Origin of the sequence: Pseudomonas sp. 65/3-MNA-CIBAN-0223, assembly GCF_040310425.1 — a bacterium.
In the GTDB taxonomy this organism is placed as follows: Bacteria; Pseudomonadota; Gammaproteobacteria; order Pseudomonadales; family Pseudomonadaceae; genus Aquipseudomonas; species Aquipseudomonas gregormendelii.
Window position 1 is genome coordinate 1 of record NZ_JBEOPV010000030.1, and the last position, 56,685, is coordinate 56,685.

Annotated in this window: 46 protein-coding genes and 10 pseudogenes (1 of these 56 only partly in view); 32 read left to right on the plus strand and 24 right to left on the minus strand. The window is 55.7% G+C overall.

Annotated elements, in window-relative coordinates:
* Window positions 1-403 precede the first annotated feature (403 nt).
* Window positions 404-922: a site-specific integrase gene (locus AAEZ09_RS25730; RefSeq protein ID WP_350601296.1), complete on the plus strand. Its 519-nt coding sequence runs from the start codon at window positions 404-406 to the stop codon at window positions 920-922.
* A gap of 333 nt (window positions 923-1,255) precedes the next feature.
* On the opposite strand, the gene AAEZ09_RS25735 is transcribed toward AAEZ09_RS25730, so the two are convergent.
* Window positions 1,256-1,549 carry a hypothetical protein gene (locus AAEZ09_RS25735; protein ID WP_350601298.1) on the minus strand — a complete coding sequence of 98 codons (294 nt, stop codon included), beginning with the start codon at window positions 1,547-1,549 and terminating at the stop codon, window positions 1,256-1,258.
* Between AAEZ09_RS25735 and AAEZ09_RS29585 the strand changes: the two genes are divergently transcribed.
* A complete protein-coding gene (locus tag AAEZ09_RS29585) occupies window positions 1,548-1,697 on the plus strand; it encodes a PA2433 domain-containing protein (protein WP_502947598.1) in 150 nt (49 codons plus the stop codon). The two genes, AAEZ09_RS25735 and AAEZ09_RS29585, sit on opposite strands and share 2 nt — an antisense overlap.
* 597 nt (window positions 1,698-2,294) lie before the next feature.
* Here the strand turns inward: AAEZ09_RS29585 and AAEZ09_RS29590 are convergent.
* The gene (locus tag AAEZ09_RS29590) at window positions 2,295-2,372 is read right to left on the minus strand and encodes a hypothetical protein (RefSeq protein ID WP_502947599.1); all 78 of its coding nucleotides are present in this window, start codon (window positions 2,370-2,372) and stop codon (window positions 2,295-2,297) included.
* Between the two features lie 886 nt (window positions 2,373-3,258).
* Between AAEZ09_RS29590 and AAEZ09_RS25750 the strand changes: the two genes are divergently transcribed.
* Both AAEZ09_RS25750 and AAEZ09_RS25755 read left to right on the plus strand, forming a co-directional pair.
* Window positions 3,259-3,876 (plus strand): trimeric intracellular cation channel family protein, encoded by a 618-nt coding sequence (locus AAEZ09_RS25750; protein WP_350601299.1) that lies wholly within the window; start codon window positions 3,259-3,261, stop codon window positions 3,874-3,876.
* Between the two features lie 105 nt (window positions 3,877-3,981).
* Window positions 3,982-5,256 carry a M20 family metallopeptidase gene (locus AAEZ09_RS25755; protein WP_350601301.1) on the plus strand — a complete coding sequence of 425 codons (1,275 nt, stop codon included), beginning with the start codon at window positions 3,982-3,984 and terminating at the stop codon, window positions 5,254-5,256.
* A 49-nt stretch (window positions 5,257-5,305) separates the two neighbouring features.
* Here the strand turns inward: AAEZ09_RS25755 and AAEZ09_RS25760 are convergent.
* Window positions 5,306-5,929, minus strand: a pseudogene (locus tag AAEZ09_RS25760) (HlyD family secretion protein); the annotation flags it as partial.
* A gap of 125 nt (window positions 5,930-6,054) precedes the next feature.
* Window positions 6,055-7,056, minus strand: coding sequence for a tyrosine-type recombinase/integrase (locus AAEZ09_RS25765; RefSeq protein WP_350601302.1), 1,002 nt, complete (start codon window positions 7,054-7,056; stop codon window positions 6,055-6,057).
* A 186-nt stretch (window positions 7,057-7,242) separates the two neighbouring features.
* Here AAEZ09_RS25765 and AAEZ09_RS25770 point away from each other — a divergent pair, with 186 nt between their 5' ends.
* The 5 genes from AAEZ09_RS25770 to AAEZ09_RS25790 all read left to right on the plus strand — a co-directional run bounded on the left by AAEZ09_RS25770 (window position 7,243) and on the right by AAEZ09_RS25790 (window position 11,926).
* Window positions 7,243-8,277 (plus strand): DNA-binding protein, encoded by a 1,035-nt coding sequence (locus AAEZ09_RS25770; RefSeq protein ID WP_350601304.1) that lies wholly within the window; start codon window positions 7,243-7,245, stop codon window positions 8,275-8,277.
* Between the two features lie 332 nt (window positions 8,278-8,609).
* The gene (locus AAEZ09_RS25775) at window positions 8,610-8,753 is read left to right on the plus strand and encodes a hypothetical protein (RefSeq protein WP_350601305.1); all 144 of its coding nucleotides are present in this window, start codon (window positions 8,610-8,612) and stop codon (window positions 8,751-8,753) included.
* 341 nt (window positions 8,754-9,094) lie between these two features.
* Window positions 9,095-10,039, plus strand: coding sequence for a chromate resistance protein ChrB domain-containing protein (locus AAEZ09_RS25780; protein ID WP_350601307.1), 945 nt, complete (start codon window positions 9,095-9,097; stop codon window positions 10,037-10,039).
* Entirely contained in the window at window positions 10,032-11,390 is a 1,359-nt protein-coding gene (gene chrA, locus AAEZ09_RS25785) for a chromate efflux transporter (RefSeq protein WP_028623335.1), read from the plus strand. The genes AAEZ09_RS25780 and chrA (AAEZ09_RS25785) overlap by 8 nt, the downstream gene beginning before the upstream one ends.
* An 83-nt stretch (window positions 11,391-11,473) precedes the next feature.
* Window positions 11,474-11,926: a chromate resistance protein ChrB domain-containing protein gene (locus tag AAEZ09_RS25790; RefSeq protein ID WP_028623334.1), complete on the plus strand. Its 453-nt coding sequence runs from the start codon at window positions 11,474-11,476 to the stop codon at window positions 11,924-11,926.
* Window positions 11,927-11,974: 48 nt separating this feature from the next.
* Here the strand turns inward: AAEZ09_RS25790 and AAEZ09_RS25795 are convergent, their stop codons facing one another.
* Window positions 11,975-12,106, minus strand: coding sequence for a YHYH domain-containing protein (locus tag AAEZ09_RS25795; protein WP_152635572.1), 132 nt, complete (start codon window positions 12,104-12,106; stop codon window positions 11,975-11,977).
* A gap of 287 nt (window positions 12,107-12,393) precedes the next feature.
* Here AAEZ09_RS25795 and AAEZ09_RS25800 point away from each other — a divergent pair, with 287 nt between their 5' ends.
* Both AAEZ09_RS25800 and znuA read left to right on the plus strand, forming a co-directional pair.
* The gene (locus AAEZ09_RS25800) at window positions 12,394-13,704 is read left to right on the plus strand and encodes an MFS transporter (protein ID WP_028623333.1); all 1,311 of its coding nucleotides are present in this window, start codon (window positions 12,394-12,396) and stop codon (window positions 13,702-13,704) included.
* A 257-nt stretch (window positions 13,705-13,961) separates the two neighbouring features.
* On the plus strand, window positions 13,962-14,936 hold the full coding sequence (gene znuA / locus AAEZ09_RS25805) for a zinc ABC transporter substrate-binding protein ZnuA (RefSeq protein ID WP_050483151.1): 975 nt from the start codon (window positions 13,962-13,964) through the stop codon (window positions 14,934-14,936).
* A 243-nt stretch (window positions 14,937-15,179) separates the two neighbouring features.
* On the opposite strand, the gene AAEZ09_RS25810 is transcribed toward znuA, so the two are convergent.
* Genes AAEZ09_RS25810 through AAEZ09_RS25830 form a run of 5 tightly spaced genes read right to left on the minus strand, consistent with a single transcriptional unit; the run spans window position 15,180 to window position 19,051 of the window.
* Window positions 15,180-16,382 (minus strand): N-acetylmuramoyl-L-alanine amidase, encoded by a 1,203-nt coding sequence (locus AAEZ09_RS25810; RefSeq protein ID WP_350601310.1) that lies wholly within the window; start codon window positions 16,380-16,382, stop codon window positions 15,180-15,182.
* A 38-nt stretch (window positions 16,383-16,420) separates the two neighbouring features.
* Window positions 16,421-17,161 carry a TraX family protein gene (locus tag AAEZ09_RS25815; RefSeq protein WP_028623330.1) on the minus strand — a complete coding sequence of 247 codons (741 nt, stop codon included), beginning with the start codon at window positions 17,159-17,161 and terminating at the stop codon, window positions 16,421-16,423.
* The gene (locus tag AAEZ09_RS25820) at window positions 17,158-17,595 is read right to left on the minus strand and encodes a YqaA family protein (protein WP_350601311.1); all 438 of its coding nucleotides are present in this window, start codon (window positions 17,593-17,595) and stop codon (window positions 17,158-17,160) included. The genes AAEZ09_RS25815 and AAEZ09_RS25820 overlap by 4 nt, the downstream gene beginning before the upstream one ends.
* A gap of 12 nt (window positions 17,596-17,607) precedes the next feature.
* Window positions 17,608-18,744, minus strand: coding sequence for a nickel/cobalt efflux protein RcnA (locus AAEZ09_RS25825; RefSeq protein ID WP_350601326.1), 1,137 nt, complete (start codon window positions 18,742-18,744; stop codon window positions 17,608-17,610).
* Between the two features lie 7 nt (window positions 18,745-18,751).
* Window positions 18,752-19,051, minus strand: coding sequence for a metal-sensing transcriptional repressor (locus AAEZ09_RS25830; protein WP_028623327.1), 300 nt, complete (start codon window positions 19,049-19,051; stop codon window positions 18,752-18,754).
* A gap of 106 nt (window positions 19,052-19,157) precedes the next feature.
* On the opposite strand from AAEZ09_RS25830, the gene AAEZ09_RS25835 reads away from it, so the two are divergent.
* From AAEZ09_RS25835 to AAEZ09_RS25850, 4 genes are all read left to right on the plus strand, one after another.
* On the plus strand, window positions 19,158-19,520 hold the full coding sequence (locus AAEZ09_RS25835; RefSeq protein WP_081832520.1) for a hypothetical protein: 363 nt from the start codon (window positions 19,158-19,160) through the stop codon (window positions 19,518-19,520).
* Window positions 19,521-19,568: 48 nt separating this feature from the next.
* A complete protein-coding gene (locus AAEZ09_RS25840) occupies window positions 19,569-20,306 on the plus strand; it encodes a HupE/UreJ family protein (protein ID WP_028623326.1) in 738 nt (245 codons plus the stop codon).
* A gap of 12 nt (window positions 20,307-20,318) precedes the next feature.
* Window positions 20,319-20,981, plus strand: coding sequence for a transmembrane anchor protein (locus AAEZ09_RS25845; RefSeq protein WP_350601313.1), 663 nt, complete (start codon window positions 20,319-20,321; stop codon window positions 20,979-20,981).
* Between the two features lie 91 nt (window positions 20,982-21,072).
* Window positions 21,073-21,201 (plus strand): hypothetical protein, encoded by a 129-nt coding sequence (locus tag AAEZ09_RS25850; protein ID WP_350601315.1) that lies wholly within the window; start codon window positions 21,073-21,075, stop codon window positions 21,199-21,201.
* A gap of 54 nt (window positions 21,202-21,255) precedes the next feature.
* On the opposite strand, the gene AAEZ09_RS25855 is transcribed toward AAEZ09_RS25850, so the two are convergent.
* Complete coding sequence (locus tag AAEZ09_RS25855) at window positions 21,256-22,173, minus strand: recombinase family protein (RefSeq protein ID WP_017335988.1); 918 nt, start codon at window positions 22,171-22,173, stop codon at window positions 21,256-21,258.
* A gap of 201 nt (window positions 22,174-22,374) precedes the next feature.
* Here AAEZ09_RS25855 and AAEZ09_RS25860 point away from each other — a divergent pair, with 201 nt between their 5' ends.
* The 3 genes and pseudogenes from AAEZ09_RS25860 to AAEZ09_RS25870 all read left to right on the plus strand — a co-directional run bounded on the left by AAEZ09_RS25860 (window position 22,375) and on the right by AAEZ09_RS25870 (window position 26,020).
* Entirely contained in the window at window positions 22,375-22,614 is a 240-nt protein-coding gene (locus AAEZ09_RS25860) for a ribbon-helix-helix domain-containing protein (RefSeq protein ID WP_017335987.1), read from the plus strand.
* Window positions 22,614-23,023: pseudogene (locus tag AAEZ09_RS25865) on the plus strand (putative toxin-antitoxin system toxin component, PIN family). Before AAEZ09_RS25860 ends, AAEZ09_RS25865 begins: the two are co-directional and overlap by 1 nt.
* Before the next feature lie 3 nt (window positions 23,024-23,026).
* The gene (locus AAEZ09_RS25870) at window positions 23,027-26,020 is read left to right on the plus strand and encodes a Tn3 family transposase (RefSeq protein ID WP_017335985.1); all 2,994 of its coding nucleotides are present in this window, start codon (window positions 23,027-23,029) and stop codon (window positions 26,018-26,020) included.
* A gap of 102 nt (window positions 26,021-26,122) precedes the next feature.
* On the opposite strand, the gene AAEZ09_RS25875 is transcribed toward AAEZ09_RS25870, so the two are convergent.
* The 4 genes from AAEZ09_RS25875 to chrA (AAEZ09_RS25890) all read right to left on the minus strand — a co-directional run bounded on the left by AAEZ09_RS25875 (window position 26,123) and on the right by chrA (AAEZ09_RS25890) (window position 30,577).
* Entirely contained in the window at window positions 26,123-26,974 is an 852-nt protein-coding gene (locus AAEZ09_RS25875) for a universal stress protein (protein ID WP_017735064.1), read from the minus strand.
* An 11-nt stretch (window positions 26,975-26,985) separates the two neighbouring features.
* Window positions 26,986-28,473: a SulP family inorganic anion transporter gene (locus AAEZ09_RS25880; protein ID WP_017735063.1), complete on the minus strand. Its 1,488-nt coding sequence runs from the start codon at window positions 28,471-28,473 to the stop codon at window positions 26,986-26,988.
* A 582-nt stretch (window positions 28,474-29,055) separates the two neighbouring features.
* Window positions 29,056-29,361, minus strand: a complete 306-nt coding sequence (locus AAEZ09_RS25885; RefSeq protein WP_017335982.1) for a PadR family transcriptional regulator — start codon at window positions 29,359-29,361, stop codon at window positions 29,056-29,058.
* A 10-nt stretch (window positions 29,362-29,371) separates the two neighbouring features.
* A complete protein-coding gene (chrA, locus tag AAEZ09_RS25890) occupies window positions 29,372-30,577 on the minus strand; it encodes a chromate efflux transporter (protein ID WP_017735062.1) in 1,206 nt (401 codons plus the stop codon).
* 589 nt (window positions 30,578-31,166) lie between these two features.
* Here chrA (AAEZ09_RS25890) and AAEZ09_RS25895 point away from each other — a divergent pair.
* Window positions 31,167-32,624 carry a sensor histidine kinase gene (locus tag AAEZ09_RS25895; protein ID WP_350601317.1) on the plus strand — a complete coding sequence of 486 codons (1,458 nt, stop codon included), beginning with the start codon at window positions 31,167-31,169 and terminating at the stop codon, window positions 32,622-32,624.
* A 44-nt stretch (window positions 32,625-32,668) separates the two neighbouring features.
* Here the strand turns inward: AAEZ09_RS25895 and AAEZ09_RS25900 are convergent.
* Window positions 32,669-32,896, minus strand: a pseudogene (locus AAEZ09_RS25900) (transporter associated domain-containing protein); the annotation flags it as partial.
* A gap of 18 nt (window positions 32,897-32,914) precedes the next feature.
* Between AAEZ09_RS25900 and AAEZ09_RS25905 the strand changes: the two are divergent.
* Window positions 32,915-33,937, plus strand: a pseudogene (locus AAEZ09_RS25905) (NAD(P)(+) transhydrogenase (Re/Si-specific) subunit beta); the annotation flags it as partial.
* Between the two features lie 90 nt (window positions 33,938-34,027).
* On the opposite strand, the gene pgaB reads toward AAEZ09_RS25905, so the two are convergent.
* From pgaB to AAEZ09_RS25920, 3 genes and pseudogenes are all read right to left on the minus strand, one after another.
* The gene (gene pgaB, locus AAEZ09_RS25910) at window positions 34,028-36,031 is read right to left on the minus strand and encodes a poly-beta-1,6-N-acetyl-D-glucosamine N-deacetylase PgaB (protein ID WP_350601319.1); all 2,004 of its coding nucleotides are present in this window, start codon (window positions 36,029-36,031) and stop codon (window positions 34,028-34,030) included.
* A gap of 12 nt (window positions 36,032-36,043) precedes the next feature.
* Window positions 36,044-36,656: pseudogene (locus AAEZ09_RS25915) on the minus strand (hypothetical protein).
* A 43-nt stretch (window positions 36,657-36,699) separates the two neighbouring features.
* The gene (locus AAEZ09_RS25920; protein WP_350601320.1) at window positions 36,700-36,981 is read right to left on the minus strand and encodes a hypothetical protein; all 282 of its coding nucleotides are present in this window, start codon (window positions 36,979-36,981) and stop codon (window positions 36,700-36,702) included.
* 11 nt (window positions 36,982-36,992) lie between these two features.
* On the opposite strand from AAEZ09_RS25920, the pseudogene AAEZ09_RS25925 reads away from it, so the two are divergent.
* Window positions 36,993-37,127, plus strand: a pseudogene (locus AAEZ09_RS25925) (transmembrane anchor protein); the annotation flags it as partial.
* A 266-nt stretch (window positions 37,128-37,393) separates the two neighbouring features.
* On the opposite strand, the pseudogene AAEZ09_RS25930 reads toward AAEZ09_RS25925, so the two are convergent.
* From AAEZ09_RS25930 to AAEZ09_RS25940, 3 genes and pseudogenes are all read right to left on the minus strand, one after another.
* Window positions 37,394-37,501: pseudogene (locus tag AAEZ09_RS25930) on the minus strand (KUP/HAK/KT family potassium transporter); the annotation flags it as partial.
* A 343-nt stretch (window positions 37,502-37,844) separates the two neighbouring features.
* Window positions 37,845-39,506 carry a group II intron reverse transcriptase/maturase gene (ltrA, locus tag AAEZ09_RS25935; protein WP_028623318.1) on the minus strand — a complete coding sequence of 554 codons (1,662 nt, stop codon included), beginning with the start codon at window positions 39,504-39,506 and terminating at the stop codon, window positions 37,845-37,847.
* 629 nt (window positions 39,507-40,135) lie between these two features.
* Window positions 40,136-40,641: pseudogene (locus tag AAEZ09_RS25940) on the minus strand (transposase); the annotation flags it as partial.
* A 189-nt stretch (window positions 40,642-40,830) separates the two neighbouring features.
* On the opposite strand from AAEZ09_RS25940, the gene AAEZ09_RS25945 reads away from it, so the two are divergent.
* From AAEZ09_RS25945 to AAEZ09_RS25985, 9 genes and pseudogenes are all read left to right on the plus strand, one after another.
* Window positions 40,831-41,163 (plus strand): DUF2790 domain-containing protein, encoded by a 333-nt coding sequence (locus AAEZ09_RS25945; protein WP_028623315.1) that lies wholly within the window; start codon window positions 40,831-40,833, stop codon window positions 41,161-41,163.
* A gap of 868 nt (window positions 41,164-42,031) precedes the next feature.
* A complete protein-coding gene (locus tag AAEZ09_RS25950) occupies window positions 42,032-43,282 on the plus strand; it encodes a TolC family protein (RefSeq protein WP_028623314.1) in 1,251 nt (416 codons plus the stop codon).
* Window positions 43,279-44,514 (plus strand): efflux RND transporter periplasmic adaptor subunit, encoded by a 1,236-nt coding sequence (locus tag AAEZ09_RS25955; RefSeq protein ID WP_152635569.1) that lies wholly within the window; start codon window positions 43,279-43,281, stop codon window positions 44,512-44,514. Before AAEZ09_RS25950 ends, AAEZ09_RS25955 begins: the two co-directional genes overlap by 4 nt.
* Before the next feature lie 9 nt (window positions 44,515-44,523).
* On the plus strand, window positions 44,524-47,709 hold the full coding sequence (locus AAEZ09_RS25960; protein WP_028623312.1) for an efflux RND transporter permease subunit: 3,186 nt from the start codon (window positions 44,524-44,526) through the stop codon (window positions 47,707-47,709).
* Between the two features lie 633 nt (window positions 47,710-48,342).
* Entirely contained in the window at window positions 48,343-48,546 is a 204-nt protein-coding gene (locus AAEZ09_RS25965) for a co-regulatory protein PtrA N-terminal domain-containing protein (RefSeq protein WP_028623311.1), read from the plus strand.
* 217 nt (window positions 48,547-48,763) lie between these two features.
* A pseudogene (locus tag AAEZ09_RS25970) lies at window positions 48,764-49,376 on the plus strand (multicopper oxidase domain-containing protein); the annotation flags it as partial.
* A gap of 81 nt (window positions 49,377-49,457) precedes the next feature.
* Window positions 49,458-50,285: pseudogene (locus AAEZ09_RS25975) on the plus strand (HAD-IC family P-type ATPase); the annotation flags it as partial.
* Between the two features lie 23 nt (window positions 50,286-50,308).
* Entirely contained in the window at window positions 50,309-50,596 is a 288-nt protein-coding gene (locus AAEZ09_RS25980; RefSeq protein WP_350601328.1) for a DUF3703 domain-containing protein, read from the plus strand.
* A 99-nt stretch (window positions 50,597-50,695) separates the two neighbouring features.
* Entirely contained in the window at window positions 50,696-51,607 is a 912-nt protein-coding gene (locus tag AAEZ09_RS25985) for a cation diffusion facilitator family transporter (protein ID WP_028623309.1), read from the plus strand.
* Window positions 51,608-51,752: 145 nt separating this feature from the next.
* Here AAEZ09_RS25985 and AAEZ09_RS25990 read toward each other — a convergent pair whose 3' ends face one another.
* Together AAEZ09_RS25990 and AAEZ09_RS25995 are read right to left on the minus strand one after the other, a co-directional pair.
* Window positions 51,753-53,189 carry a heavy metal sensor histidine kinase gene (locus AAEZ09_RS25990; protein WP_028623308.1) on the minus strand — a complete coding sequence of 479 codons (1,437 nt, stop codon included), beginning with the start codon at window positions 53,187-53,189 and terminating at the stop codon, window positions 51,753-51,755.
* Window positions 53,186-53,860 carry a heavy metal response regulator transcription factor gene (locus tag AAEZ09_RS25995; RefSeq protein WP_028623307.1) on the minus strand — a complete coding sequence of 225 codons (675 nt, stop codon included), beginning with the start codon at window positions 53,858-53,860 and terminating at the stop codon, window positions 53,186-53,188. The genes AAEZ09_RS25990 and AAEZ09_RS25995 overlap by 4 nt, the downstream gene beginning before the upstream one ends.
* 488 nt (window positions 53,861-54,348) lie before the next feature.
* On the opposite strand from AAEZ09_RS25995, the gene AAEZ09_RS26000 reads away from it, so the two are divergent.
* Both AAEZ09_RS26000 and AAEZ09_RS26005 read left to right on the plus strand, forming a co-directional pair.
* A complete protein-coding gene (locus AAEZ09_RS26000; protein ID WP_350601323.1) occupies window positions 54,349-55,635 on the plus strand; it encodes a TolC family protein in 1,287 nt (428 codons plus the stop codon).
* An 88-nt stretch (window positions 55,636-55,723) separates the two neighbouring features.
* Window positions 55,724-56,685: the 5' portion of an efflux RND transporter periplasmic adaptor subunit gene (locus AAEZ09_RS26005; protein WP_028623305.1), read on the plus strand. 271 nt of this gene lie beyond the right edge of the window; 962 of the gene's 1,233 nt are visible here — the first part of the coding sequence; it begins with the start codon at window positions 55,724-55,726; its stop codon lies off the right edge, out of view.

The window sequence follows — 56,685 nt, forward strand, 5'->3', positions numbered from 1 at the left end:
TAGTCGTGTTAGATCATTCGGTGCTTAAAAGGAGCGTACCACCAGGGCAAAGCTTTAACCAATGGTTACGCATAATGTATATTATGTTAAATGACGTATCACTTCATGAAGCTAGCTTGTAAATGTATGCGTCGCCCGGGCTAAAAGTCGAAAAAAACAGAAAATAAAAATGCAAAATGTGCTTTTTGATGATTTTGCTTGCAGCTTCGTCCTGAGTGGATTTGCCCTATCGTCAAATCGCGATTTACCCGAGTTGGAGGTCGTAAGGCTGCTGAAACCGACACTTACATCATCAACGACAAATGGCGGCCCTTTAACGTCAAAATCGATAAGAAAATTCGCAAGGTGGCCGCGGAGAACAGTAAAGGTTTAAGTGATAGCCTACAAAATGTCTGGTGGCTCTATGGGCCAGGTGTTCGACGTTAGTGGCAGTTTTTTTCAGTACACCATTGATGAAGGCCTGACCACTGAAGCCAACCCAATCAGATCCGTCAAACAAAAATCCAACTTCAACCAGCGCAACACTGTGATGAGCTCTGGTAAAGCGCTGACTCCTCTCCAGTGGAATTATGTAATCGAGACCGCCGAAGTCATGGCCGCAGAGGATTTTCGGCACGAGCGAACGCAATTCATTGCGGCCACCCTCTTCTCTCTCTATCTCCGAATTTCTGATCTCGTCGGTCGGGACAACTGGGCGCCGACGATGGGTTCGATCAAGTTTGACGGTGAAAAGTGGTGGTTTAACGTCGTGGGTAAAGGCAATAAAGCCCCAAAGGTAAGTGTGCGGGACGAATACATCGAAGATTACTTGAAGAGATACAGGTCCACCCTCTCCCTTTGCCGTCTCACAAAGAAAGTACGCCAATTGTTAGAACGATCAGAGGCCGTGCCGGTCTCTCGGATCGGCACATCCGCGCACTGATTCAGTGCATTGAGTTTCTGAATGAAGTGGGTCGTCCTTAAGGTCTCCGGAATCAGCGTTGCTGAGTGGGTTTTGCCCTTCTCTGAATGAATGGATGACATCTGGATATCGACGCCGTCGGCGCCCTCCTGGAATCGGTAGGTGTTGACCAGTGATCCGCCGCTTTCTCCGGCTGTTGGCGCCGACGCCGAATTGACCTACGCGCCTACGCAAGACTGAGCCAACTCCAATCGGCAGAAACCCAGCACAGAGATGATTCGCGAGGAATCCGACTGGGTCAGTGGGATCTCGATAACTCGGTCAATTCAGCGTCGGCGCCAACATCGTTTTCTGTCAAACAGTTCGGGCAGAACGGCATTTCGGTTTATCGTAGGCTTTTTTCGCAATGGTCGACAAGCCGAAGATATTATCTGGCGGGTGAGCGTTTCGCCCTTGATGCGACAGTTCTCCTGCTATATTTATCCTGCCAACTCCGATATCTGCTGTCATGTTTTTACCATAGAAGAGGACGAAATAAATGAAGCATAAAATGCTATATGGGTTGCTCATGTTATCAGTATCGTTTGGGGTGCAAGCTGCTGATACTGATTCGTGTTCAGTGAACATTAAATCGATTGAAAACACCATGAACAGTGTTCCAGCAGGCGACCCCGTCAAAAAACTTGTTACACAGAATCTTATAGATGCCAAAAAGGCCAAGGCGGACGGAGACAACGATAAATGCATTGCGATCACTTCAAGGACGATGGCAAAGCTCAGACTCTATAATAGATAGTTGTCGAAGTCAGTCGGGCGTGTGACTGGCGTTACCGCCAGCCACACGATGTTATATCGCTGTTGGTCATTTCGCGTTACAAGCCTAACGTGCTAATCGTGTAGGTTGCCCTTATTACTGCACCGCGTCGACGGGAATAACAATCGCCTCCAGTCGTTCGATTGCCACGGCACGAGGTTGGTCCCAGTCTGGCTCGCGACCCAGGCGATGGCTTCGCGATCACAACAGTCCAAGGCGAAGTCACGCTCAGTTTGGCGCCGTCCTCGCAGCGGAGCTCAAAGCCGTCCGAGCACCAATGCGTATCGCTGGTTTCCAGGGGCAACACGACCTTCGTGCCGACGCGGCAATCCGGTCTGTTTGACCCGTCGTTCAAGCAAAAGGTTGTGGTCACACATCACCCGGTTAACCCGTATCACGTTGATCGCGGGCAGCGACAGCTTTCACGTGCACGACACAGCAGTCCTCAGACGCGACGGTATCCATAGCAGAGCAGTTCGCTGAACTCTTGCTGGATTTCAGCGACCAGCTCTACATCGTTCACAGGCTTGCTACACCGTATTTGGGCGATACCGATAGCTCGATTCGAACCGTTAATTGCTAGCGCGCCACACCGAGACATTCGCCGACCAGCTTCACTGGTCCTCGCCCGGCAACAAGGGTGAGTGCGCAATCCATTTTCGCGACCGGGAGATTGCCACGGCCTCTTTGAGGATTTGCGCTACCATCGTTTTTTAGCCCAGAATCCGTTGCAGTTCACGGATCTGCCTTAGCGCATAGCTTAGCTCGGAGGCAGGCACCACGGATTCACCCGCATAGACCGCCCGCAAGCTGCCGTCCTGATAGAGCTTGCGCCACAGGAATAACTGGTTGGCATTGACGCCGTTGCGCCGAGCGTCGCCGACACACTTTAACCTGGCTCAAGGCTCTCGCGAGCGATGGCCAGTATTTGCTTTGGACTCCAGCGGCGACGCCGCTCCTAGCCAAAAAGCTATACACTCTTAACGTTGCTGTTACTCTTAAACATAACCGTTTGCCTATCCTTTACCTTGAAAAGGTAGCTGGCGCTTTGTCCCGCAGATCAACGCCCCGATCTTCAACGGCGTACGTCTGCGGGCCAACTTGGAATGCGCCATTATCCAGAAGGACATTATTGATGTAGCGCCGTACGAGAAAAACATTCAGACCGCATTCCAAAAAGGCGCCGATTGCCTGGTCTCTAAAGGCACTTACAGCGAAGAGCTGCATGCGCCACCAATATTGGCATAGACCGCCAACAGTCGATGGACGGCTTGCTGATAATCCGGACGCTTTGCAGCAATTCGGAAAGCAGGTCTACAGGAACACCCAACCTCCGCAACTTTTGTCATGGAGAAAAACACCAGCGTATCCTAGACCATTGCTGATCTTTTATAATGAGGCCCCGGATCCTGTTGTGCGATCGTTGATGCCTCTCCTCAAAAAATCTCAACCGCGACTGTAAACGCCGGGACGGCGCTGTTCTTTGAGCTATAACTCATATAGTTTTTCTCGCGCCGAGAGACCACTGCTCTCAGGTAAAAAAATGGAGATCGAGGTATTTTCTGCCATAGACCTCATGGGGACGTTTGTCTTTGCCCTGAGCGGTGCTGTGGCGGCTATTGATCGTAAGTTGGATATTTTTGGCGTTTTTGTCGCCGCCTTTGTGACAGCCTGCGGCGGCGGTGTTATTCGTGACCTATGTATTGGCGCGCTCCCCCCTGTCGGCCTCATCAACATCGAGTACCTTGCCGTTGTTGCACTCGCAGTCGTCTTGGTCGCTTTTTTCCAGCATTTATTGCTCAGGCTGACTCAGCCCACGCTGTTCTTCGACGCCGTAGGACTGGGTTTTTTTGCCGCATTCGGTGCCCACAAAGTCTATGTACACGTACCGAATATCGAACTCGCCCTCCTGCTGGGTGTCATTACCGCGGTGGGCGGCGGCATTATCAGGGACGTGCTACTTGGGCGTGTTCCCGTGGTATTGACCAAGGAAATCTACGCCTCCGCGGCGCTGTTGGGAGCGGCAATCCAGCTCCTCGGCGAGCTGCAAATGATTGATCAGCGTTTCGCTCCTTGGGCTGCAATTGCGCTATGTACCCTGGTACGAATGCTGTCACTGAAATATCAATGGAACCTTCCAGCGATCAAAAAGAGTTCGTGAGCCCTGCCGTATGCCCAGATGAAAAAGACGTTCGGAACCCCGCAAAGCGATTTATAGTCTCAGGTACCGACCGTTTTAGACTTATTGCCTTGATTGGAGGGGTGAATGGATACCTTGGCTCGTAATGAAAGAATGTCAAAAATGTCCGCTGGCATCCGCAAGGTGCTGCCTGCCTTGGAGGCAATTTACAAGGACCTCCATGCCAATCCTGAACTTTCAATGCAGGAAACCCGCACGGCGGCTATTGCGGCGTCCTTTATCAAGAAGCTGGGTTATGAGGTTCACGAAAAAATCGGCGTAACCGGTGTCGTTGGCCTATTGAAAAATGGTGACGGTCCAACGGTCATGCTGCGCGCCGACATGGATGCCTTGCCAATGGCAGAAAAGACCGGCCTGCCTTATGCCAGTCAGAAGAAAGGACAAACCCTTGAAGGAGAGTCAGTGGACGTGGCCCATATGTGTGGTCACGACCTGCATGTGACGTGGTTGATGGGCGCCGCACAGCTGATGGCAGATCATCGTGACTTATGGCGTGGTACCTTGATGCTAGTCTTTCAGCCCGGCGAAGAAGTCGGGAAGGGAGCAAAGGCGATGATCGACGACGGGATGATTGATCGCTTCCCAAAGCCGGACATCATTCTGGGACAACACGTCATGGTCGGTGAGGCAGGTACGGTTGGACATCGTGCCGGCGCCATTCTGGCAGCTGGCGACAGCATGCATATCAAACTGTATGGCCGCGGTGCCCACGGTTCCATGCCCCAAAATGCAATTGACCCGGTGATCATGGCCGCGGCGACCGTCATGCGCCTGCAAACTATCGTCTCCCGCGAATTGTCTCCCCTGGAGAATGGGGTTCTGACAATTGGCGCCCTACAGGCAGGGACGAAGGAAAATATCATTCCGGATGACGCAGTCATTAAACTGAACATGCGAACCTATGATGAAAATGTGCGAAGCCGAATGCTAGACTCTGTGCATAGAATTTGCTGCGCGGAATGCCAAGCCTCCAATGCAGACCATCCGCCGGAATTCACCACCATTGACAGTTACCCTGTTACTGAAAACGACGCTGTCGCGACCACCAAACTGGCGCAGGCTTTTGATGATCATTTCTCCGATCGCTCGTATGAAACCGCGCCAGCATCGGCCAGCGAAGACTTTAGTGTTTTCGGCCGAGAATGGAAGGTTCCCTACGTATTCTGGTTCGTGGGGAGCACCGAGAAATCGAAATGGCAACAAGCCGTATCAAGCGGGAATATCAACCAGATTCCCTCTAACCATTCATCAAAGTTTAATCCGCAAATTCACCCAACCTTGGAAACCGGATTGGAAACGATGCTGGTAGGCGCACTAGCCTGGCTGAATACGCCTTCGTGATCAGAGTGCGGTTTTCTGAGCATCCTTATAGCCGACGCATTATGCAAGTTCAGTTATCGGGCTTTTCTTCGTGTTGCACCTGAACACTGCTCGTCATTCCTGCACTCAAAATGCTCCCTTCAGGAATTTGATCTATTTTGATTCTCACGGGTATTCGCTGTGCCAACCGTACCCAGTTGAAGGTGGGTTCAACCTGCGCCAATAATTGCGGATCGGGATGGGTATTAGCGTCCGTTATCCCGCGACTTATGCTTTGGACTTGCCCGTGCATTGGTTCGTTGGCGCTCATAAGCCAGATTTTTACTGGATCACCGACCTTCACCCTAGGAAGTTTGGTCTCTTCAAAATAGGCTTGAACATAAAAAGTCGAGTCGTCCACCAACGCCATTATGGACTGTCCGGCGTTCACATAATTTCCCTGCGTTAATTGCAAGTTAGTGATATAGCCGCTTCGCGGTGCCCTCATCACACACCGGGCAAGATTGATCTCGGCCAGCCGGACATCTGCCAGCGCTTCATCGAGCTCGCCTTGTGCAACTTTTGCGTTGAATTTTGCGTTTTCCAGTAATTCTGCACTGATAGCTCCCGATCCGAGCGTAATCCGGCGCTGCGCTTCGTGCTCACTTTGCTTTAGCTTTTGCTGCCGGGTTTCAGCCACAGCACGCGCACTCTGGGGGTTGTGTCGAGATAAAGGAAATTTAGGACATTTGTTCTGTAAATGACTGTAATTACAGTGCTTTTTACTGATTCTATTTGCGGCTTAAACCAATGCCCAAAGGGCTGTCATCCCGTACCTAGCTATGGCTTGCGCCGCAGTAACAAGCCCGCCGCGTTCTCCTCGAAGGCTTTAGCCTCTTCGATATAGCCGTATACGGTGCCGTCGTGCCGCCAGCCACCCTGACGCTTGATCTCCAGAAAGTCGGCCCCAGCCCGATGGGCGCTGGTGGCCAGTCCACGACGCAGACTGTGGCTGCTCATCTCGGGCACATACGACAGTCCTGCTGCTTCGGCACGTGCCGCCAGGATGGCGTTCACGCTACCCTCGTGCAGTGCCACCTCGCCGAGTACTCCCCAGCGACTGATGCGCCGGAACAGTGGCCCCTGCTCAATCTGAGCGGCGTCCAACCAGCAGCGTAGTGCCGTCGCTGGGCAGCAAATGCTGTCGCCGAACGGGATCGCTTTGTCCAGTCCCTCGCCCTCCTGATCAGTCTTGGAACGAGGCAGTGTGATCCGCAGTCCTTCCCGCTCCCACTGCAAATATTGCACTTCCAACATGACCAGTTCGTTGCGTCGGAACGCGCCGAAGTAGCCCACCTGTAGCAATGCGCTGTCACGCAGCGCGGCGAGCCCTTCGAGTGCGTCCAGGCACGTCACGATGCGTTCGAGATCCTCCAGCAGTAAGGCCTTGGCCTTCTGCCGTGGCCGCCCGTTCACTCGCTCAATCCCGCGCAAGGTCTTGCGCACGGTGGCGCTAGCGGTTGGGTCAGGGAACCCCTGATAGCGGTGCCATTGCGCCAACGCCGTGAGGCGCAGGGCCAGGGTGCGCGGGTTCAGTACTTCCGCAAAGGACAGCAGGTAGCGAATCACCGCAACTTCATCGCACGGCAGTACGCCGCCCCAGGCCAGAAAGTGGCGGATGGCCGAGCGGTAGGTGCGCCGGGTGTTGTCAGAGGTTGCCGCCGCGAGAAAGCGTTGGTGTTGCTGGGTGAATTGCTCGAGCGTACCGGCGGTACGCACCAGCGCAATCGGCTCGTCGAGTGGAACTGGAGGGACACTTTCGTCGATATTACTGGCCGTCATCACGAAACGCCTGTTGAGGCCGTGTGTACTGCAAAGTATAGAAGCAAATACCGATCGTGAACGCCTGGCTCACGATAATCTATCTTATCGTGGCTGAGCTGGAGGTTTCACATGGACGAACTATTCTGTACTTAACAAGAGATATTACGTTTCACATATTACGGTACGAAAAAATCCGAGGTGTTCATGGCCCGTCCAGGAGTCCTCTATGTACATGTCGCCCATGCGGCGGCTCGGCTGGTGGCCGAGGGCAAAAATGCCACGATCGACAGTATCCGTGCCGCTTTGGGCGGAACCGGCAGCAAAAGCACAATTGCCCCGTTGTTAAAGCGCTGGAAAAGCGCGCACCCCGGCACGGTGGCGCAGGCCGAACTGGGATTGCCGGCGGAGCTCGTCCTGGCGATGAAAGGTGTCTACGAAAAGGTACTGGCAGAGGCGACCCTACAATGCCAGCAAGCCGCGCAGGCGCATCAGGCAGAAACCGCTGCGCTACAGGAGCAGTTGCAGCAAGCTTTCGTCGAGCAAGACGCGCTACTCAACATTCAGGAGCAGCAGGCTCAGGCTCTGGCCGCCGCCACTACGCACTGCCAAGGGCTGACTGAAACCGTACAGCGTCAGGAGATTGTCTTGGCCGGCCTCGGCAGTGAAAAGCTCGGCCTCGAACAGCGATTGGCTGACCGCGTCTGCGAGGTGGCCTCACTGACCCAACAGCTGCAGCAAGCGCAGGTTCAGTTCGAGCATTACCAGGTCTCGGTCGCTCAACAACGCTCGGATGAGCGCCTAAGCGCTGAGCAGCGCCAGCATCGCCTGGAACACGAACTGACTGAACTCCGGCAACGCCTGGGCATTCAGCAAACCCGTCTGGGCGAACTGCAGGCCCGGGCACACCACTTGTTGCAAGAGAACAATCACCTACAGAGCACACTGCTGACGACCCAAGAGGCACTCACGCATAGGCAAAGCGCGCATGAGCAAGTGGTGTATCAACTCACCGAGCTGAAACAGATCCATCTTGCTCTGGAACAGCGCCATGGGCATGGCGCGCAGTCTTTGGCTGAGACGCAGACGAACCTGGCCGTAAGCGAACGGGAGCGTGCCCTGCTGGCGGAACATTTAACCCGAGCTGAAACCCAACTGACCGAGTTGACCACAGACAAGCAGCTCCTCCTGCAAGATAACGCAGTGCTCTCCAGTCAACTTTCGGAGTCAAAGGCCAAGTGAGACATATGCCTAGATAAGGGGGGATTCATTCGATTCGTCAGTAACCTGCTGTTCTTTATGAATTTATTATTTTTTGACGGTCAAAAATAATTGGTGGTGAGCTCCTCAGGAAGCCGCCGTTGAACTCTTTCAGGATCGCTATTTCTCAACAGACCTCGTCGGCTATGCATTAAACCGGACTCGGTATCGACGCGCAATGTGCGCTTTCATCCCGAAGAAATACATATTCTCCTTCTTGGGGAGGCCGCAGAATTCGTAAAAAATCGTACGCTAAACCACTGGGCTTAAGCGCGTTCCCTGTTCCGGTGCTCCCTATTCGTGGTTTTGAAGCAATGGGACCCAAAACCAACGTAGGCCTGCCGCGTGCCTGCGAACTGCACGATGCCGATGCCGATGCCGATGCCGATGGTGACGACAGGCAGCAATCGGCCGATTGTGTTGAAAAAGTCGACCCGGCCAGACTACCCATGCATTGATCGGTGAAAACGCCTTTTTTGCACGTTGCTACGTCAAATCTGAGCCCTGAACTGAACCTTCTGCGCAAAACACGGATTTCAATCTCAGACGCGTACTTTTCTGCCGTGGAAACCGAAGCCGACTTTTTCAACAGAATCGGCCAAAACCGGACGTTCATCGCGAACGTCTAGAGCATGAGAGATGCCTATCTGACGCTCTCCACATCGCATAGCGCCCATTGACCCTGCTTGCGCGATCCCTCAATTCCTGTGGTTTCGCCAAAGGTTATGAACGGCAGCTTTCCAAACGCCCAGACAAATAGTAATGTAATTGTTACTACATAATAAATTACTTACTCTACATGAAAAATTGGCTGACTCTAATTCTTGGCTTACCCACCGCCAATGCCACTGAACGCATGCGAGCCTGGCGTGCTCTGAAAGCATCAGGTGCGGCGGTCTTGCGCGATGGTGCCTATCTGTTGCCGGATAGCGATGCCTGCCGTTCAACTCTGGGGGCTGTCGAGCGGGACATCTTGGCCATCAACGGTACCGCTTACATCCTGCCCGTCGTCGATCCCAACGGTGAGCGCTTTGTCGAGCTATTCGACCGTAGTGATGACTACACCAAACTACGCGCAGAGATCGAAGAATGCCGTGGGCAGCTCAGTTCTGAAAACGCATTGGCCACCACCAAACAAGTTCGCAAGCTGCGTAAAAGCTACGAACAGCTCAGCGGTATCGACTACTTCCCAGGTAAGCCGAAGCAGCAGATTGACTCCTTTTTGCAGGAGCTTGAGACGGCTATCAGCAGGGCGTTGTCTACGGATGAGCCCCATAGCTGTGACCAGGCTATAACGATACTCGACCGTGACAATTATCAAGGTCGTGCTTGGGCAACCCGCAAACGTCCCTGGGTCGACCGATTGGCTAGTGCCTGGCTGATTCGGCGCTTCATTGATCCACAGTCTCGAATCCTCTGGCTGAATAGCCCACAGGACTGTCCCGCCGATGCATTAGGTTTCGACTTCGATGACGCAACTTTCAGTCATGTCGGCAACCGCGTGACCTTTGAGACTCTACAAGCCAGTTTTGAGCTTCAAGAAGCGGGTCTGGGCCGTATTGCTGCCTTGGTGCATTACCTCGATATCGGCGGCATTCAGCCGGTGGAGGCTGCCGGCATCGAGCGGGTGCTGGCAGGACTGCGCGAAACCATTACCCATGATGACCACCTGCTGGCTGCTGCAAGCGCCATCTTCGATGGCCTGCTAGCAGAGTTTGTAAAAGAGGAACAACCCAATGAGTAAGGTTTCGCCATCAGCCGTTGAACAGGATCTGCCCAGACCTGAGGCGATCAGTTTGCGTGAGGCGTTCTGGTTCTGGTTGAAGCTCGGCTTCATCAGTTTCGGCGGGCCTGCAGGACAGATCTCGATCCTGCACCAGGAGCTGGTAGAGCGGCGGCGCTGGATCTCCGAACGACGCTTTCTGCACGCCCTCAACTACTGCATGTTGCTGCCTGGGCCAGAGGCTCAGCAGCTGGCGACCTATATCGGTTGGCTGATGCATCGAACCTGGGGTGGAGTGATCGCCGGGGTGCTGTTTGTGCTGCCCTCGTTATTCATCCTGATCGCTCTTTCCTGGCTGTATATCGCCTTTGGCGAAGTCCCTGTGGTGGCGGGGCTTTTCTATGGCATCAAGCCCGCCGTGACGGCCATTGTGGTACAGGCAGCTCATCGGATCGGCTCACGGGCATTGAAGAATAATTGGCTGTGGGCCATTGCGGCAGCGTCGTTCACCGCAATCTTCGCGTTCAATGTGCCGTTCCCGCTGATCGTGCTGGGCGCCGCGTTGATCGGCTATGTCGGAGGTCGCCTGGCTCCAGAGAAGTTCAGGACCGGGGGCCATAGCGCCGCCAAAAAAACCTTCGGCTCGGCCTTGATCGATGACGACACCCCGTCCCCCGAGCATGCCCGGTTCAGCTGGTTGAAACTGGCGCTGCTGGCACTCGTCGGCGCCGTGCTGTGGGCGTTACCGATGGGAATTCTGACCGCACTCTTTGGCTGGGAAGGCACCTTGACCCAGATGGGCTGGTTCTTTACCAAGGCAGCATTGCTGACCTTTGGCGGAGCCTACGCCGTGCTCCCATATGTCTACCAGGGCGCGGTCGGTCACTATGGCTGGCTGACTCCAACCCAGATGATCGACGGGCTGGCTCTGGGGGAAACCACACCAGGGCCGCTGATCATGGTGGTGGCTTTCGTCGGTTTTGTCGGGGCCTATGTCTCGCAAGTGTTCGGGGCCGATCAGGTGTTTCTGGCCGGCGCCGTCGCCGCTAGCCTGGTGACCTGGTTCACCTTCCTGCCTTCGTTCCTGTTCATCCTCGCCGGTGGCCCGCTGGTGGAGTCGACCCACAACGAACTCAAGTTCACCGCGCCGCTCACCGGGATTACTGCCGCCGTGGTTGGGGTGATTCTCAATCTGGCGTGTTTCTTCGGCTACCACGTGCTTTGGCCCAAGGGGTTCAGCGGCAACCTGGACTGGCCCTCCGCACTGATCGCGATTGCTGCGGCAGTTGCTTTATTCCGCTTCAAGCGCGGCGTGATTCAGGTGCTGATGGCCTGCGCGCTCGTTGGCTTGGGAGTGCATCTGCTGCGCTAGAGAGCACGAGTTGATTAACAATTTTTGGCGGGCACTGGGCTCGCCAGATCACCCAGCCTACTGAGTTAGGCAGGAGGTGTTCCATGAGGTGGATTACCCGTGAACGGCCCAAGATCGACCGGATTGCCTGTCCTTGGCTGATCACCCGCTTTATCGATCCACAGGCCGATTTTTTATACGTGCCCAGCGGTGATGTGCTGCGGATAGCAGCGGAGAAAGACGCAGCGCCCTACGACATTCCCGGCGTTGAGCTTACCCATGAGGGAGAGTTGTGCAGCTTCGACGCATTTCTGAAAAAGTATCGGCTCAGTGAGCCTGCCTTGCAGTACCTGGCCAAGATCGTGCGCGGAGCAGATACCTCCCGCTTGGATCTGACGCCGCAATCAGCTGGGCTGTACGCAATCTCGCTGGGGCTATCGCAGCGCTTTGCAGACGACCATGAGATGCTAGCGCACGGCCTGATCATGTATGACGCGCTCTACGCCTGGTGCAAGGAATGCCAAGGCGAATCGCATAACTGGCCTCCGCAGATGTGAAGAGGCCCGCTCGCACTGAAGCCCAGCCTAGCGCTGGGCTTTTGCTTTTTAGTGGCAGTGGTAGTCGTTCGTTTTGTGGTTACGATGGCAACCCTTTGAATCAGTACCACCGCTGTGGGCGAAAGCAGCCACGGACGTCATCGAAAGAACAGCGATGATCAGAAGGGCAAATAGTTTCATCAGGCTAACTCCATGCTCATATTGTTATTCAGAGTGAGATCTCTCACACACAGCCTGGCATGGCCAATTGCCTTTGCTGGGCAAGCGACTTACTCACTCTCCTTCAGGCATTCGATAAAAGGCTCAGCACCTATTCCTTGAGCTGCCAGTGCCTATGGTTTAGGATTGAGCCATATCCCCCTAGGGGGGATGGCTGTTCATCCATAACGACGAAGCCCATCGCTCTCTTTATTTCAAGAAAAGCTCGGCAACCAACTGGCCACGCGCTTCGCCATTTGAGATCTATCATGCTGACAATCCTAGCCAACCGAACCTACCGCCACCTCTTTCTGGCCCAGGTGATTGCTCTCGTAGGAACAGGGCTCGCCACTGTCGCGCTAGGTCTACTGGCGTTCGATCTCGCAGGTGCCCAGGCGGGCGCCGTCCTTGGTACAGCATTGGCGATCAAAATGACGGCCTACATCGGCGTTGCGCCGATTGCAGCGGCTTTTGCAGAGCGCCTGCCTCGACGGGTGATGTTGGTCTCGTTGGATTTGGTACGGGCCTTGGTCGCGCTTGCCCTGCCATTCGTGACGGAAGTCTGGCAAATCTACGTGCTGATTTTCGTCCTGCAATCGGCCTCAGCTGCGTTCACCCCGACCTTCCAGGCCACGATCCCAGACATACTGCCGGATGAGGACGATTACACTCGCGCCTTGTCGTTATCACGTCTGGCCTACGATCTTGAAAGTGTCGCCAGCCCGATGCTCGCCGCTGCGTTGCTGACCGTGATCAGCTTCCATAACCTGTTCGCCGGCACGGTCATCGGTTTTCTTGCTTCGGCAGCTCTGGTCTCTACGGTGCTGCTGCCTAAGGCGAAGCCGACGCCACGACGTAGCATTTACGAGCGAACCACCCGAGGCATGCGCATATTCCTCGCCACGCCCCGCCTGCGGGGGCTGCTGGCTCTCAATCTGACGGTAGCGGCTGCCAGTGCAATGGTCATCGTCAACACAGTGGTGTTGGTGCAATCGCGCTTCGCTCTGCCTCAGAGTTCTACCGCATTGGCGCTGGCCGCCTTTGGCGGTGGCTCCATGATCGCCGCCTTGGTCTTGCCTCGCGTGTTGAAAGACATCAAAGACCGAACGGCGATGCTATTCGGCGGGGGAATACTGGTCGCCGGCCTAGCCATTGGCATCAACCTGACGACCTACAACTTCCTGCTGCCTCTGTGGATGCTGCTCGGCGTGGGCTATTCCTTGGCGCAGACCCCGAGTGGTCGACTGCTGCGTCGCTCGGCACATGCCGAAGATCGCCCGGCGTTGTTTGCCGCCCAATTTGCGCTATCCCATGCCTGCTGGTTGATTACATACCCACTGGCGGGATGGTTGGGTGCCAACATCGGCCTAACGGCGTCGTTTGTTGGGCTCGTCGTCGTGGCAGGTGGCGCACTGGTGGTCAGTATTGTGATCTGGCGTCCGGCTCATGACCAAGAGTCGATTAAGCACAGCCATGAGAACCTTCCGGATGACCACACTCACATGGAGGGACACAGTGGCACTGATCACGAACATCCGTATGTCATTGATGATCAACATCGTCGCTGGCCGCGTAGGTAAACGCGTCAGCACCTGCTTGAAGACTGCTCCAGGCAAATTGCATTACTGGCCGCCAAAATCTGAAGAGGCCAGCTCGTCCTGAAGGTCAGCCTGGAGCAGGCCGGCTCCTCGAAGCACTGCCGTGGGGGTACTGCGCGCTGCAAAGCAACGGCGGACATGCACTCCATCGCTCAATCCAGAATTCACGGATCGACGTCAACATACAGGTCTAACAGGATGTTATCATATAACCATCAAAGTCAGTGAGTGATGCCGTCTTGCCCCGCCTTTCTTACCTTTTGCCCACCGTGGTCTTGACTTGGTTGGTAGCCGCGCCAGCCTTGGCCGAAACCCGTGTTCTAACCAGTATCAAACCCCTGCAACTTATTGCAGCGGCCGTGCAGGACGGTGTCGGGACGCCTGATGTGTTACTAGCATCAGGTGCTTCGCCTCACCATTACTCGTTACGCCCTTCGGACTTACGTCGGGTAAAAGAAGCAGACCTGGTTTACTGGATCGGGCCAGACTTGGAGAGCTTCTTGCCTACCGTGCTTGATGGCCGAAAGGGCAAAAGCGTAGCTGTGCAAGATATGCAAGGTCTGCACCTAAGACATTTTGGCGAGGAGCATCGACATGACGACGAGCCTCTTGAGGAGCAATCTGAGGGGCATGATGAAAAAGAGCATGCAACGGAATTGCAGGTCGATAATCATGACCAACTTCATCGCCCCGGTGCACTTGATGCCCACCTCTGGCTGAGACCTGAGAATGCACGGTTGATCGCCGAACGCATGGCTTCGGATCTGGCTCTTGTCGATCCAGGCAATGCCGCTCGCTACCAAGCAAATCTGGATGCCTTCGAGCAACGCTTAAAAACCCTCGATATCAAACTAAAAGCGCGCCTCAAGCCGCTGGCAAGCAAACCGTTCTTCGTCTTCCACCAGGCTTTCGACTACTTTGAGGAGGCCTACGGATTGCAGCATACTGGAGTTTTCGCAATCAGCGCCGAGGTCCCGCCTGGTGCACGCCACGTCGCAGAGATGCGAGAACGCCTCAAGGCTGCTGGACCTACCTGTGTATTTAGCGAACCCCCCATGCGTCCACGTCTGGCGCAAACCTTGAGTGAGGGCCTGCCAGTGCATTTTGCCGAACTGGATGCGCTGGGCTTTGGTCTCAAACCCGCCTCCAACAGCTACGAGCAACTGCTGACGAATCTCAGCGACGGCCTGGCAGGGTGTCTTGATCAACTTTGATATGGAGTTGTGCATACGATTGAGCCGGGCCGGATGACGATCGGCACAATATTTCGGGTCATAGGTCAGTGCCTGTTCAGTGTAGATACGCATCTATGGCTTTGATGGGATTTGCCCGATGCTTACGACACTGTTTGGATGCTGCGGCTAGTAGCTAGGTCGCTGAAAAGTTACTCGTCAGCCCCGATGAAATCCACCGACCAACTCAGCATGAATGATGAAAACCCTAGTGCCCACATAAGACTAGGATCTTTCCTGGTCCTTCTGCCAAGCTAGATAAGTGTTCACTGGCGGACGTCGGTGGAAGTGCTGCCGCAGCCCATCAAACAAAGAGTTGGCCAACGCTTGCTGATGGCGTGCGCTGACTAACCGCTGGCAGTCCTGTGTGTTAGAGATGAATCCAGTTTCAACCAGGATTGACGGCACGTCTGGCGACTTAAGAACGGCAAAGCCCGCCTGCTCCACACGCTTCTGGTGCAGAGTGGTGATGCTCGCCAAACTTCTCAGTACGGAGTGGCCCAGTTCCAGACTCGTTGCGACTGTAGCGCTCATCGACATGTCGAGAATCACTCCTGCTAGCATGGGGTCCTTATCTTTGAGCGCAAGGCTTTTGGTCGTACCGAGTAACTCGGCGCCGTTCTCCTTCTGCGCGAGCCAGCGCGCAGTAGTAGAGGTGGCTCCACCTTCCGATAGCGCATAGATCGACGCACCGGATGCGGTACGTCGAGGCGCGGCGTCCGCATGGATAGAAATGAATATGTCGGCATTGTGTTGGCGGGCAATCTCCACCCGCTTGCGTAACGGTACGTAAACATCGCTGTTGCGCACGAGTCGCACGGTAAACCCCTTTTCCCGCTCGATCCGTTTGGCCAACTGCCGAGCAATTGACAGCACCACATCTTTTTCCCGCTCGCCCTTGGCCCCGACTGCTCCAGGGTCTTTACCGCCATGCCCTGGGTCTACAACAACGATGATGTCGCGTTTTGGATGAGCTGAATCACTAAGTTCAGCCTGCCGAACAGCGGGCACCGCGAGCTGAATTGGGGGAGATGCCGCGCTGGAAATATCCAGTACTAAGCGATGCCCCTGCGCCTGTTCGGGTGCCAGCATGAAGGTATTCAATTGCACGGGGCCAGCCAGGTCCAAGACAATTCGCGTACCTGTGCCTTGAGGACCAGAACGTATAGCGCGGATTGGCGTGTTACCCAGTTGCAGTTTGCTCAAATCAAAGGCCAAGCCGGTTCCCAACAGATCGAGAATCAACCGATCCGGTGCCGTCAGGGAGAAGGTCTTGTACTGCGTTGGACCACTTAGGTCTAGCACCAGCCGCAGCTTGTCGTCTGTGTTCCACAGCCGAGCATTTCGGACTTGTGCGGCTCGTAAGTCCAAAGGTAAGGCAAAGGCCAAGCCGGCCAGAAATAGATTGAGTAATGAACGTCTGTGCATCTCGTTTTCCGTTTTGAGGAGAGTCCTTTCTCTGCCATTCAGACCAAGAGCCGTAGACCTTGCAGAGCGGCAAGGTGGCCCGGATAGAACCAGTAGCCCCATTGCCGCACCGGCCAGACCTTGAGGGTAAAAGTCTGGCGCAAAAGCCAGAGTCCGATCAGCGGAGCGGCAAAAGCAGTGCTCAAGGCCAGCAATGAATAGATTTCCAAGTCCATTGCCCTAGTCACTATGCTGCTGCGAGTGTTGCTCAACAGGCATAGAACTGCTGGCAGCAACCAAAAAATACCGGGCCTCTTGATCGCTAATAACACGGCCGCTGGGACGAGTGCGCCGTAAAAGCCATACATCAATGGATCGTCCAGCACATAGGCAAGTGCTGCGGTAATCAACGCCATAGACCCGCTCAGCAGGGTGCGATGCTGCCACCCCCAAGCAATCACCAGCCCCAACGCCAGGGTAACCAGCACATTGAATGATCCCGAGGTGCTGATGTAGCGATAAGGCACTTCTGAAATGGCGGCGAACAACAGCGTCAAAGCGAGGTAGCGACCGTTGGCGGCCGTCAGCCACTCGCCCGGTTTCGAGCGCGCCACGTTGGCCGCAATGGCGACACAAAAAAGTGGAAATGAAAGCCGCCCCGGAACGAACAAGTTGCTCATTTCCGGCCACACCAACCGCAAGTGATCGATGACCATGGTCAGCATCGCCAGCCATTTGATCAGATCCAGGCTGCTGCTTCGGCTCTTGAGCGGGGATTGCTGGCTATAAGTAGTCGTCATGTCCACCCCAGTGTGATTACGGTCAGCACGAGATAACGAGCCCCCTTGGCCAGCGTAACGATCAGCAGAAAACTCCAGAGTGGCTCGCGCATGACACCGGCGACGACGGTCAATGGATCACCGATGATGGGCGCCCAACTCAGCAGCAATGACCAGCGCCCGTAGCGTAGATAGGACTGCTGGGCTTTTTCGAGCTTGCTCTCGCTCACCGGGAACCACCGCTTATGGCGAAGCTTTTCGATGGAGCGACCCAGCACCCAGTTCAGTGCAGAGCCGAGAACGTTGCCGAGGGTGGCGACCGCCAGTAGCGTTGAAACGATGTACTGATCGGAGAGCAGCATCCCGACCAACACCGCTTCAGACTGCATTGGCAACAGCGTGGCGGCACCGAATGCCGCCAGGAACAGGCCAAAGTAGCTGGAAAGTTCAAACACTCAAGCATCGCCTTATGCGTTCAAGCCGATCCAACCATGGATGCCCACGTAGACACCAACAGCGATGATCAGCACGCTGGACAGGTACGGTGCACGACGAGCCACGGTGCCCAGCCAAGGCCAGCGGTTGGAAGCCTGTTTAGCGCCAATAGCTGCCGCAGCACCGACAGTGACCAGCGTGAGCGCCAGGCCAATACTGAAGCACAGGACGAGCATACCTCCCAGAGCGACCTCTTTAACCTGAAGGCAGAGCAGCAGAACGGTAATGGCGGCAGGGCAAGGAATCAAACCGCCCGTCAAACCAAACATGACGATTTGGCCCGTGGTGACCTCTCGGTTGGTGAAGCGCTTACGGATATCGTTGGCATGCGCACGTTCATGCGCATCCTGATAGCCATCAATCGACAACTCCAGGCCTTCCAGCTCGGAATGCGCGTGCCCGTGATCATGCTCCTGGTAATCCAGATCGTAATCATGAGAGTGGCCCGCATGCCCAAGACTCAAGCGAGCACTGAACTCATGCGGCTCCGGGATATCGACTGCCGACTCCAGGAAGCCTTCGCGTTCGACGAAAGAGAACGATTGAGTGCTGCCGTCTGGACGAGTAGTCGCCAGACGAACATCTGAAGCAGTCCAGGCGTGACCGGTCAATGTCTTCAGCCGCCAATGCGGTGGCATACCGTCTTCAAAGATCGACAGTTCGACACGCCCATGGCCGGTATCGATTCGGTGGGTTTCATCATGATGACCATGGTCATGTTCGCCATGATGGTGATCATCACCTTGCTCGAACTTGAACATCTGCTCACCGCGCCAGGTACGCCACAACATCCACAGCGCAATCACGATGATCAGGGCGGAGGATACGAGCTGGAAGTACGGCTCAGTGGTTTGCGCGTCCAGACCTTGACCCAGGTACATGCCGCCGATAGCGACCAACCACACCACCAAGGTGTGAGAAATTGTTGCTGCCAAGCCCAACAGAACAGCCTGTTTCACCGAGCCACGAATCGCCACGATGAAGGCTGCCATCATGGTTTTTGAATGGCCAGGTTCCAGCCCATGCAACGCACCGAGCAAAATGGCGCTTGGAAAGTACAACCAGGCTTGAGACCCACCCTGTTGCAAGAGTTCAGCAAAATTGGGCATGTCAGACCTAGAGGTACTTGGTGATTTGTTTAAACGCTTCCAGAGGTGCGCGCTCGCCATTGTTCAAGGCCGAGACGGTGTCCTCCAGGCAGTGATCGATGTGATCCTGAATGAGCGTGCGCTTGGCTTGGCACACGGCTTTTTCGACCGCATGCAGCTGTTGGGCGATGTCCACGCACTGCCGACCCTCTTCGATCATGGTGATGATGCCGCGTAAATGGCCGTCCGCACGCTTGAGACGCTTGATGATCGCCTCGTGACTTTCATGAGTATGCGGGTGGTTGTGTTCGTGTTTGTGCCCATTCATGACTTGAGCCTCAGGTCTCAATGAATTAAGCTGGGCATCGTATCCCCCTAGGGGGGTTAGGTCAAACGCATAGTTTTGGCAAAAAAAGAGCCAAAAGACGGTCACGATGTTCAGCAGATCCCTGACAACGACGGTGGTATTCGCGCTTGCTCTCGCCTTTTTGACGGCCTGGGCCGGGCATACCTATACGTTGTCAGTGGTCACCAAACAGCCCGCGTGGGAGGGTACGCAAGCCGCCGATCACTCCCACGGCGAGGAAGAGGCGTCACGTTCCTGCGCAAGCTGTTCAGATCACTATCATTCGCCGCTGACTCCTGACCATCAGCACGAAACGCCGCAACTCACCACCCTGTTGAGTTTGGCCGCACAACCCAAACTTTCAATCCGGGTTGATGCCCCGCAACATGCGGTTCCTCGTCCTCCGATATTCTTGATCAAGCGTCCACCCCGTCCTTCGTTCACCTCCTGACCATGGCCGCGCTGCGGCCTTTGATCCCTGCAACGTAGGATTTGATCTATGCATTCGCACTCTCTGAGCGGCGTTGGCGTATTCACTGCGCCCTCGCATCGCCCGCTACTGCTGCTGTTTATACTTATCGCCTCACTCTTTCTCGGCATGCCCGAGGCGCTGGCTCACGCCGTGGCGGAAGGTGATAAAGGCTTCATCCAGGAAAGCTCTGGCGTCATGTTGCTGCCCTTCATCTACATGGGCGCCAAGCACATGATGACGGGCTACGACCACCTGCTGTTCCTCTTCGGAGTGATCTTCTTCCTCTACCGTCTGAAGGATGTAGGACTCTACGTCACGTTGTTCGCTGTGGGGCATTCGGTCACGCTGCTACTCGGCGTTCTCACGGAAGTCAGCATCAGCTCCTACATTATCGATGCCATCATTGGTTTTTCGGTGGTGTACAAGGCGCTCGACAACTTGGGCGCGTTCCAGCGCTGGTTTGGTTTTCAACCCAATACCAAGGTGGCCACGCTGATCTTTGGCCTGCTTCATGGATTCGGTCTGGCCACCAAGATCCAGGAATACGAGATCTCATCTGATGGTCTGATTCCCAACCTGATCGCCTTCAACGTCGGCGTCGAGATCGGCCAATTGCTGGCCCTCAGCGCGATTCTCATTCTGATGGGGTACTGGCGGCGCACCGGCAGTTTCTGGCGCCACGCCTATACCGCCAATGTCGCCATGATGAGTGCCGGTTTCCTGTTGATGGGTTACCAGATCACCGGCCTGTTTATCTCTGCGTAAGGAATTCTGACCATGTTCAATACTCCGCTTCCAACTGTTAATGAATTGCCTAGCACTCGCAAACTGGTGCGTTCGACTGTCATTGCCCTGCTGACTGCGGTCGGCTTGCTGGTGACTGTGGTTATGCCTTCGGAATACGCCGTTGATCCTACGGGTGTGGGCCGCGCATTAGGCCTGACCCAAATGGGCGAACTGAAGATCATCCTCGCCCAGGAAGCTTTGGCAGATACTGCGCCACCTCAACCAGCAGCTCCAACTCCAGCTCCAGCTCCAGCTCCAGCTCCGCCGCAGGTTGCACAAGTCCAACCTATTGCGAAACCTGTTGCTCAACCAGTGGCAACACCTGCCCCTGCTTTGAAGACAAACCAAATGACCGTCACGCTCAAGCCAGGTGAAGGGACAGAGATCAAACTGGAAGTGCTGAAGAACAAGACCGTCAGCTATGAATGGACAGCGGCGGGTGGGCCTGTGAACTACGACACGCATGGCGAGCCGTACAACGGTGAAAAGGGTTACTTCCACAGCTACAACAAGGGCAAGCAGGTCAAAAGTGATAAAGGTGAATTCACCGCTATTTTTGACGGCACCCACGGCTGGTTTTGGCGCAATCGCAGTAATAACGACGTGACCATCGCACTGAAAACGACCGGCGATTATTTGAGCGTCAAACAGTAGTCCGAAATCACGATGGCTGTACTCCTGCCGAAGACACAGGGTTCAGCCTGACCCTGCCCCCTTTATTTCATCCATTTTGAAGAGCCATTCCATGAAAGCCCCAACGACTCTGCTTCGCTCGATGCTCCTGATCTGCTTCCTCGGCCTGATGACGGCATGCGGTGGTGGTGAGAAAGGCGATACCTCCGAGAGCGCTGATCACGGCCATTCACACGAGTAAACACTCTGGAAAAAGGGGTTTGGGGAGCAATGGAACCAAAAACCAACATAAGCCCTACCACCTCCGCTCAGAGCCCTCTTCCCAGGCATCTGCCTCGATAAAGCAATTACGCATCTCGGCCTCTTGGCTGATCTCGGTCAGCAGATCATGTACCGTCTTATCCAGTGCCTCATCGTTGCGATAGGGAATGCTCAGCGCGTAGTTGCCCGACTCAAGCAGCTTCATGCCGTAAGGTTCCAGGCAGTAACGCTCGATATTCTCCAGTGCCCGTTTTTTACCACGCACGAACTTGCTGTTGTTCTCGACGGCCAGGCGCAATATGACCGTCGCGATCCGTTCGGCATTGTCCACTGCCGGTGGGACCGTGATGTTGAGATGCTGGGTGATTTTTGCGGGTACGCCGATCGTTATGCCGCGATGCCGGAGGTAGCGGTAAAGCGTGCTTTTGGAAATGTGCAGTTTCTTGCCAATGGCGCTCACACTTAACCGACCCTCTCGGTACAGCGTTTCTGCGGCCATAGCGGTCGCTTCCGCCTGAGCGGGCAGCCCCTTCGGGCGGCCACCGACTCGACCACGTGACCGTGCAGCGGACAAGCCTGCCTGTGTGCGCTCACGAATCAACTCACGTTCGAACTCTGCCAATGAAGCGAACAGGTTGAACACAAAGCGGCCTTGCGCGTGGGTGGTATCGATGGGGTCATTCAGACTTTGCAGGCCAACGTTACGAGCGGCCAATTCACCGACCAGTTCGACCAGGTGCTTGAGCGAGCGCCCTAGACGATCCAGCTTCCAAATCACCACAGCATCACCGGCCCGTACATGAACCAATAATTTGTCCAGTTCCGGACGTGCGCTTTTTGAGCCGCTGGCAACGTCTTGATAGATCCGCTCGCACCCTGCCTTTGTCAGAGCATCGATCTGGAGGTCGGCGTTCTGATCCCGAGTACTCACCCGCGCATAGCCAATTTTCATCAAAAGTACCGTTTACTCAACAGAGAAATTGAAAATAGAACCTTGATTAACGATACCAGTATTTAAAACCATAATATGGGCTAACTCGGAGCTGGGCAGGTCTTCCGTTAAAGTTCTATAAAACGAGGGTTTTATCGAACCGTTGCGGCGCAGTGAGGATCGAGTGTATAAACACATAAACACCTAACATTGGAAAAAGTCATGAATACCACTCGCTGGAACGTCGCCGTCTCCACCGACACCGACCAATCGCTTCGCATGTTTCTGGCCAGCCAAGGCGGTGGCCGTAAGGGCGACCTGTCGCGCTTCATCGAAGAAGCGGTGCGGGCACACATCCTGGAGCTGAGCGCCGAACAGGCCAAGGTTTCCAATGCCCATCTGAGTGAGGCCGAACTGACCGAAGCGGTTGAAGAAGCGCTCGACTGGGCGCGTAAGCGCTGATGCGGGTTGTATTGGATACCAACTTCTGTTCAGTGCGCTGATCTCACCGCATGGGTCTCCTGATGCGATCTATCGGGCCTGGCGTTCAGCTCGCTTCGAGGTGGTGACTTCACGGGCACAGCTCGACGAAATTCGTCGCGCCAGTCGTTACCCCAAGCTTCAGGCCATCCTTCAGCCTGCCAAAGTGGGGGCCATGATCAATAACCTGCAACGCGCCGTGGTATTGGAGCGGTTGACCATTGAGGTTGAAGCCGATGATCCGGATGACTCTTTTCTGCTGGCCATGGCTTTGGCGGGCAATGCGGACTACCTAGTAACCGGTGATCGACGCGCAGGCCTCTTGCAGCGCGGACATATCGAACGCACGCGGATTGTCACCCCCGCCGTGTTCTGCGCCGAGGTACTGTGATCGATGCCGGTTGGTTTTCTGACTCAGGAGCAACGCGACGGCTTTGGTCGCTACATCGATGCGCCCAGCCGTGATGAACTGGAGCGCTACTTCCACCTGAGCGATGAAGACCGTGAAGCCGTCCAGGTACTACGGGGCAACCATAACCGCTTGGGCTATGCCGTTCTGCTGACTACCGTTCGCTTCGTCGGTGTTTTGCCGGACAAACCCACGGCTGTGCCGGTGGAAGTCCTGCTTGTGCTTTGTCGGCAATTGGCAATCGCCGACCCTGACTGTCTTGTACGTTATAGCGATCATCGTCGCTGGATACATGCGGCCGATATTCAAGAGCGCTATGGCTATCGCCACTTTACTGACCCAGGCATCGGCTTTCGTTTGAGCCGATGGCTGTATGCCCTTTGCTGGACTGGTACTGATCGTCCTGGCGTGCTGTTCGAACGAGCTACCTCATGGCTGCTCACACAGAAAGTCCTATTGCCCGGAATTTCCCAGTTAGAGCGCTTCATTGCCCAACTGCGTAGCCGGGTTGAAGAACGCCTCTGGTACACCTTGGGCCGCAGCGTGACCGAGGAGCAAAGACAGCACCTACAAGACTTGCTTCTGGTGGCCGAAGGCAACCGTAGTTCCCGACTGGATCAACTACGCTCCGGCCCGGTGATGGTCAGTGGCCCTGCACTGGTTCGGGCGCTGCGTCGGCTGGATGATGTACGCGGGTTGGGTATCGCCTTACCGGCAGCTGCGCATATCCCTCCCAGCCGCATTGCCGCCCTGGCTCGCTTTGCCAACACCGCGAAGGTCACGGCCATCAATCGACTGCCGGCGTCGCGCCGGTTGGCGACGTTGGTGGCATTCGCGGTTTCCTTGGAAGCCAGTGCGCACGACGATGCTCTGGAAGTTCTGGAAGCGCTACTGCGTGATATCTTCAACAACGCAGAGAAGGCTGACAAGAAGGCTCGGTTGCGTAGTCTAAAAGACCTGGATCGCTCGGCGGCAATGCTCGCCGCTGCGTGCAAGGTCGTGCTGGATAGCTCGATCAGCGATGACAATGTCCGTGCCCGGCTGTTCAACGACCTGCCACGTGTCACGCTGGAGAAAGCCCTGGAAGAGGTCAATGCGTTGATCCGTCCGGCCAACGATGTGTTTTACCTCGCTCTGGAGGAGCGCTACCGCAGCGTGCGCCGTTTCCTTCCTGACTTATTGAAACATATTCGCTTCGGCTTCAGCCCGGCGGGTAAGGGTGTGGCGGCTAGTTTGGACTGGTTGCAACTGAACTTGCCCCGCAGGAAGCCGGAGGATGACGTGCCGCAGGAGATCGTGGCCAAGGCTTGGCAGAACCACATCACTCGCGAAGATGGCTCCCTCGACATGGGCGCCTATGTCTTCTGCACGCTTGATGCACTACGCACGGCCCTACGCCGCCGCGATGTCTTTGTTGCACCCAGTTGGCGCTATGCCGACCCGCGTATCGGTCTGCTCGATGGTGCAGAATGGCTGTCGGCGCGACCGATCATCTGTCGCTCACTGGGCCTGACTGTGGACGCCAAAACCACCTTGGACGCCTTGTCTGCCGAGCTGGATGCGACTTGGTACGCAGTCGCCGCTCGCCTGCCCGACAATCCTGCGATCCAGTTGAGTGAGAATACAGAGGGCAAAACCGAGCTGTCCCTCGGAGCGCTGGAGAAGCTGGAAGAGCCCAACTCGTTGCTGCAACTGCGTGCAGCCGTGGCCGACTTGATGCCGCGTGTCGATTTGCCGGAAATCCTGTTAGAAATCGCCGCTCGTACCGGCTTCACTGAAGCCTTCACCCATGTGTCCGAACGCAATGCGCGGGCCGACAACTTGGTGACGAGTTTGTGCGCAGTGCTCTTGGGAGGAGCCTGTAACACCGGCCTGGAGCCCTTGACTCGCAACGACAACCAAGCGCTGCGCCGTGACCGGCTGTCCTGGGTGAGCCAGAACTATCTCCGTGACGATACCCTGTCGGCAGCCAATGCCATTTTGGTGGCTGCGCAGAGTCAACTGGAGCTGGCTCAGGTCTGGGGCGGCGGCGAGGTGGCCTCCGCCGATGGCATGCGTTTTGTCGTACCTGTGCGTACCGTACATGCCGGCCCTAACCCGAAGTATTTCGGTACCGGCCGGGGCGTCACCTGGTACAACCTGATCTCCGACCAGTTTTCCGGTCTTAACGCCATTACGGTGCCCGGCACCCTGCGCGACAGCCTAGTATTGCTCGCGGTTGTGCTGGAACAACAGACCGAATTGCAGCCCACACAAATCATGACCGATACCGGTGCTTACAGCGATGTGGTGTTCGGGTTATTCCGTCTGCTCGGTTATCACTTCTGCCCGCGCCTGGCTGATGTCGGCGGTACCCGCTTCTGGCGCACCCGCCCGGACGCGGATTACGGCAAGCTCAACGGACTTGCTCGCCAGTCAGTCAAGCTCGACCTGATCGCCGAGCACTGGGATGACCTGTTGCGTTTGGCTGGCTCACTCAAACTTGGCCGAGTGCCGGCGACAGGCATCATGCGCACCCTACAAACGGGAGATCGTCCGACCCGTCTGGCCCAGGCGTTGGCAGAGTTCGGACGGATCGAGAAAACCCTGCATACGTTGACCTACATTGATGATGAGTCCAAGCGCCGCGCCACCCTGACCCAACTGAATCGCGGCGAAGGCCGACACAGCCTGGCTCGCGCCGTGTTCCATGGCAAACGAGGCGAGCTTCGCCAGCGCTACCGAGAAGGCCAGGAGGATCAACTCGGTGCCCTGGGCCTGGTGGTAAATATCATTGTGCTATGGAATACCCTCTACATGACGGCTGCCGTGGAGCGGTTAAAGCAGCACGGCTACCCGGTACAGGACGAAGACCTGGCTCGTTTGTCGCCGCTGATCTTCGAGCACATCAATATGTTGGGACGGTACTCCTTCGCGGTACCAGAAGAGGTCGCCCGAGGTGAGCTACGGCCACTGCGTAATCCAGACGACGATATTTAGGTGCGCAGGTCGAACTCAGTGGGCTATGTTGTCAGATAGCTTAGATGGGATTGACCACAGCATTTCTCAATAAGTAGAAACACTGTGGCTTAGAGAGTTATCTCAGCGCAGCAGCAATACAGGCATGGTGGCTGTTCGAAGCATCGTCGTAGTCGTGCTTCCTACCAAAAACTGCCTGATGCGTGAATGCCCATAGGCACCCATGACCAGCAGATCAATGCCGTGCTCTGTCTGATAATCGTGCAGAGCCGACTCCACCTCACCTTGTCTGATTTCAGCTTGGACTAGGAAGCCAGCCGAGAGAAGCATGCTTTGTGCTTTTCCCAGTGCCTCGTGATTGCTCACCGAATCTGCACCGACCGTAACAAGATGAATGGGCAAGTCTTTGCAAAGCGAACTGGCGGCAAACATTTGGATGGTTTTGTAGGCTGTGGAGCTGCCGTCAAATGCGAGCATCACCTTTTCGGGCTTTTTATAGCTGTTGGCTGTGATCAGGATAGGCCGGTGAATTGTTCGCACTACAGCTTCTATCTGGCTGCCAAGGCTGTGCGCGTTGCGTGAGTTGTCTTCACCCACTCTTCCTATCACCAACAGTCGAATATCCTCCTGAAGGTCGCTCAGACTTTCTACCAAGTGTCCGTGGCGCTGCTTCAGCTCAGGAAACGCAGCGCCGGAAATGACCGTTCGCTCCCTGGCCTTTTCCAGCATGTGTTGGCCCTGTTCCAGAGCGAGTCTGGCGCGTTGGGCATCCAATGTAGCCAGCTCCTCCAGCAGATGCTCTCGACTGCCGAGACCAATATTTCCACTTAGGTCAGCTGCTGCTGGGTATTTCTCTTCATCCAATACGTGAAGCAAGGTAAGAGGCGCGTTGAGTCGCTGCGACGCCCATGCTGCGTAGTCGCAGACCGCCAATGAGGATTGTGAGTTATCAATACATGCCATTACGTGGGTCATTGTCGATCTCCTTAGTGGCTCATGAGCTTGTCGATGGCGCCAGGTTTGTCATGCACGCCAAAGCGGTCAACGATTGTGGCGCTGGCCTCATTTAGACCCAGCACTTCAACCTCGGCGCCCTCGCGACGGAACTTGATTACCACTTTATCCAGCGCGGCGACGGCGGTGATATCCCAGAAATGCGCCTGTGTCAGATCGATGGTGACCTTGTTGAGCGCTTCCTTGAAGTCAAAAACTTCGGTGAACTTGTCTGCCGAGCTGAAGAACACCTGGCCTACCACGCGGTAAGTCCGATGCGACTCCGTCTCTTCAAGACTGCTCTTGATATCGAGGTAATGTCCGACCTTGTTCGCAAAGAACAACGAAGCCAGCAGTACGCCGACCAACACGCCGTAAGCCAGATTATGCGTTGCCACGACCACCACAACGGTCGCGACCATGACGAGGTTGGTCGACAGTGGGTGCTCTTTCAGATTGCGCAAGGAATCCCAGCTAAAGGTGCCGATGGATACCATGATCATCACAGCAACCAATGCAGCCATCGGGATCTTGGAGAGCCATTCGCCGAGGAAAACGACCATCAGCAGCAAGAAAATGCCCGCGCACAATGTGGAGAGACGGGTACGTCCACCGGATTTCACGTTGATGATCGACTGGCCGATCATGGCGCAGCCTGCCATACCGCCGAGCATCCCGGCAGCGATGTTGGCAATGCCTTGACCCTTGCATTCACGGTTTTTGTTGCTGGTGGTATCGGTCAAATCGTCGACGATGGTCGCGGTCATCATGGACTCAAGCAGACCTACTACGGCCAAGGCGGCTGAGTACGGGAAGATGATGCGCAGAGTTTCAACGTTCAGCGGGACTTCAGGCCACAGGAAAATCGGCAGCGTGTCCGGCAGTTCGCCCATGTCACCCACAGTGCGGATATCCAGACCGAGGTAAATAGCAATGGCCGTCAGGGCCAGGATGCACACCAGCGGCGAGGGAATCAGCTTGCCGATCTTCGGTACATACGGAAACAGATAGATTATTCCGAGGCCCACTACGGTCATGGCGTAAACGTGCCAGGTCACGTTGGTCAATTCAGGTAACTGCGCCATGAAAATCAGAATCGCCAATGCATTCACAAAGCCTGTGACTACCGAGCGCGAAACAAAGCGCATCAGAGAGCCCAGTTTCAGGTATCCAGCGAGGATTTGAAGCGCCCCGCAGAGCAAGGTGGCTGCCAGCAAATACTGAAGCCCGTGATCTTTTACCAGGGTGACCATCAGCAGTGCCATCGCACCGGTAGCTGCCGAGATCATGCCGGGTCGACCGCCGACGAAGGCGATGACAGCACAGATACAGAAGGAGGCGTAGAGACCGACCTTGGGGTCGACGCCGGCAATGATAGAGAAAGCAATGGCCTCCGGGATCAGCGCGAGCGCGACCACGATCCCCGCGAGCACGTCTCCACGGACGTTGGAAAACCACGTTTGTTTGAGCGATTGCAGCATCAGAATATCCAAGGCAATGCACCACACGCACACCAGGCAGATGGCGAGCGCGTCGATACGAATTCAAGTTGTGAGGATTATTTGGCTGTGTGCCTTGGGTGTAAAAACCGGGCATACAGCAGTACGCGACCGCGAGCGAAACTAGCGGAAGCGAGATGTTGCGAGGGGGCGTAGCGCTAAGGCGGCGTAGGCTGCCAGTAGATCGTTTGGAGTACAGTCATGCTGGTGTTCCTGTAGCTCAAGAGGTATGGCTGAGCGATAAAGTATACAGTGAAGATATCGTCAAATGCGACCTGCTGCCTCGTTTGGGTCAGTTCTTCCAGCCGTGCTGATCTCCCTAGGGCAAGTCTTTCTAGATTAAACCGCGACGAACTCCGCTGTCAGGCAGTGTACACATGGTGGAGAGATCAATTCAGATCCTCCTGGGGTCGATAGAGAAATCGGAAAAAATCGTACGCTAAGCATTCGGCCTGTCAGGTTGAGGCCATAGAGATTGACGCCTTGGCGTCAGAAAATGCAGAAAGCGGCCCTAGTCTGACGCGGTGCCAGTGAACCGCCTGACGCCGAGTTGAAGCCGTAAACTCAGCAACCTTCGATCAACTCGCCGAACAGTTCCTTAACCTTTGCACGTGCCTCGACCAGCGCAACTTGGCCTTGCTCAGTGATCTCATAGACACGCCGTTCACGTCGCCCGGTGCGTTCGTGGCGTGAGGTCAAATAGCCCTTCTTTTCCAGCCCGTGCAGCATTGGGTATACCGTCCCGGCGCTCAGCTCGTAGCCGTGTCGTTGCAGTTCTTCGATGATTCCCAGTCCGAAGACGGGCTTCTCGGCTGCATGGTGAAGTATGTGCAGGCGGATCAACCCGCCGTACAGGTCTTTATCTGTCATTTTTCGTGCCTCACAGCGCGATACTCAACAGCCAACCCGCTGCACCGCTGCCGACGACAACTAGCCACGGCGGGAGCTTCCAGAACATCAGTGCGACAAGGGCGACCAGGGCCAAGACAAAGTCTTGCGGCTGAAATATGGCGCTAGTCCATACAGGGTGATAGAACGCGGCCAGCAGCAGGCCAACCACCGCCGCATTGACCCCAGCCAGCGCGGCTTGCATGCCTGTATTGCGACGCAGGCGCTCCCAAAATGGCATGGCTCCCACAACCAGCAGAAAAGAGGGTGCGAAGATAGCCAGTAGGCACACAATACCGCCGACCCAGCCAGAGGGAGCGGTGCTCATCGAAGCACCAAGGAACGCGGCGAATGTGAACAATGGGCCGGGCACCGCTTGAGCCGCCCCGTACCCCGCGAGGAAGGATTCATTACTGACCCAGCCGGAGGACACCACTTCGGCTTGCAGCAGCGGCAACACAACGTGGCCACCACCGAACACTAGTGACCCCACACGATAGAAGGCGTCCACTACCACCATCGTTGGACTTGGCAGCAATTTTGCCAAGATCGGTAGGCCAATCAGCAGGGCAAAAAATAACGATAGCCAAAGTGCGCCGGCCCGGTGACTGACCGTGATAGGTAGTGGGTCGTGCTCAACAGTATGTGCTGGCTTGAACAATAGTCGGCCTATGATGCCTGCGGCAGCAATCACACCAACCTGCCCCCACGCGGACGGTACGAGCAGGACAGCACAGGCGGCAATCGCCATTATTGTGACTCTCAGCCCATCCGTACACAGGTTGCGCGCCATGCCCCATACCGCTTGGGCGACTACGGCAACGGCCACCACTTTTAGGCCATGCAACGCGCCCGGCGAAACGGAATCCCCATAGTTGGAAATGCCCAGCGCGAACAGGATTAAAGCTACGGCCGAAGGCAGCGTAAAGCCTGTCCAAGCAGCCAGCGCCCCGCTATATCCAGCCCGTGATAGCCCCAACGCTATGCCGACCTGGCTGCTTGCTGGGCCTGGAAGAAATTGGCACAGCGCCACTAAATCAGCATAGCTGCGTTCAGACAACCAGCGCCGTCGTGTGACGAACTCGTCACGGAAATAGCCTAAGTGCACGATGGGGCCGCCGAAGGAGGTCAATCCAAGGCGTAGAAAAATAAGAAAAACCGACCATGGGCTGCGGTCATCGGTGGAGGTATTAGTCATGCGTTGGCCTACCTGATTTTCCACAGATTAATCCATAATAATCGAACTTCGATAACGAAATTCGATTTTATAGCTGCCCAAAACGACTGGAGTACCGTGCAATTCGTACTGGGTGTCGCAATGCAAGTAATCGATGTTGTGCTAGCCGCTGGTTTTGTCTGCTAGCACAGTTCATTAGCAAAACACGCTTGGCCTTAGCGTACGATTTTTTCCGTTTTCTCTATTGCCCCCCTCCTGGTCACTCCGAATGCAAATAACTGGTCAAGAATGCAGCCGGCTGGTCAATAACGGCGCCAATGGGTGGTCAAGTTGCGCAATGGTTTTATCGAGTCGGATGCCTGGGAAGAGGGCTCTGAACGGAGCTAGTCGGGCTTACGTTGGTTTTTGGTTCCATTGCTCCCCAAACCCCAAAAACAAGGCTGCGATTGCGGCCTTGCTTTTTTAGTTCTAAAGCTGCATGCGCACTCAACCATTTGACGCCGACCGTAGATGGTTAAAAATCACCATGAATGATGGCTAAGTGCGATTGATCATATGGGCGCGTCGCCGGAATGCGCTATAAACCGTTATCACAAGACAGGGATTCGTGATGAATTTTGCATTCGGTTTAGGTAGATTTTTCTCAGGAAAGGATGTGACGGCGAACACCGTGCAGTTCGATCTGCTGCGCTGGTTCTCGCTCGTGAGCATTCTCATCATCACCGTCGTTGCACTTGGCTTAGGGTTTGTTGCTACGCGATTTGTCGTCAATGAAAGTATTCAGCGCGATGCCGTACTGACGGCTCAGTTCATCCAGGCGCTGGCATCGACGGAAGTGGCCCGCCACAACCTACCTGACGTTCAAATGGGAGAGCTGCTCGATCCGCGTGAGGATGCGAGCTTCTCCTTCGATGAACAGACCGACCGTCAAAATGCGCGTAAAGAGTTTCTCGAACACATTAACCACATTGCCCGCCAGCCCGACTCGTTGTTGATCAGTATTTACGCGCCAGACGATGTGGTCATCTGGTCGAGCAACCCCGCGCTGGTCGGTCAGACGTTTTCGGACGATGACGAGCTCGAAGAGTCGTTCGCAACCAAGGAAAGAGTCTTCGCCACTTACCACGAGCTTCAGGGTGACCGCGAGGAACAACAGTTCCTTCGTGCGCCAAAGGGCCTGTTCATCGAGAACTACATCCCGATGCTGAACTCGGCGGGCAGAGTCGTTGCGCTCATAGAGATTTACAAGGAACCCTCGGATTTGATCGCCAGGACTCAGCGTGGCTACATTCTGATGTGGCTCGCAACATCCTTTGGCGGCGCGTTGATCTACTTGACGCTTTACTTAATTGTTCGCCGTGCCGCGAGCCTGCTAGTTTCACAGCATAAACAGATCATCGAAAACGAAACCTTCGTAGCACTGGGCGAAATGTCTGCCGCCGTAGCTCATAGCCTGCGCAACCCGCTGGCCACGATCCGTACCAGCGCCGAATTGGCGCAGGCCATGGCCCCCCCTCCGGTACAAAAGAGCATCACCGATATCATTGGCCAGGTTGATCGGATGTCGAAGTGGGTAAGGGACTTGTTGCTGGCATCGAGCCCTTCGATCGGCTCAATCGAAGAAGTGGATCCGCTAGACGCGATACTCGGAACTCTGCATGCGTTTGAGCCACAAATCCGTCAATCAAACGTTATTGTCGAATTCGCGGCGATAGCTGTCCCATCAGTGGTCAGTCAGCGCGTGCTGCTCTCACAAGTGCTCAATAGCCTTTTTTCCAACGCACTGGAGGCGATGCCAAACGGGGGGCGGCTTTATATTGGTCTGGAGTCAGACGTGCGCTCCGGAAAGCTGCACATCACGCTCCATGACACCGGCAACGGTATAACGCTAAAACAGAAACAACAGCTGTTTCAACCTTTCTCAACGAACAAACAAGGTGGGCTCGGTGTAGGACTGGTCATGGTCAAGCGGATAATGGAACGCTTTAACGGGCAGGTCAGTGTGACCAGTCATGAAGGCGAAGGAACCCAGGTGCGGTTGAGCTTCCGGATCGCTAAAAGCGGGTGATGCTTTAAACACGCGAGGCCGCAATGCAGCCTCGTTTTCTACATTTATTCTTTATACAACAAAACCCTTGTCACCCGACGTTCTTCAACCTCGACAACGGTCAAGCTCCATTCCTGCCACTTGAGCTAATCGCCAATGACGGGCAGGCGATCCAGCAAGCTCATAACCAACCCGGCGAGCGTCTGATAGTGATCCGTCGCTTCAGCCTGGAAGCTGATGTGTTCGCGAATCTGGCTGTTCAGCGCACCGCTGACAAGAAAACCCCCATCCTGAGCAACACCGCTGACATCGGTTACGTCATCGTCGGCCTGCTGGTCGGCGGTATGGCCGGCTCGATCATGGCCAAGCGCGTTGAAATGACCAAGATGCCGGAACTGGTCGCCTTCATGCACAGCATGATCGGTATGGCCGCCGTGTTCATCGCCATTGCTGCTGTCGTCGAGCCGCAATCGCTGGGCATCGTCAAGCAACTGGGTGATGCGATTCCTGCCGGTAACCGTCTGGAGCTATTCCTCGGCGCGGCCATCGGTGCAATTACCTTCTCGGTTCGGTGATCGCCTTCGGCAAGCTCTCGAGCAAGTACAAGTTCCGCCTGTTCCAGGGCGCTCCGGTACAGTTCACTGGCCAGCACAAGCTCAACCTGCTGCTGGGCCTGGCGACGCTGGGGCTCGGGCTCACCTTTGTGCTGACCGGCAATCTCGGCGCTTTCGCCCTGATGCTGGCCCTGGCCTTCGTGCTCGGTGTGCTGATCATCATCCCGAACGGCGGCGCGGACATGCCGGTGGTGGTGTCGATGCTAAACAGGCTACTCCGGTTGGGCAGCAGCGGGGATTGGCTTCTCGCTGAACAACTCGATGCTGATCATTGCCCGCTCCCTCGTGGGCTCGTCCGGTGCGATCCTGTCGTACATCATGTGTAAGGCGATGAACCACTCGTTCTTCAACGTACTGCTCGGCGGTTTCGGCAATACTGCCGATGCAGGTCCGGCGGGCGCTAAGGAAGCCCACCGGTGAAATCCGGTTCGGCCGACGACGCGACCTTCCTGCTGACTAACGCCGATACCGTGATCATCGTTCCGGGCTACGGCCTGCCGGTCGCCCGGGCGCAGCACGCGCTGAAAGAGCTGACCGAAAAGCTGACCCATCGCGGCGTGACCGTGAAGTACGCGATCCACCCGGTTGCCGGCCGTATGCCAGGCCATATGAACGTGTTGCTGGCCAAGGCCGAAGTGCCTTACGACCAGGTGTTCGAGATGGACGACATCAACTCCGACTTCGGCCAAGGCCGACGTGGTGCTGGTGTTGGGTGTCCATCAGGAACTGGCCAGTGAGTAGAAAGAGCAGCCCGAGGGGAATCCCCAGGACGATCGCCAGACGAGTAGAGCCAGAAGTCTATCCAGCATGTTATGGATTCCACTTGTTGGAGAGCGCGGGCCTTACGGCTTTCAGCTCCGGCAGATTGTCGAGGAAGTTGTCGGGGTAGTAACCAAAACTGGTCACGCCCTGACGCTGGAGCACTCTCATCCACTGGGCCAGTGTTTCGCCGTCGATGTCGGCATCTTCCTGTTTCGTCCAGTCCCGTGCCTGCAATTCGAACACGGTGCGATCAAGCGCACCGGGACGAGCCTTGACCGTGGCGACCAGTTTCTCGAGCCAGGCATGGGACTGTTTATAAGACTGTTTTTCCATCAACGGCATGGCCATCGGCGCCGTCCAGTCGTAAGTGACGAGGAAGTCATCAAGGTTCTGCGCGTACCAGGCCTCACTGTCGGGATTGAGTATCGGCTCGGCGAAAATGTTGCGCGCCGTATTCACTTGCGGGCCACGAATGGCGCGGACCTTGGCCGTCAACTCCTTGGTGAAATCGATCAGGTAGCGGCTTTTGAAACGCGTCCAGCGCTGCATCACGGCAGGATCGGCGCGCAGCGCGGCAATCGAGCCGGGCAGACCATTGGCGGCATAGACTTTGAGAGCATCGGGGCCTGCATCTTCGAAGTCCGACATGATTGCGTCATCGTGAAACAGGACGCCGCTGACCGACGACATGCGCGCCAGGTCTTCGTAGATTTCACCAATGATGCGCCGTACGTTCGGATCGTAGGGCGACAAGCGTATGTACTGGCCCGGATCGACCGATGCCTTGCCGGTTTCCGGGTCCCAGCGCGTCACTCGCGGCAGCTTCGAATCCAGGGCAAAGCTCAGCACTGGCATCCAGGCGTAGACTTTGACATGGGCCCGAGTGCGCAACTGCCAGGCCACGCGGTCAAAAATGTCGGCACTCATCGGCAGGTGACGGTTAGGGAAGTACAGCGAACGCACCAGGCCATCACCCTTGGGATCGGCGAAGGCTTGCAGGAACACGGTATTGGCGCCCAAGTCGTATATACGCTGGATCAGCTTACCCAGGTTTCTTTCCTGCTGGGCCGGGTCCGGGTCGTAGACGTTATCCAGGTCGACGTGCACGACGCGCATCGCATTTTTCTCCTGCACCGAGACGACGCTGTTGGCGAAGCGCGGGCCGTTCGGGTCGGAGGAAACCAGGTAACCACGCGGGCTGCTCATCAGGGTATCGAGGGTGTCGAGCCCGTCTTCGAGGGTCAAGGCCATTTGATAGCCCTGATCATTGACGATTTGCAGCGTGCTGCCATCCGCCTCGCCATATGGCCAGACCCAGACCCGCGGTTTCTTACCCGTGACCTTGTAGATTTTGTCCGAGATCGCCATGACGTCAGCACGCTGACGGGCCTGGAACTCGGTTTCGGTTTCATAGCGTTTGGCGACGGGATCGTAACGCCGGGTTGTGGCGGCGGGCTGCAGGTTGCCCTGGGGGTTAGCCAGGATACCTTTGTGGTTGGCATCGGTGTGCGCAGCGATTTCCACCAGTCCGGACTGGGAAACCTCCCGCACCTGATCCCAGGTCAGGATGTCCGAGCGCTTGCGCGGCGTCGTGCCAGCGAAATCCACCGGTTGGTTCGGCGGTGTGTCGACCCAGGTTCCGACCGGCGCCAGCAAGGCAGGCCAGTTATAGGCACGCAGCACCGGCATCACCCGGGTATAGAAGCTTGCATAACCGTCGTCGAAACTGAGCATGACCGCTTTGGGCGGCAGATCGGGGCCGCCTTTGCGTGCCGCCAGGACCTGGTCGATGGAGACCGGCTGATAGCCGTTCTCCCGTAACCAGGCCAGTTGCTCGATCATGCGCTCGGTGCGCACGGCCACCACTGCCTGGTCGGGGTCTTTGTCGTCGACATCGTGATAGACGATACCCAGTACATGGTTTTTCGGCCACGGGGTTTCGCTTGCCGTCACCGGACGTTCGGATGGCGGCACGAAGGCCGGGGCTTGCTGGGCACAAGCGCTGATCAACAGCGCTCCCAGCAGGAGGAAGAAACGCGATATCAAGGCCATTTTCAAACTCCTCTAGAAGCGGAAAGTAAGATCGACCATCAGGCGCAGATCGGTTTCCCGCTCTCCGTCAGATGGCCGGTTGATCGCGGTTAACATGCCGCCGACCTCCAACACATCGTTCCAGCTGAAACGCTGGCCGTAGCCCAACAGACCCATGGCGCCGGTGGAATGACGTTGCTGGGTGTAACTACCCGCGTCGACCTGGAACTGCTGACTCCATCGGGTTTCATAGCGCTGGTAGAGCATGTGATTGACGCTGACCATCGGCAGGACGCTGAGATCGGATTTGGGGTTAAACGGCACGTCGTCAGACAGGGAGTTGTGGCTGGCGCCGACTTCCAATCCCAGATCGATTTGCACGATTGTTGCCATCGCTGAAGTGGGACGGGCTGAGCGCGAATTTCCACTCGCGACTTTCATTGGCCCGCCAGCGAATGAAGCCGCTGCCGCCATTGGCCGTGATGTCGCTGTTCAGGGCCCGAACGCCCTCTTTGCCCTTTCGTAACGGAAAGCTGGTCCAGGTGACCCAGCCAAACTTTATTGAGGGCAGTCTTGCATGCGCGCTCGCTGGGTAATTGGGAACACAATAATTGTTCAGATTCGTGAAACTGCAGGCGTCGTCCATCGTCCCGTCTTAAATGCCAGACAGCAAAACGCCCGACGTCTGCTTAGAGCAAACGCTGGCTGTAGCCGCCGTCGTAACCCTCTGCCACCAACTGGCGAACCAGGTCGAAAGCGGCGGCGTCATCCTTTAGGATGCGCGTTTCGTCAATGATCCTAAGCTCGAAAGGGAGATAGTTAAAGTCGAAGGGGCCAACGGGCTTTCGTTTCTTTGAAGGGCTTCCAACATCGAAAATGCCCCATTCCAGCTTTGATGCCGCGTCTGCATCGGCCTTCGTCCAGTCGTTGAGGACGGCGGCCCATTTGGCGGAATTGGTCTTGCGTTTCATGGTGGATAGCGCAGGAAAAAGGTGAGAAAGGTGAATTCACCGCCCTTTTTGACGGCACCCACGGTCGGTTCTGGCGCAATCGCAGCAACAGCGACGTGACCATCTCACTAAAAACGACTGGCGATTACTTGAGCGTCAAACAGTAGTCCGAAGCAGCGATGGCTGTCCTACTGCCGAAAACGCAGTGATCAGCCTGACCACAGACCATTTATTTCATACATTTTTTGAAGAACCTTCCCATGAAAACCCCAACAACTCTGATTCGTTCGATGCTCCTGATCTGCTTCCTAGGCCTGATGACGGCATGCGGCGGCGGAGAGAAAGGCGCAACCTCCGAGAGCGCTGAGCACGGACACTCACACGAGTAACACCCTGAACAATAACAAGGCCGCATTTGCGGCCTTGTTTGTTTCTACATCTCAACCTGCGTGCCCAGCTCTATCACGCGGTTCAGCGGCAGCTTGAAGTACTTCAGGTTGCTGTTGGCGTTCTTCAGCAAAAAGGCGGACAGGCTAAGACGTTTTCACACAGCCCGGGTCGTTCTCTGCCGCTCATTGCCCCGAGACTTGTTGGTCAAATCCCATGCAAATAGCTGGTCAGGACCATGCAATTACTCACCGCGAACGTCCAGCTGAAGTACACCTCAATTGGGCGTCAGGCGGATCACTCGCGCAGCGTCAGAGTAGGGCCGTTTTGTGCATTTTCTGACGCTTGGCGTCAACCTCTATAGCCCCAACCTGACAAGCCGAATGCTTAGTCGGGTAACGGCAGCACATTACTGTGCCACCGTCCCCTAAGAACCGGACTTGAGAGTTTCCCCTCATCCGGCTCAAGCCTCTGCAAAGGCATCTTTCAAAGCCCGGTTACACAGCCTCATATTCGGCGTACTTTTGATTTCTCCGGCAACTGAGATGGTACATCTGGAGATTGCTTGCAGCGTCTGACCCACCATCAGTCCGTTTCACCATGTGGCGAATGTCCCAAGGGGTTCGCTTTGTGATGGGTTTCTGGCAGGTAGGACACATGCCATCTTGCCTTAGCCAGACACGGTACATCTTCCCGCGCCCCCTCGCCGAGCTCAGAATTTTTTTGCCCCACCGGGACTCGAAATACTGTTCCCATTGAGGGTCGTATGGGTTCGCAGCGGCTTTAATCTTGATGTGCCGCTGTATTGGTGTGTCTGATTCTTTCAGCAGGATGCAATCTCTTTTCGATCCATCCTCTTTTTCTTCTGTAGCGGCAAAAATCCAGTTTCGGGCGCCTTGAGTACGGAAGTATTTCTCCCTTACCCATTTGACTCCTTTATTTGGATGCCTTCTTGTCGCCCATTGCCATAGCATTGACCAAATATTGTGATCGATTCGAGCAAAGGTTTTCTTGGAGACTACGTGGCGGTGATAATTCGCCCATCCTCGTAAAATAGGATTCAGCAGCCTTATCAAATTGACCTGTTTAGCCGTTTTATTGCCTTTGATAACCTCCCGGATTTTGTCAAGATGTGCTTTGACGTTCGCTTTCGACGGCTTCATCAGCAGCTTGCCGTTGTACTTCCGAATGTTCCAACCGAGAAAGTCAAACCCATCCTTGATATGCGTTACTTTGGTCTTTTCTGGCGATAGAACCAACCCGCGTTCCGCCAGAAATTCAACCACGACCGGCTTAACCTCTTGCTCCAGCCACTCTTTCGAATTGCCAGTAATAATGAAGTCGTCCGCGTAACGTATCATGTACATTCTCAAGCCTGCCTGCTTCTCTTGCGGGAATTGCTTCGCAAGTTTCGCTGCCAGACCATCCAAAGTCATGTTTGCCAGAACCGGACTGACGATACCCCCTTGCGGGGTGCCGGATTCCGTAGGGAAGAGTTCGTGTCGATACACAAATCCCGCTTTGAGCCACTTCCTTAGCATCGTTTTGTCCGTGGGGACGTTGGCGATCATCCAGTCATGGCTGATATTGTCGAAACAGCCTTGAATATCGGCCTCCAGCACCCATTGCGCCTGTGTTTTCTTTGCCAGGCAGATGAAGCATTGCTCGCCTGCATCGGCGGTTGAGCGCTCCGGCCTGAACCCATAGGAGTTCAGATCAGCGGTGGTTTCGGCAATTGGTTCCAGCGCCAGCAGATACAGCGCTTGCATGGCGCGGCATTTCATTGTCGGAATACCGAGCGGCCTTGTCTTACCGTTTTTCTTCGGAATTAACACTCTCCGAAGTGGAAGTGGCGAATAACCTCGCCGCTTCAACGACGCTATCGCGTTGGTCTTTGCCACCGGCGTTTTCCATATGACATTGTCCACGCCGGGAGTGTCCTTGCCTTTATTTCCGGTCACCCGTTTGACAGCCAACGCTTTGCCACTAAACGAGTGAGTCAGCAGCCATTGCAGGGCTTTCACCTTGTTATGTCTGCTTTCCTGTGTTGCCTTCACAAAACGTGCTTGCAGCCTTCTTACCTGACGCTGGACATCGGCCCAATTGATGCCGTCCCACGTCACGCCAGAAGGTGCACGCGCCAGTGTTTCTGCACTCATTTGCTCTCCTTCCGTTTAGATGGTTCTGGAAACTCTCTTGTGAAGAGAGACCATGAGGAAGTCTGCCCACTTTCGCGTGAGATGTTATTTCATCCCTATCCACCCGATTACAGGGAGGCATTTGCTTTTTCCTCAATCCTCTACCCACACCTCCATCAGCGTTCCTTGCAGTTCGCTTGCCCGATGTTCTGGGCAGAAATATGGGTTTACCGTGTTCCACACCAGTTACATGAATAACGTAGACCCTGCCTTTCCCCCGGTGATGTTCTTGTCCCTGTGCCCGCAGTACGTAATCGAGCAACCCACCACTCACCTTTTGGTCCAAGCCTGTCAGCATCTTTGGCTTGTTAAAAATAACGAGGTTTATCAGCAGTTCACTTATGTTGGTCCTATTATCCAGCCAAGCATCCTCGCCACCTGATGCTGGTAGCGGTTGGAATCACCTCGCGGCTTTTCCTTCTCTTTCGAAGGACTTCATTGTCCCGGTGGCTTCAGAGCAAGCCGTTACCAGCTTCGCCTGCACCGGTAGGCTACCGTTGAGGGAACAACGAGTCTCACTACCTCTATCGAGGTGAGACAATAACTGGTGCGACTTCACGTCGCACGCGTACGATTTTTTCCGTTTTCCCTCTTCTCCCCTTCTTCATCTGATGCATTTCCGGATCGCGCTTGCCGTCCTTGTTCTTGGTCGAACTCGGGCATGAATGATCCTCGCGACCACGGTGCCTTGGCGCCGCATCAAGCCACGATCGTCCAGATAACCGTTGATGACCTGCAAAATCCCGCCCGCCAGTTCGTGTTTTTCTTGCAGGCGGCGGAAGTTCAGGATCGTGGTCTCATCGGGAATTCGATCCAGATGTAGTCCGGAAAACTGGCGCAGGATCGTGGTCTCGTACAGTGCCTCTTTCATCGCCGGATAGCTGGAGCCGAACCAGTTCGGCATCAGATGAACCCGCAGCATCGCCATCAACGGATACGCCGGATGACCGACTTCGCCCTTCGAATAATGCGGTTCGATCAAGGCAATCAAGCCCTTCTAGGGCACGACCTGATGCATTTCAATCAGGAAGCGCTCGCGGCGGGTCTGCTTACGTTTGCCGGCGTACTCGGCATCAGCGAAGGACATCTGTTTCATGGGGAAAAACCGTCGTGTTCGTGTCTGGCGGGTATTTCACCAGAGATGGAAGTCTTTTTCAGAGTTTCCTAAAGTATGCCATTAACGGAGCCAAGACCTTGCCTGACAGATATGTAATGTTAGCGGCAGCTTTCTGACAGGTATCATTAGCTACTATCTAGTCACCAGTGAATTAGAGCTCGTAGAATCATGAAAACATTGAATGCAGTCATCGCTATTTCGATATTGGCAGTTTCATCCTTTGCCATGGCTGAAGGCGGAGGAGATCGTGTTTATGGTCGGATGATGCAAGAAAATCAACAGGCGATGGAGCAATATGCTCTCAAAAATAGTAAAGCCATACCTGAGATTGTTCATTATGAATATGGTATGAACCTGGATGTTCAGAAGGTAGTTAGTGTCACGCAAGCCAACAAATCCTGTGATGTTGCGCCTTCGCGCATGACCTATGAGGACTCTGCTGGCAAACTCAACACTTTGGAGTACAGAGTTATGGGTACCAAATGCCAGCACGGAGGCTAGTCCAAAGGAGCCATGTCTCATATTATTTGGCTTAATTGTTTAAGTGCGCTTACTGTTAGCTGACATAAAAGTAATTTTCAGGTCACACTTGAGTTATCTTTTGTATGGAATTATGTCTGCCGGCACGTAGAGGAAATTCTCACGCGCCGGAGGCTTTTTATAATCTATTTTTTAACTCATCCGATGTTAGTGCAAAAAAATACAGCCGGATCGTTGGATAACGTATTTGTAATTTTTCAGTCACCTTGCTGATAAGTTGAAAACTCTATATTTATGCCGAGAATATTAGCGTTAAAGAGGGTTTGCGGGCAGGCGCTGGGCTTAAGTGCACTTTCTGTTCCATTACTCCCCAAACCCCATACAGACGGAGTTGTAACCAATCCGTGCACTAGGCCATGACCCCCGGATGACTATGCGAGCCTTCCATCAATCCCTGCACCTCTGGATCAGACGTCCCATCGGGCGGCTAGCCAGTATGCTGCTGCTGCTGGCAATCGCCTGCGCGGCACTACCGTCAGGGAAGGTTCATGCCCATACAGGCGGGGCTGTGGAACATGGTCACGAAATCGCGCCAGCCAGCGTTGCCTCGTTCGAGCACGATAATCACTCGGGGCGTTCAGAGCCTGTGGGTGACGTGGTTTTACATGCACACGATATAGGCACGACCTCAACGGGATTGCCCCAACTACCGGTGATGATGACGCAAAACGATATGGCTTCCTCCTCTCTTGGGAGTCGCCTGGTCGTGTCTTCCCCCCCCTCTGAAGCGCCGCTTCCGCCCTACCGCCCTCCGATTATCTGACGACATCCAACAGGCTGCTTTTGGCTGCCTGCATTGCGTTGTTTATCGATAATTCGGAGGTATTCCTTGAACCTGCGTTGGCTCATGGCACCGGCTTTTGCCGGGGTCTTTTGCAGTATCCCTGTAGGGATGGCTGCCGATTCATTGCGTCTTGAGGAGGCTGTAGCGCGTAGCCTCGCTTCAGATCTATTCATAGCGGCTCAAGAGGCCGATCTGCAAGCAGTGCAGGCCCGTGCCAAGCTTGGAAGTCTCTCGACGCCATACAGTGTCGGTGTCGATCTGGAAAATGTCGGCGGTACCGGCAGCTTGAGCGGCCTGAGATCCGCTGAAACCACGCTCCGCCTGAGTCGGGTCATCGAACTCGGTGGCAAGCAGGCTGCCCGGCAAGCACTGGGGGCGGCAGAGATGGCGCGCCAGCAGCACCTTTCCGACATCGCACGCCTGGAGGTCGCCAGTCGGACCACCGGGCGTTTCATCGCGGTGGCAGCCGCCCAGTACCGTCTGGAATTCGCGCGCCAGCAGCTCGAATTAGCCGACACTACACGTCGCGAAGTTGCCCGAGGGGTGGCGGCGGCGCGCAATCCTGAATCCGATTTACGTGCAGCAGAGATCGTTGTAGGCGATGCCGAACTCAAACGCGATGCGGCCGAACGAGACCTAGCGAGCAGCAAGGTCGCGCTGACCGCAAGTTGGGGGGCGATCAAGCCCGACTTCCTCCAGGTTGAAGGCAATATCCACGTATTGCCATCAATTGAAACCTTCGAGACGCTAGCCGCTCGCTTGCCTATGTCGCTTGTTCAGCGCAATGCGGCCTTCGAGGCCGACACCATTGCTGCCAAACGTCGGGTTGCACAAGCCAGCGCCAAGCCGGACATCGACCTCAGCCTCGGTGTACGTCGGTTCGAGGAGCTGGACGATCAGGGGTTGGTCATGTCGGTTTCGGTGCCGCTGGGCAGCAAACCGCGTGCCTCGTATGCGATCACAGAAGCCGATGCACAGCTTACGGCGCTGGTCTCCCGCCAGGAGGCCCAGCGCATGGAAAGTTACCAGTCACTGTTCGGGCTGTACCAACAACTGATGCAGGCGCGTACCGAGTATGAGGCCTTGCGTACGCGTCTGGTACCCAAGGCCGAGCAGGCATTCACTTTCGCTCGCCACGCCTTCGATGCTGGCCGCACCTCCTTCATCGAACTGACCCAGGCTCAACGCACGTTGTTCGACCAGCGCACACGCGTTATTGACGCCGCCGCCCGCTACCACACCCTACTCGTTGAAGTCGAACGCCTCACCGCCGTCGCTTCGGGACCTACGCCATGATTGACCGTCTTATTCTTGTGTTAGCCCTGTCCCTTGTTCTCGTCGGCTGTGGCGAATCGAGTTCGGCCGCCAAACCCAGTGAAGACCAGGCGACCGCCAATGCCGATTATGAGCGCGGCCCCCATCGAGGCCGCATGCTGCGCGCGGGTAACTTTGCTCTCGAAGTGACAATCTTCGAAACCAACGTACCGCCACAGTATCGGCTCTACGCCTATCAAGACGACACACCGCTGGATCCATCCGAGATTCAAGCCACGGTCGAACTTGAGCGCCTGGATGGCGAGGTCAACCGCTTCACCTTCCAACCGGAGAACGACTACTTGACCGGTAGCGGCACCGTAGTCGAGCCCCACTCGTTCGATGTCAGGGTCAGCGCCAAACAGGGCGACAAAACCCACCAGTGGGAGTTCGCTTCCTATGAAGGCCGCACCACCATCCCCGCCGACGTCGCGAAGGATGCGGGCGTCAACGTCGAAGCAGCAGGCCCCGCCGTGATACGCGATAGCGTACGTCTGGTCGGTAATGTCGTGCTGGATGCCAACCGTCGCGCGGCAATCAAGGCACGCTTTCCCGGTATCGTGCGTGCAGTTGCGGTGCAACACGGCCAAAACGTAAGCCGTGGGCAAACGTTGGTGGTGGTCGAGGGCAATGACAGTCTGCGCAGTTATACCATCACCGCGCCGTTCGATGGCGTGATACTGGCACTCAATACCAATATCGGCGACGTCGCCGACGGCAATACCCTCATCGAGATGGCCGATATGTCCAGGGTCTGGGTGGAACTGCACGCGATCGGCGAGAACGCCTCGCGAGTGGCCGCCGGTCAACCGGTGCGCATCCGTGCAGCCACCCATGATGCCGTAACAGAGACCGTCATCGATAGGTTGCTGCCACTCACCACCCGTGGTCAGAGCGTTGTCGCCCGCGCAAGCATTGCCAACCCCGACGGCAGCTGGCGTCCGGGCATGGCCGTGGAAGGCGATGTTACCCTCGATGAGCGCCAGGCCTCGCTAGCGGTAAAGGAGTCGGGCCTTCAACGGTTTCGCGATTTCACCGTGGTATTTGCCCAGATCGGCGAAACCTACGAAGTACGGATGCTCGAGCTAGGTACGCGCGATGGTGAATATGTGGAGGTGCTGAGCGGGCTCAAGCCAGGGACGTCATACGTCACCGAGCAGAGCTTCTTGATCAAAGCCGACATCGATAAATCCGGCGCCAGCCACGACCACTGAGGAAGCGCCATGTTAGAAAAAACCATCCGCGCCGCGATAGCGCATCGCTGGTTGGTCCTAGTTCTGATGCTGGGCGTTTCTGCGCTCGGCATCTGGAACTACGGCCGCCTGCCGATCGACGCGGTGCCCGACATTACCAACGTTCAGGTGCAGGTCAACACCGAAGCGCCGGGCTACTCGCCCCTGGAAGCCGAGCAGCGGGTCACCTATCCGGTCGAGACCGCCTTGGCCGGCCTCTCTCGCTTGCAATACACACGGTCCATTTCCCGCTATGGCTTGTCCCAAGTCACCGTAGTCTTCGAGGATGGCACTGACATTTACTTCGCCCGGCAACAAGTCGCCGAGCGGCTGCAGCAAGCCGCAGCGCAGCTGCCACAAGGGCTGGAGCCGAACTTGGGGCCGGTAGCAACCGGGCTTGGCGAAATCTTCATGTATACCGTCGAAGCCGAACCCGGCGCAATGAAAGCCGATGGCACACCATGGACTTCGACGGACCTGCGCAGCCTGCAGGATTGGGTCGTTCGGCCTCAGTTGCGAAATCTCAAGGGAGTAACGGAGGTCAACACCATCGGCGGCCATGTCCGCCAGATTCTCATCTCTCCCGATCCAGCCAAGCTGGTTGCCTATGATCTGACCCTGAACGATCTGCTCAGTGCAGTTGAGCGCAACAACACCAATACAGGGGCCGGCTACATCGAACGTTCCGGCGAGCAACACCTGATTCGGCTGCACGGCCAGATCGGTGTAGCGGAGGGCCTGAGCGAAGTGGTGGTGGCAATGCGCGAAGGGCTGGCACTGCGCATCAGTGACGTCGCCCAAGTCAGTGAAGGCTCCGAACTCAGAACCGGCGCGGCGACCAAGGACGGCCGCGAAGTGGTGCTTGGCACGGTGATCATGCTGATCGGCGAAAACAGTCGTGATGTCGCGCAGCGTGCGGGGAACAAGCTCAAGGAGATCAACGAGACGCTGCCCGACGGCATCAGTGCACTCTCCGTGTATGACCGCACTGACCTTGTCGATCGCAGCATCGCAACCGTGCAGAAGAACCTGGTGGAAGGTGCATTGCTGGTCGTGGCCGTGCTGTTTCTACTGCTCGGCAACCTGCGCGCAGCCTTGATCACCGCTGCGGTGATTCCCTTGACCATGCTTTTGACCATAACCGGCATGGTGCACAACCGTGTCTCGGCCAACCTGATGAGCCTGGGAGCCCTGGACTTCGGTCTCATCGTCGATGGTGCGGTGATCATCGTCGAGAACTGCCTGCGCCGCTTCGGCGAACGCCAGCATTCACTTGGGCGCCTGCTGAGTCGCGAGGAGCGCTTCGAACTGGCTGCCGCGGCCAGCGCGGAGGTCATCAAGCCCAGCCTGTTCGGTCTGTTCATCATCACCGCCGTTTATCTGCCGATCTTTGCCCTGACCGGTGTCGAAGGGAAAATGTTCCACCCCATGGCAATTACCGTGGTGATGGCACTGACCGCAGCGATGGCGCTGTCCCTGACGTTCGTGCCAGCAGCGGTGGCGCAATTCGTCGCCGGCAAGGTCAACGAAAATGAGACCCGGGCCATGCGCGGGTTGAAGCGTATCTATGCGCCTCTGCTGCACAAGGTTCTGGTCATGCCCGTGGCCGTTGTGGCAGGGGCAATCGTGTTGACCGTACTGGCCGGTATGTTGGTGACGCGCCTTGGCACAGAGTTCATTCCCAACCTGGACGAAGGCGACATAGCCTTGCACGCACTGCGTATTCCGGGCACTAGTCTGACTCAGGCAATCGGCATGCAAGAGCAACTCGAAGCGCGAATCAAGGCATTTCCTGAAGTCGAACAGGTGGTCGCCAAGCTTGGCACAGCCGAAGTAGCTACTGACCCAATGCCGCCTTCTGTCGCCGATACCTTCATCATACTCAAGGACCGCGCCGATTGGCCGAACCCACGCAAGTCCAAAGCCGCGCTTGTCGAAGAAATGGAAACCGCAGTCCGGGCCATCCCAGGCAACAACTACGAGTTCACCCAACCCGTTCAGATGCGAATGAACGAGCTGATCGCGGGTGTACGTGCCGAGGTTGCAATCAAACTCTTTGGCGACGACCTGGAGCAACTGGCCACTGTCGGAGCAAATATCGAGACGATTACCGCCGGGATAGACGGGGCGGCAGACGTGAAGCTGGAGCAGGTCACCGGGTTGCCGCTGATGACGATTATCCCCGACCGCGCGGCACTGGCGCGGTATGGTCTTTCAGTGGTCAATCTGGGTGATGCCGTGTCCGTGGCGCTGGGTGGCGGCACCGCCGGACAGCTGTTCGACGGCGATCGCCGCTTCGACATTGTCGTGCGCCTGGATGACAGCCAGCGCCTTGACCCCAACGTACTCGCAGACCTTGCGATTGCCCTACCCGCAGCAGCCGACTCCAATGAAGCAGGTTTGGTCTCCGCACCCCGACATGTGCCGCTTAGCGCAGTCGCCAAGATCGTATCCGAACTGGGCCCAAATCAGATCAGTCGCGAGAATGGCAAACGACGCGTGGTGGTCACTGCCAACGTACGCGGTCGCGACTTGGGCTCATTCGTCGAAGAGCTGCGCGCCAAGATCGCTACAGAGGTCGAGCTGCCGGTAGGTACCTGGGTTGAGTACGGTGGTACCTTCGAGCAGCTCATCTCGGCAAGTCAGCGGCTGACGGTAGTAGTGCCAGTGGTATTGCTGTTGATCTTCGGACTGCTGTTCATGGCCTTCGGCTCGGCGAAAGACGCCACCATCGTATTCAGCGGTGTGCCACTGGCGTTGACAGGCGGTGTGCTGGCTTTGTGGCTACGCGACATCCCATTCTCGATCTCCACCGGCGTGGGCTTTATCGCGCTGTCTGGTGTGGCAGTGCTCAATGGCCTGGTGATGATCAGCTTCATTAGTAAGCTACGAGCCGATGGCGAGCCATTGCACGATGCGATCGTCAATGGAGCGATGACTCGCTTGCGCCCCGTACTGATGACCGCGTTGGTCGCCAGCCTCGGCTTCGTGCCAATGGCCCTCAATGTTGGCACCGGCGCCGAGGTGCAGCGCCCCCTGGCGACCGTCGTGATTGGCGGTATCATTTCGTCGACGCTGTTGACCCTCTTAGTGTTGCCAGCGCTTTATCACCTGCTGTATCGCAATGGGGAATCAGAGCTGGCCAAGCCGTTGCAAAAAGGGTTGACCACCGGCTAGAGTGAAATGAAGGGGAGACGGTGGCTAGAAAGGTAAGGCTATGCTCATAAACATAGCCCTCTCCAAACCATCTACCGTCGCCCTGAATGCCATTGTATTTGCCTTATTCAGGGAAGGCTAGAACGACCGACTCCGTCGCTTTCGTCGGGTCGTTTGTGACCTCTAACACAGGTCTAGCCGCTAACCCACGGCTGAGGAGGGCTACGATGCCTGCTATAAAATCATCCCGCCTTTTTCGCGGACCTACTTGATGTAATCCCGTAAGTACGACGCAGCCTCTTTCTTTGGCTTTCGGATACTGGCGCACGTTAATAGCCGTGAAGGCCGGCAAGCTGTAGTGGTCAACTAATCCCGGAACCTATTTAGGTGAGAATGCTCGCCAGATCGAGGTGTCAGGTTTCATTAGACCACTACAGTCTGCCGTGCATTATTGCTTAGGATGGACGAGACCTTACGGATTGAGCAGCAGGCTGTTCAAGGAGGAAATCGCAACCTGACACAAATGTAATGTACACCTAAGGTTTCTGACAGGGCGACATGGGTATGGTTGCTTCGCGCCTGAAGCTCAGCCCCCGGAACCACCTTGAGAGGTGGAGTCAACGGGGTAACCAAATCTCACTTGAGGATACCCAAATGAAATCCATAAAAGCGCTCTTCATAATCACCGCTCTGACTGCCTCCTCCCTGGCTATGGCCGAAGGTGGCGGTGACCGGGTAATCGCGCATATGGAGCAAGCCCGAAAAGTCTCGATGGACTACCAGCTTGCACAGAAGCAGAAGGCAGAAGCCCCAGTAGCTGAAAGCAAGGCCAAGGCGACCGGTCACGCCAGTTGCTGATCTGTCTATCGTCCCCAAGTTGACAGAAATGTAATCATCCGGATGGTTCACATGTGCCAACTTCTACGTTCGTTGGCGCGTGCATCTGACTTATAGCGGCAGCGGGCTCGGCTGGTTAGCCGTGTGAGAAGAAACGCCTGAAAGGCAGTTCAACCTGCAAGCAACACACGCAGGCTGTTCAGCACTGCTTTCTTTTGACTGATTTGACAAAAACGGCATGCACTCCAAAACCTCTAGACGGACCTTAGTCAAAGGCCTGGCTGCCGGAGGCATTCTTGCAGGCCTAGGCCTGTGGCGCCCCCCAGTTTGGGCGGTAACCAGCCCTAGTCAACTCACTGTGCTATCCGGCACGGAGTTCGATCTGTCGATCGGCGAAACCCCGGTGAATATCACCGGCTCGCCGCGCATAGCCATGGCCATCAACGGCAGCCTGCCTGGACCTCTGCTGCGCTGGCGTGAAGGCAACACCATCACCCTGCGAGTGAAAAACCGCCTGGAGCAGAACACTTCTATCCATTGGCACCGCCTCCTGCTGCCCGCCAATATAGACGGTATGTCGGGCCTGAGCTTCCACGGTATCGAGCCAGACGACATGTACGTCTACAAATTCAAGGTTCGCCAGAACGGCACCTACTGGTACCACAGCCACTCGCGACTACGTCGTGATACTGTCTGACTGGACCGATGAAGATCCTGATCGTGTCATGGCCACACTCAAGAAGCAGTCGGACTACTACAATTTCCACAAACGCACCGACGGCGACGTCATCGATGACGTGAGCGAGAACGGTTGGTCCGCCACCGTGACTGATCGGAAGATGTGGGCCGAGGGCTGATGAAAAACACCGCGCAACAGGCCACTCTATTTGACCTGATCATTGGCCGAGATTTCAGAACTAGACCCTCAGATTATTGCCGCCAGTCTGGGCGGTCGCTCGGATCACCCGGCCTCAAAGGCCATCGCTAAACACGCGGCCTTGGACGCCTCAGCGCTCAAGCTTGTCGAGAATTTTGAAGCCCTTCCCGGACGTGGTGTAAAGGGGATAGTCGAGGGTGAGCTTTATCACCTGGGCAATCATCGTCTCATTGAGGAATTGGGTCTTGGTACGCCACAACTGAACGAATCCCTGAGTCGTCTGGAGCGCCAGGGGAAAACCGTTGTGGCATTGAGCAACGCTACGCAGGTCATGGCGCTGTTCGCGGTTGCCGATACGGCGAAGGACTCAAGTCAAACCGCAATCAAAGAACTTCATGAACTGGGCATCAGGACCATGATGCTGACAGGTGACAACTCACACACTGCGCAGGCAATTGCGCAACAAGTCGGGATTGATGAGGCGCGAGGAAATTTGCGGCCCGCCGACAAGCTCGAGGCCATTGTTGAGTTGCAGAACCGTGGTCGTGTGGTGGGGATGGTCGGCGATGGGATAAACGATGCGCCGGCCTTGGCCAAGTCCCAGATCGGTTTCGCTATGGCCGCTGCGGGTACCGGCACCGCAATCGAAACGGCTGACGTCGCGCTGATGGATGATGACCTGCGGAAAATCCCGGCATTCTTCCGCCTGTCTCGACAAGCCGCCACGGTATTAAAGCAAAACATCGGGTTCGCCTTGGGCGTCAAAGCTCTGTTCCTGGTGTTCACTTTGATGGGCTTGGCCACCATGTGGATGGCGGTGTTTGCAGATGTCGGCGTCAGCCTGTTGGTAGTGCTGAATGGGCTGCGATTGCTGAAAAAATAGTCCGGAGATTACGCATGAAAGCGATGTTGCATCGGGCAACTCTTGAGGGCTTCGGCGAGGCCCGTATTGCGATTCGGGCCCGAGATTATAAGCGCGCTTACCATTGGTTGGAGCGGACCCACATCCTGGCACAGCGCCGTACCTCGCTACATGTAAAGTCCCACGTCTTGATGTTGTACGTGGGCATCCGGGCACAAGATCCTCGGGAGGTTTGGGGACAAATACCACGTGTCTTCGCAGCACTGCTATTTTCTAAAGTATGGGTACCTTCGGGAAATACCGGCGCGCTCGAGTCAGTGCGTTTCAGGTGATGCCTCTCTCCCGAGAACTGGAGTCACTTCTTAGCGAAGAGTAACCCGGGGCGGTCTTCTGAGTCGTTGTCGCATCCGTTCACACACATGGAGAGTCATATGAGCGCTGGTCATAGTCACGGTCAAGCACGTGCAGGGCACGAGAAAAAGTTATGGATTGCTCTGGCGCTGACGACAAGCTTTATGGTCGCAGAGGTCATTGGGGCTTTCATTACCGGCAGCTTGGCGTTGTTATCCGACGCCGCTCACATGCTGACCGATTCCACTGCCCTGGCTATTTCATTGGTCGCTATTCAGATCGCCAAACGCGCTGCGGATAAAAAACGGACATTTGGCTATGCACGATTTGAAATCCTCGCAGCTGCTTTCAACGCGACTCTGTTGTTCATGGTGGCGGTGTACATCCTGTACGAGGCCTATCAGCGGTTTAAAACTCCGACAGAAATCCAATCGACAGGCATGCTGATCGTCGCCGTGATAGGGCTGGTTGTGAACCTTGTTTCAATGCGCTTGCTCATGTCTGCCAGTGCCGAAAGCCTTAACGTCAAAGGCGCGTACCTGGAGGTTTGGAGCGACATGTTGGGCTCCATAGGCGTAATAGGGGCGGCATTGATCATCCGTTCTACCGGATGGACTTGGGTTGACTCGATCGTTGCCGCGGCTCTCGGGCTGTGGGTTCTCCCCAGAACCTGGGTTTTGCTCAAAGAAAGCATGAACATCCTGTTGCAAGGGGTTCCAGATGGTATCGATATCGCTGAAGTGGAGGTGAGAATCAGGGCGGTTGAAGGCGTTGAGGATATCCATGATCTGCATATCTGGGCTTTGACCAGCGGGAAGAATGTCATGAGTGCACACCTTGTCGTCCAGCGTTCCTCCCGAGCCGAGCAAGATATATTGGCTGAGGTGACTCGACTGATGAGCGAGGCATTCCGTATTAGCCATACGACCCTTCAATTAGAGAACTCGCAGTTTCATGCCGGGCTCGAAGAAAACGAAGGCATGCAGCACTAGAAAGGTACCTCGCGAACATCCATGCCTAGGTGTGGTCCGCCATGTGGTCAGACCTCAACGGACAATAAGCCCCTGAACCACCTGAGCATTTCCAGTGGTGCAGGGGGGGCGTTAAGCGCTAGTTACAGGTGCTTGATGGCGGAAATTACCCCTGAGCCTTTCTTGCCTGCTGCCAGGTAGTCTGTCCGTCGAGGTTTGGAAAACTCAGCCTGAAAGTGGTGATGCTGCCAGGCATGCTTTGAACCTCCGCCGTTCCCTGATGGAGGCTCATGATCGATCGAACAATCGCCAAGCCAAGACCGGTACCACCTTCCGCACGCGAACGACTGGTATCGACTCGATAAAAGCGGTCGAACAAGTGCGCCAGATGCTGAGGCTCGATCCCTGCGCCTGGGTTGCCTACAAGTAGCGAAACTTGTTCGGCATGGTTTTCGATAACAATTGAAATGGATTGTCCTGGCGGGCAGTGGCGTATCGCGTTGGACAACAGGTTTGATATTGCTCGCTGAATCATCAACCTGTCGCCAATGGTCTTGCCGTGTCCGGTGACGCTCAGGCTGACCCGTTTCTCTTCCGCAGACAGTGAAAACAGATCGACGACCTTCAATGCTTCATCATTTAAAGTAATTGTCTCGAACGGGACGAGCGCCGCGGGGTGACTGACCTGAGCAAGGAAGAGCATATCCGAGACAATTCGGGTGACACGGCCCAACTCTTCGGTGCATGACTCCAGCACCGCTTTGTACTCTTCGGCCGGCCGCTCCCGAGACAGGGTCACCTGGGCCTTGCCCATCAAATTGCTGATGGGGGATCGCAGTTCGTGGGCCAAATCATCGGAGAACTGCGACAGCTGCTGAATACCGTTGTCGAGTCGGTGCAGCATGAAGTTGATGCCATGGGCCAGCTCACTGAGCTCCTGAGGCATTTTGACCACAGAGAGTCGATGGCTGAGGTCTTGAGCCGAGATCATGGCGGCGACCTTCCGGAACTCTCTCAGCGGAGAAAGTCCTCGCTGCACTACGGCCCAAGCACTTATTCCGATGAGTATCAGCAAAAGCGGCAGAGTAATAATCGTCGACCGAAGATACGCGCTGAGCAGCGCTTCATCGTTTGCACCATCCATCGACAGCAATACGGGAACGCTCATACCGTTCTTTAATCGCATGAGCTTGGACGCGGTAAGGGAGTGTCGACCCTCACCATCGGAACTGGCGGAGAATGAAATCTTGTCGGCGGCAGCAGTCGCAGCCTTCAACTCAATCCGCGGATCCAACAAACCAGACCCGAATCTCAGTAAGGGCGTCCTGAGGTTTGTCAGGTCATAGATGGCCAGGTTCAGATTGTCATGCCCCATGACTTGATCCAGCAATAAGTGCGGCTTCGAGTTTACGTCGGCCGTGTCCTCGTATAGTGAGAGGTGGTGTTCAACCTGCTGCATTTTATTGTCCAGGCTGCTTTTCGCCAGCTTGTCCAACTCATGCGTTAACGCGAAAAAAGCCAGGACAGCCAAAAACACTACCAGCAACGTCCCCAGAATACTCACCGTCAAACCTAGTCGCATTGACAGGCTGACCGGCTTCATTCGCGCGCCTCCAGTACGTAGCCAACACCGCGTAGCGTATGGATCAATTTGTTATCGAAGGGGTCGTCGATTTTGGCTCTCAATCTACGAATTGAGACTTCGACAACGTTAGTGTCGCAGTCAAAGTTCATGTCCCAGACCAATGAAATGATTTGGGTGCGGGAGAGCACTTCTCCAGTCTGACGCATCAGCAGGTGCAGAAGCGCAAACTCCTTGGTCGTCAGATCTATGCGCTGATCACCCCGAAAAGCACGGTGGCGTCCTTGGTCGAGCTCCAGATCGGCTACCTTGAGTACCTGCGGGACAGGAATGTGCTCACTGCGGCGCAACAGGGTTCGTACCCGTGCCAGTAGCTCAGGAAACTCAAACGGTTTGACCAGATAGTCATCGGCGCCTAAATCCAATCCGCGGATCTTGTCCGCCAGGCGCCCTCGGGCCGTCAACATCATGACCCGGGCATTACTGCTTTGGCGCAGACGTTCAAGAACACCCCAACCATCAAGTTCTGGAAGATTAACGTCAAGTATCACCAAGTCATAGACATGTTGACGCGCCAGATGAAGTCCATCTGTGCCAGTTACTGCACGGTCTACAATATAGCCACTTTCAGTCAGCCCTTGATGCAAGTATTCGGCAGTTTTAGGCTCGTCCTCAATGACAAGGATTCGCATGATATGTCACCCATGTTTAATGGCAAAAAATAATTAGTTAATTCAGAAAAGTTAGTACTTTTTTAGGGTTTTCTGACCGAAATAATACGACTTTGAAACTCGTCAGTTGTTCGTGGCCTCAATGTCCAGCCGCTAGCTAATGATCATCATCCTAAAGCCTGTAGCTGCTACAGGGTCAAGCCAAAGCCCCGCTCTTGAGCCATCAAAGCAGCCTCTTGCGACAATGTGTCGCACAAAGAGCTCTTGAATCTAGCCATGAATGACGACGCCCATGCTTATCAAGCTTCGACAAGTGCTGTTCGGCAGATATTGGCCTGAGATCTGTTTCGTCATATTGCCGACCTTATGCATCTATTTTTTAACTCCTCCTATACTAGTGCAAAAAATACAGCCGGATCGCTGAATAACGTATTTGTAATTTTTCAGTCACCTTGCTGATAAGTGGAAAACTCTACATTTATGCATAGAATATTAGCGTTAAAGGATCTATGAAATTGCGTCGGCATAGAAAGTTAACTGCACCCTTGAGCATAAAAAAGGCCTTACTGGTAGTAGGCTTAAGTGGTGTGTTCTCACTGGCAGGCACCAGCTTCGCCGCAGTTTCGTCTTCGCAGACGCTAACCATGGATCAAGCACTGGAAACGGCCTTTGCCAACAATCCCGACCTGGCTGCAGCCCAGTGGGAAATTGCTATCGCTAAAGGAGGTCGACAACAAGCGGGCTTGATTCCTAACCCCGAGCTGTCCTGGGAGGCTGAAGATACCCGACGAAATTCACGCACTACGACGGTGATGATCAACCAGCCGATCGAGCTTGGTGGCAAGCGTGGGGCCAGGATAGACGTTGCCAGCCGAGCTCAGGATGCGGCTGGAATTGAACTGGAGCGCAAACGTAATGTTTTGCGTGCCGATGTCATCCAGGCGTTTTACAGCTCATCAACGGCGCAGCAAAGGTTGCTCTTGTCACGTCAATCCCTTGAACTCGCCGAGCGCGGTTTGCGTGTTGCTCAAGGGCGTATCAACAGCGGCAAGTCATCGCCTGTTGAAGGTACGCGAGCAGAGGTCCAGCTGTCTGAGGTGCGCCTGGAATTGAGGCGAGCCGAGCGGGATGAGGCCCGTGCCTATCAGCAACTCGCTCAGGTCATGGGGGCACCGTTGCCTGCATTCGCGTCTGTGGGGGATTCAGGCCGGTCGATGCCAACGGTGCCGGAACCTTCACTGCTGCTTGATCGCATTGGTGAAACCGCAGAACTACGGTTGGCAAAGCTGCAAATCGATCAGCGTGAAGCCTCCCTGGGCCTGGAGAAAGCTCAGCGTATTCCGGACCTCACCGTGAGTGTCGGCAGCCAATACGATGAAAGGGAACGCGAGCGGGTGAATGTCGTGGGGCTGTCGATGCCCATCCCGTTGTTCAACCGTAACCAGGGCAATGTACTGGCAGCCGCCCGCCGAACTGATCAGGCCCGCGACCTGCGCAATGCCAGTGAGTTACGTCTGCGCACAGAAATCCAGACCACTCTGGATCAGTGGATGACGGCGAACACCGAAGTCACGTCGTTCAATCAAACCATCCTGCCTGCCGCGCAAAGTGCCGTCGACACCGCTACCCGAGGTTTCGAAATGGGCAAATTCAACTTCCTGGACGTGCTCGATGCCCAGCGCACCTTAATCAGCGCACGCACCCAATACATCCAGGCCATTGCAGAGGCGACAGACGCCTGGGTGCGCATCGAGCGAATTTTCGGTGATGTCGACCAGCTCACTCGTACCCCTTGAATTTCATATAACGCTTTTTTTACCGCTGCTCAGCATCGCAGTGCCACGGTATTCCGTGACTGCCAACTGAGCTGCGCAGGGAGTCTCCATGGATAAAAAACAAATCCTTGTCACCGCACTGACCCTGACGGTGGGCATAGGAATTGGTTCGCTCTGGATGGGTAGCACGTCAGTACCGTCCACTGAGGCTCAGGCGCAAGAAGAACAGGGCCACGACGATCCCGACGATCACGGCAACGAGGGTGCCGCCAAGGAGTCAGCTGAAGGCGGACATGCCGAAGGCGAAACGCAAGAAGGTCACCTGACACTGAGCGACGAGCAGATCAGCTCGGCCGGTATCCAGTTGGCCGAAGCTAAGGCACAGAGCATTAGCCTTTCATTGCCCTTTCCTGGAGAAATCCGTTTCGATGAAGACCGCACTGCGCATGTGGTGCCCCGGGTGCCCGGTGTCGTCGAGTCGGTACATGTCAATCTTGGCCAACAGGTGAAAAAAGGTCAGCTAATGGCCGTGATCGCCAGCCAACAAATTTCTGATCAGCGCAGTGAGCAAGCTGCGGCGCAACGTCGTCTGGAGTTGGCGCGTACCACCTACGAGCGTGAGCGCCAGTTATGGCAGGACAAAATCTCTGCCGAACAGGATTTCCTTCAAGCCCGCCAGGCTCTGCAAGAAGCCGAAATCGCCCTCAGCAATACCCGACAAAAAATCAGCGTACTCAGTGGCAGCTCGGTGGTCAGCGGCGGCAACCGATATGAGCTGCGTGCGCCGTTTGACGGCGTCGTAGTCGAGAAACACTTGGGTCTCGGTGAGGTTATCAGCGAAACCACCAATGCCTTCACCCTCTCGGACTTGTCGCGTGTGTGGGTAACTTTCGGCGTTTCCCCCAAGGATCTGAACAAGGTGCTGGTGGGCAAGGCCGTCACGGTCAGTGCCCCCGAGTTGAACGCCGAAGTCACGGGAACCGTGGCTTACGTCGGGAATTTGTTGGGCGAGCAGACCCGTACCGCCACGGTTCGCGTAACTCTGGCGAACCCGCAAGGCGCTTGGCGTCC

What these genes read in the sequence shown, in the direction of transcription:
- AAEZ09_RS25955 (WP_152635569.1), top strand. Translation starts at nt 43,279, where the DNA reads ATGATTGACCGTCTTATTCTTGTGTTAGCCCTGTCCCTTGTTCTCGTC.
- AAEZ09_RS25875 (WP_017735064.1), bottom strand. Translation starts at nt 26,974, where the DNA reads ATGACCCACGTAATGGCATGTATTGATAACTCACAATCCTCATTGGCG.
- AAEZ09_RS25995 (WP_028623307.1), bottom strand. Translation starts at nt 53,860, where the DNA reads ATGCGAATCCTTGTCATTGAGGACGAGCCTAAAACTGCCGAATACTTG.
- AAEZ09_RS25880 (WP_017735063.1), bottom strand. Translation starts at nt 28,473, where the DNA reads ATGCTGCAATCGCTCAAACAAACGTGGTTTTCCAACGTCCGTGGAGAC.
- AAEZ09_RS25750 (WP_350601299.1), top strand. Translation starts at nt 3,259, where the DNA reads ATGGAGATCGAGGTATTTTCTGCCATAGACCTCATGGGGACGTTTGTC.
- AAEZ09_RS25840 (WP_028623326.1), top strand. Translation starts at nt 19,569, where the DNA reads ATGCATTCGCACTCTCTGAGCGGCGTTGGCGTATTCACTGCGCCCTCG.
- AAEZ09_RS25990 (WP_028623308.1), bottom strand. Translation starts at nt 53,189, where the DNA reads ATGAAGCCGGTCAGCCTGTCAATGCGACTAGGTTTGACGGTGAGTATT.
- AAEZ09_RS25850 (WP_350601315.1), top strand. Translation starts at nt 21,073, where the DNA reads ATGAAAGCCCCAACGACTCTGCTTCGCTCGATGCTCCTGATCTGCTTC.
- AAEZ09_RS25755 (WP_350601301.1), top strand. Translation starts at nt 3,982, where the DNA reads ATGGATACCTTGGCTCGTAATGAAAGAATGTCAAAAATGTCCGCTGGC.
- AAEZ09_RS25730 (WP_350601296.1), top strand. Translation starts at nt 404, where the DNA reads ATGGGCCAGGTGTTCGACGTTAGTGGCAGTTTTTTTCAGTACACCATT.
- AAEZ09_RS25790 (WP_028623334.1), top strand. Translation starts at nt 11,474, where the DNA reads ATGAGGTGGATTACCCGTGAACGGCCCAAGATCGACCGGATTGCCTGT.
- AAEZ09_RS25815 (WP_028623330.1), bottom strand. Translation starts at nt 17,161, where the DNA reads ATGACGACTACTTATAGCCAGCAATCCCCGCTCAAGAGCCGAAGCAGC.
- AAEZ09_RS25835 (WP_081832520.1), top strand. Translation starts at nt 19,158, where the DNA reads ATGTTCAGCAGATCCCTGACAACGACGGTGGTATTCGCGCTTGCTCTC.
- AAEZ09_RS25765 (WP_350601302.1), bottom strand. Translation starts at nt 7,056, where the DNA reads ATGACGGCCAGTAATATCGACGAAAGTGTCCCTCCAGTTCCACTCGAC.
- AAEZ09_RS29585 (WP_502947598.1), top strand. Translation starts at nt 1,548, where the DNA reads ATGAACAGTGTTCCAGCAGGCGACCCCGTCAAAAAACTTGTTACACAG.
- AAEZ09_RS25920 (WP_350601320.1), bottom strand. Translation starts at nt 36,981, where the DNA reads ATGAAACGCAAGACCAATTCCGCCAAATGGGCCGCCGTCCTCAACGAC.
- ltrA (WP_028623318.1), bottom strand. Translation starts at nt 39,506, where the DNA reads ATGAGTGCAGAAACACTGGCGCGTGCACCTTCTGGCGTGACGTGGGAC.
- AAEZ09_RS25960 (WP_028623312.1), top strand. Translation starts at nt 44,524, where the DNA reads ATGTTAGAAAAAACCATCCGCGCCGCGATAGCGCATCGCTGGTTGGTC.
- pgaB (WP_350601319.1), bottom strand. Translation starts at nt 36,031, where the DNA reads ATGGCCTTGATATCGCGTTTCTTCCTCCTGCTGGGAGCGCTGTTGATC.
- AAEZ09_RS25885 (WP_017335982.1), bottom strand. Translation starts at nt 29,361, where the DNA reads ATGACAGATAAAGACCTGTACGGCGGGTTGATCCGCCTGCACATACTT.
- AAEZ09_RS26000 (WP_350601323.1), top strand. Translation starts at nt 54,349, where the DNA reads ATGAAATTGCGTCGGCATAGAAAGTTAACTGCACCCTTGAGCATAAAA.
- AAEZ09_RS25845 (WP_350601313.1), top strand. Translation starts at nt 20,319, where the DNA reads ATGTTCAATACTCCGCTTCCAACTGTTAATGAATTGCCTAGCACTCGC.
- AAEZ09_RS25825 (WP_350601326.1), bottom strand. Translation starts at nt 18,744, where the DNA reads ATGCCCAATTTTGCTGAACTCTTGCAACAGGGTGGGTCTCAAGCCTGG.
- AAEZ09_RS25770 (WP_350601304.1), top strand. Translation starts at nt 7,243, where the DNA reads ATGGCCCGTCCAGGAGTCCTCTATGTACATGTCGCCCATGCGGCGGCT.
- AAEZ09_RS25895 (WP_350601317.1), top strand. Translation starts at nt 31,167, where the DNA reads ATGAATTTTGCATTCGGTTTAGGTAGATTTTTCTCAGGAAAGGATGTG.
- AAEZ09_RS25855 (WP_017335988.1), bottom strand. Translation starts at nt 22,173, where the DNA reads ATGAAAATTGGCTATGCGCGGGTGAGTACTCGGGATCAGAACGCCGAC.
- AAEZ09_RS25965 (WP_028623311.1), top strand. Translation starts at nt 48,343, where the DNA reads ATGAAATCCATAAAAGCGCTCTTCATAATCACCGCTCTGACTGCCTCC.
- AAEZ09_RS25860 (WP_017335987.1), top strand. Translation starts at nt 22,375, where the DNA reads ATGAATACCACTCGCTGGAACGTCGCCGTCTCCACCGACACCGACCAA.
- AAEZ09_RS25870 (WP_017335985.1), top strand. Translation starts at nt 23,027, where the DNA reads ATGCCGGTTGGTTTTCTGACTCAGGAGCAACGCGACGGCTTTGGTCGC.
- AAEZ09_RS25800 (WP_028623333.1), top strand. Translation starts at nt 12,394, where the DNA reads ATGCTGACAATCCTAGCCAACCGAACCTACCGCCACCTCTTTCTGGCC.
- AAEZ09_RS25830 (WP_028623327.1), bottom strand. Translation starts at nt 19,051, where the DNA reads ATGAATGGGCACAAACACGAACACAACCACCCGCATACTCATGAAAGT.
- AAEZ09_RS25980 (WP_350601328.1), top strand. Translation starts at nt 50,309, where the DNA reads ATGTTGCATCGGGCAACTCTTGAGGGCTTCGGCGAGGCCCGTATTGCG.
- AAEZ09_RS25735 (WP_350601298.1), bottom strand. Translation starts at nt 1,549, where the DNA reads ATGGTGTTTTCAATCGATTTAATGTTCACTGAACACGAATCAGTATCA.
- AAEZ09_RS25775 (WP_350601305.1), top strand. Translation starts at nt 8,610, where the DNA reads ATGGGACCCAAAACCAACGTAGGCCTGCCGCGTGCCTGCGAACTGCAC.
- AAEZ09_RS29590 (WP_502947599.1), bottom strand. Translation starts at nt 2,372, where the DNA reads ATGGATTGCGCACTCACCCTTGTTGCCGGGCGAGGACCAGTGAAGCTG.
- AAEZ09_RS25810 (WP_350601310.1), bottom strand. Translation starts at nt 16,382, where the DNA reads ATGCACAGACGTTCATTACTCAATCTATTTCTGGCCGGCTTGGCCTTT.
- chrA (WP_017735062.1), bottom strand. Translation starts at nt 30,577, where the DNA reads ATGACTAATACCTCCACCGATGACCGCAGCCCATGGTCGGTTTTTCTT.
- AAEZ09_RS25945 (WP_028623315.1), top strand. Translation starts at nt 40,831, where the DNA reads ATGAAAACATTGAATGCAGTCATCGCTATTTCGATATTGGCAGTTTCA.
- AAEZ09_RS25780 (WP_350601307.1), top strand. Translation starts at nt 9,095, where the DNA reads ATGAAAAATTGGCTGACTCTAATTCTTGGCTTACCCACCGCCAATGCC.
- AAEZ09_RS25795 (WP_152635572.1), bottom strand. Translation starts at nt 12,106, where the DNA reads ATGAAACTATTTGCCCTTCTGATCATCGCTGTTCTTTCGATGACGTCC.
- chrA (WP_028623335.1), top strand. Translation starts at nt 10,032, where the DNA reads ATGAGTAAGGTTTCGCCATCAGCCGTTGAACAGGATCTGCCCAGACCT.
- AAEZ09_RS25985 (WP_028623309.1), top strand. Translation starts at nt 50,696, where the DNA reads ATGAGCGCTGGTCATAGTCACGGTCAAGCACGTGCAGGGCACGAGAAA.